Here is a 52,831-nt window from a genome sequence, read left to right on the forward strand (position 1 = left end):
ATGTAGTTTTATCAGTCACTTAAAGAGCATCGTCCTGCGCATGCCTGATCGCAAACATGCAACCGATTTGACGCCTGTAGGTATGAAAACGGGCCTGGGGCGAGAGTGCAGCGGCAGAGAAAACGCCTACTGTACAGGTTCGGCTCCGGCCCATGCCAAGCGCTTGATAAGTTCGTCGCATGAGCGTTGGGGGCCTGCGAGGAAGTAGGCAGAACCGTATTGCTGTGCCGCGCGCTTTCGGGCCGCATCAATGTCTGTGTCGGTGGCGCCAAGACTTTTTGCGATCTTCATGTTGCTGGCTGCATCCGAACGCATCTGCGCGAAGGAACTGTATCCCCCATCGGCGGGGCAGTCGCGCATTACGATTTCCGCAAAGGCGACACGGTTCAAGTACTTGTCCTTTGGTGTGAGGTTTTCCGTGGTGGCGACGCATGCCGATGTCAGCATGACAGAAGTAAGTATGAACAACGGTCTCTTCATCTAGTTCTCCTTCTTTGTCGCTAAACCAACTCTTTTAAATCTCTGCTACCACCGCCCGCACCCGGCCGACAACCGTGATCCGGTTGAGGTCCTTGCCGCTGAGGAACAGGGGAGGGTAGCTGTGATTGTCGGACATGATAGCCACGGCGCCTGGGCGGCCGTCGGCCTCCGTCGACTGTGGCACCAGCCGCTTCACGAATGACTGGCCGTCAAGGTTGAACGCGTACACCCCCGTCGAGGCGATCGACCGCTCGGCGACGTGGATCAGCACGAGCGCGCCATCGGGGATGGCAGGGGCCATGCTGTCACCCTTGACCGAGACGAGGACCGCGAGGTCGGCATTGATGCCCTGGCGGCGCAACCAGGAGACAGGGAAGGCGAGACCCTCCGCCTCTCCGTCATCGACGGCCTCGAGCCCATTCCCGGCGGAGATCGACAGGGCCATGCGGCGCGCGAAGGCGTACTCTATGCCATCGAACCGCACATCACCGTGGTCGGGTCTCGACGGATCCACTTGTTCGATCGATCCGTGGCGCGCAGAGGTTGCTGCTGAGGGCGGTAGCAGCATCTCTCCTCGGCCGTTCAGGAGCCAGTCTGAGCTCACCTTATAAGTGTCGGCAATTCGCTCAAGAAAGGCACGCGAAAGCGGAGCCGCCCCGCTCTCCAGTGAGCCAATCCGCCCAGGGCTTACACCTAGCGCTGCTGCAAAAGATCTCTGGCTCAAGCCCAAAGAACTCCGAAACGAAGCCAACCGATTACTAGGACTGTCTCCCATTTGGGCCCAAATACCTCTTGACCCGCTTCCTTTTACAAAGCATTGTTGCTTTGTAATGCAGAGCGTTTTGCCGCGTTGTGAGGGAAGATGTCACGAAAGCCACCAGAATTCCAGCCGGGAGCGATCCTTCACGAGGTGATCGTGGGTGCGTTTCGCGCTCGCGGTCTGACCTTCGAAGGGTGGTGCAAGGAAAACGGTCTGACGCCGATGAATGGCCGCAACGCTACCTTCGGCCAGTCCCGTGGTGACGTCGGGCGCGCAAATCTGGAGCGTATCATTGAGGCCGCCGGGCGCGAGTTCATCCGCGACGCCTATGCCCGTCGTCTGGCGGAGCATGCGGCCCAGTTCGCGAAGGGCGCGGCATGAAACCCGCTTCCAGGATGACAGAAGCATTGCTCACGCTGGCAAATGCCATTGCCAGCGCGAACGGGATCTCCGACGAGGTTCTGTCGGGTCGCATATTGCGCAAGGGCGGCTTCTTCCGGCGCCTCGCCGCCGGTGGGGATTGCCACACTCAGACAGCCGAGTTCGTCCTCGATCGGCTTGCGGCAATGTGGCCAGCAGACATGGACTGGCCTGCAGGTATCGCCAAGCCGAATGGAGACCTTGCTCCTGTGCTGCCCAAGGTGGATGCGCAGGCGCTCGCAAGCGTTGCCCACTTGCCGATCTGGTCGAACGGACGTCGACCCGCATGGTGGCACGATCTGGAAGTCCGGGAATTTCTCATTCGATCGCGTCGCCAGATGTCGACGCTCCGAGCTGCGAAGGTCGGCCGCGACCGCTTTGGCAGCCGCTGCCCAAAGAAGAGCGCGATCGGGGAGTTCTGGCTGCGCCTAGATAAATACGATGCGGCTGCCCGCCACGGAGCGGCCACCAAGACAGGAGCCGCATGATGGAAACCTTCGAGCAGAAGCATCAGGCCCGTCAGCAGAGAGCCACGCTGAACCTGATCTGGCAGGCCAAGTTGTTCGCACGGAGCTGCCCCGCGCCGAAGCCGAGATTCCTGCGCCGGGCGGTTCGCATCCTGAAGAACCATCCCGGTTCGATCGCGGGCGATACGGCTTTCATCCTGATGCTCTTCTTCGTCCTCTACGTCCTCTTGCTGCTGACGGGGTGCCGGTGATGGGTGTGGTCCGCATGAAGTCCTGGCGGAGCCACCCCGCCATCACCGGGCAGGCCGCGAATTCGGTATCCGCGCCTGATCGACTGCCGCAGCTGCCCCCGGCCGGGCGCTATGCCGTCCATCCCTTTGCGGGTCGCTTCGCGGTCGTGAACCATACTGGCAACGCCGTCGCGACGCTGAAGGTCAGTCGGCGCGATGCGGAAGAACTGGCCCACAAGCTGAACGAGACGGCCGAGCGCGAGGAGCGCTTTGGCCAGGCGATGCGGAGGCCCTGCCTTTGCTGCGAGCGGGAGTTCACGTCGGAGGGCATCCACAACCGCCTCTGCCCGTATTGCCGTCACCTCGACCACGCCCCGATGACGCGGTGACAGGATGCATGCCGGGCCGCTGACATCGCCGAGGCTCCGCAGGTTGGTCAAGCTCCTGTCCGACGGAAAGGAGCGGAGCACCCGCGACCTGGTCCGCAAGACCGGGGTCATGGCGGTCGGGACGTGCATTTCAGAGCTGCGCGCCCATGGCGCCGAGATCGATTGCAGCGCGCGCTTCATCAATGGGCAGCGCCGCTTTTTCTACCGCATGACGAAGGGACCGAAGGAAGAATGAAGACCCCGACGCTTCTCGCGACGACCAATATCCCGGTCTCTGACGTCATCCTTGGAAGTCGCCTTCGGCCGGTTTCCGAGGCCGGTGTCGAAAGCCTGATCGCCTCGATCGCCGAGACGCAGGTGATGAAGGACGCCATCCACGTCCGCAAGAAGAAGTCCGGCGAGCTCGTGCTGATCGCCGGTGCGCATCGACTGGAGGCGGCGGCTCGGCTCGGCTGGGCCGAGATCGAGGCGAAGGTCTGGTCGGACGTGACCGACGACTGGGCGCGCCTCATGGAGGTGGACGACAACCTCGCCGGGGCCGAGATGAACGTGCTCGACACGGCGCTCTTCCTCGCGGAGCGCAAGCGCATCTACGAGAAGCTCCATCCCGAGACTGCGGCCGAGGCCTTCAAGGGCAACCAGCACACCGGGAAACTGGCGGCGGACATCATGTCCTTCGCCACCGCGACCGCCGACAAGTTCGGTGTGACAGACCGGCATGTGCGGCGCCTGGTGGCGATCGGTGATGCGCTCAGCAAGGACGAGGTGCGGTGGCTCCGCGCCGCGCCGAAGCCGGTGACCATCCAGGACATGCAGGCGCTGTCCCGGATCGAGGATCCCCACGAGCGGGCGCAGATCTGCATCGCCCTGAGCAACGGTGCGGCCAAGTCCGTCGCGGCCGCGCGCCAGCAGCGCGCGACCGATGGCATGGAGGCGGCGAAAGACGCGGAAGAAGATGTCCTTGAAGCCGCATTCAAGGCCCTTTCAGCAGCATGGGATCGCGCCCCGTTGGCGGCGAAGAAGCGGTTCCTGTTCGAACGCGCCCACGACATCTGGGAAGCCCAGAACAAGGGTGTCAGCCTTGACCATTGGCGGGAGGCGGCGGAATGAGCCTCGAACCGGAGCGCATCTGGTGGACTGCGTCGGAGATTGCCGATGGCAAGCTCGTCGATATGCCGGAGAGCCGACAGGGCGTAGAGGCCCTCGCAAAGCGACTTCGCTGGCGCACAAATCCGAAGCTTGCCCGCCGCAGAAGCGGGCGGGGTGGCGGCTGGGAGTATAACTGGCACCTGTTCCCGTCGCGCGCGCAGAAGGCGCTTCTGGCGCAGACATCAATGCCGATGCCGCACCGGCCGAAGACCGAGGACATGGACAGGAACACCGCCTGGACATGGTTCGAGGGCCTGCCGGAGAAGACGCAGGAGGTGGCCCGCCGTCGCCTTGAGATCATCCAGAAGGTCGAGGCGCTCGCCCCCGCCAGAACGAAGTTCGGGGCGGCCCATGACATTGCCCGCATGGAGGGTGTCGGGTGCCGGTCGATCTGGAACTGGTTTGCCATGATTGAGGGGGTCCGAAGAGATGACCGGCTTCCCTACCTCGCGCCCCGCCACCGCATTGCGCGTCGCAAGAGCACCAAGATCGAGATTGACGGCGACTTCTTCGACACGCTGAAGTCGGACTACCTGCGCCCTGCAGCGCCCAGCTTCACCAGCTGCTACCGGCGCGCCGCGCGGGTCGCCGCGAAGAACGGCTGGGCGGTCACCGACGAGCGCACGGTGCGGCGCCGCTTCAATGCCGAAGTCTCCAAGGCGACCCAGGTGCTCGCCCGGAAGGGGATCGATGCGCTGAAGCGCCTTTATCCCTCGCAAACCCGCGACAAGAGCGGCCTGCATGCTCTGCAGGCGGTTAACGCCGACTTCCACAAGTTCGACGTTTTCGTCCGCTGGCCCGCCGAGCGTGGCGAGGCGGAAGGCGTCGTCACGCGACCCCAGATGGTCGCCTTTCAGGACATCTATTCCGGCCGGGTGCTTGCCTGGCGCGTCGATCAGACCCCGAACGCCAATGCTGTGCGGCTCGCCGCAGGTGACATGATCGAGACATGGGGTATCCCGGAACACGTTCTTCTCGATAACGGCCGGGAGTTCGCGGCCAAGGCCCTGACCGGCGGTTCGCCGACGCGGTACCGCTTCAAGGTCCGCGAGGATGATCTGCCCGGCCTCTTCGTGGCGCTTGGGTGCGAGATCCATTGGGCGACGCCCTATTCCGGTCAGTCGAAGCCCATCGAACGCGCGTTCCGCGACATGTGCGATACCATCGCCAAGGATCCCCGCTTCGACGGGGCCTATACCGGCAACCGACCCGATGCCAAGCCGGAGGATTACGGCAACCGTGCCATTGATCTGGAGGAGTTCCTCGCCGTCGTCGCCGACGGGATCGAGGAGCATAATACCCGGCCCGGCCGCTGGTCGGACATCGCCTATGGCAAGAGCTTTGCCGAGGTGTTCGATGCCTCCTATGCGGCGGCACCGATCCAGAAGGCCACCGAAGCGCAGCGGCGGCTCTGGCTCATGGGGGCCGAGGGCCTGCGCGGGGCGACCGGAAGTGGCCTTCTGACCTTCCTCGGCAACGAATACTGGGCGCCCTGGATGGCGGAGATCGCCGGGCAGAAGGTCATCGCCCGCTTCGATCCGGCCGCGCTTTGGGATGGGCTGCACGTCTATTCCGCCGACAACAGCTATCTCGGCCGCGCGCCCTGCAAGCTGAAGGCAGGCTTCTTCGACACCGAGGAGGCGCGCGCGCATTCGAAGGCCCGCAAGGCCTGGATGAATGCCGAACGGGCCGCGCTCGACGCCCATCGCAAGATGAAGGCGGCCGATGTGGCAGCGCTCCTCTCGGACGCGGCGCTTCCGATGTCCGAGCCGGTCGAGGCGAAGGTGGTGCGGCCGGTCTTCGGCCGCAAGCCGGAGCAGGTTCAGGAAGTGGGCGTGCCGGAAGACGTCGCGCGCTGGCAGGAGAAGATCGTCGCGGATCTGACGGAGCATCGGGCGGCGAAAGAGCCGGAAGAGGGCGAGCGGGACAGGTTCCGCCGCGCCCTCGCGCTCGAGCGCAGGTTGGAAGCAGGTGGGGAGGTCAGCGCGCAGGAGCAGCGCTGGCTCATCGCCTACATCGACACCTCGGAATACGCGGCCCTGAAGATCCTCCACGAGGACTTCGGTGACGCGATGTTCGGGTGAGAAGAACCGCCCAGGGGCGGCAGACCCCTGAGCGGTGGGTTGAGCAGTAACGGAGAAGAGAATGGCAAAGGACAGTGGACTTTACAACAGCGTAGCCCCCCTGAAGAACGTGTCGGCCCTTGTGGCGCTCATCGACCGGGTGCAGCGTCGCCCGCACGGGTTTCCGGGGCTTGCCTGCTACTACGGCCCCTCCGGGTTCGGGAAGACGACGGCAGGCGTCTACGGCGCCAACCAGTTCGACGCCCACCTGGTGCAGGTCAAGTCGGTCTGGACCGCCCGGAAGTTCTGCGAGGCGATCCTCGCCGACCTGTCGGTCAAGCCGCAGCGCACCATCGCGGACATGGTCGACCAGATCAGCGACGAGCTGGCCCGCAGTGGTCGGCCCCTTCTGATCGACGAGGCCGACTTCCTCGTCCAGCGCAAGATGGTCGAGATCGTCCGCGACATCTACGAAAGCTCCGGCGCCGCGATCGTGCTGATCGGTGAGGAGCTCCTGCCGCAGAAGCTGCAGGCCTGGGAGCGGTTTCACGGGCGCATCCTCGACTGGGTCGCAGCCGAGCCGGGCTCGATCGACGACGTGAACCATTTGGCCAAGATCTACTGCCCCGGTGTCGAGCTTGCCGAAGACCTGCGCCAGCACCTCCTGCAGAGGTCGAACCTCTCGATCCGGCGGATCTGCGTGAACCTGCTGCGGGTTCACGAGGTGGCGCGGACGAAGGGCGTGGATCACTTCGATATGAAGGGCTGGGGCAAGACCGACTTCTTCACCGGCTCCGCCCCCGACCCGCGCCGGAACCTTGGCGGCGCGGCCCAGCGCCGGAGGGTTGTGTGATGCCGAAAGTTTCGCGGACGCGGCCAATGGAACAGGCGTCATGGGCAGCCGCCCTGCGCCTCAACAGCTTCACCTGCTACTCCCTCGCGGCCGAGGTGCATCTTGGCGCCGAGGTGGTCCGGGAGATCGTCGCGGACTGGCGCCGGTCAGGCGCCGTCGTCGAGATCGGGCGCGGTGACAAGAACCGCCTGCGCTTTGCCGTGAAGGAAGGCCAGACCGAGCTGCCGCGCCGGACCCGGCGCGATGGAACCTATCTGCGCACCGGGACCGCCCAGGGCAATATGTGGCGGGCGATGCGCGGCCTTGGCACCTTCACGCCCACAGACCTCGCGGCGCATTCCAACACCACCGACGTCAAGGTCTCCGTCGAAGATGCGCTGGCCTATTGCCAGATGCTGGTGCGGTCGGCGCATATCAGGGTCCACCGCAAGGGTCTGCCGGGCCGCCGTGAGGCGGTCTACCGGCTGATCCGCAACACCGGACCTCTTCCCCCCTGCGAGCGGCGCATCCGCGCGGTGTGGGACGAAAACCTGCAGGAATATGCCCATATCGCGGACGGAGGCCGGACATGACCAGCCCCGTCGATATCGCCCGCGCCGCCTGGAAGGACGCGCTGCCCGAATGGGTCGAGGCCCTGGCCGCCGAATGTTCCGCCACCTCCCAGAACAAGGTGGCGGCCCAGCTTGGCCGCTCCTCGTCCCTGATCAGCCAGGTGCTGCGCGCGAAGTATCCGGGCGATCTGCAGGCCGTTGAAGAGCTCTTTAACGGGGTGTTCCGCAATGCCCGCGTCGAATGCCCGGCTCTCGGCACGATCCCGATGCACGAGTGCCGCCACTGGCGGGAAAAGGCCCGCCAGTTCGTCAACGTGAACTCGCTCAGGGTGCGCATGTACCGCGCCTGCGTGAACTGCCCCCGAAACCGGAAGGAGACCCCGAATGAAGCGCCCGATGAATGAACCGCAGCCGACCCCAGACGATGTTCTGACGGCCAAGGAGACCGCGATCGTTACCACGCTGGTCGAACAGGCGCTCGTCGATCTCGACTATCACGATGCGCTGCAGGTCGCCGCCTGGAACATGCTGGGCTTCACGGCCGCGCGCCAGGGTGTTCCCGTCGAGCACATCATCGACAAGCTGAGGCCGGTCGCGCAATCGGCGCGCGATCACTATGTCCGGCAGGTGGCGCAATGAGCCGCCTCACCATCCCCGAGTTGACCGAGCGCGCGGCGCGTGGCGTCGGCAAGGTCGATCGCGACGGGCTGCGCGGCGCCACGCTGGTCAGCGCCGACGAGGTCGAAGCGATGGCGCTCCTGCTGGCTATCCTTGGCGTCAAGCCGGTCTATCCGGGGTCCTATCCCCCACCCAACAAGATCCCCCACACCGAAGGAGAACGGGCATGACACCCGAACCGAGACCTTATCCCCCGGCGAAGATCCCCACGGGGCGCGTCATGATCGAGGGAGACGAGCACATCCTTGGCCCCGATGGCGCGAAGCTGCCGATCGGCACCGTGAAACCGCAGAACGTCATGGAGGACGAGCTGGTGCGCGCGGAGATGAGCCACGCCGTGGCGCTCTCCGAGCAGCTCTCGCGCTTCCTTGGCCACTTCCATGCCAACCTCGACGCCTTCGAAGCGCTCCTTGCCGAACAGTACGGCGCGACCGTCGGCGGCAAGAAGGGCAACAAGACCCTGATGTCCTACGACGGGCTTTTGAAGATCACCGTCCAGGTTGCCGACAACATCCAGTTCGGCCCCGAGCTGCAGATCGCGAAGACCCTTGTCGATGAATGCCTGAACGAGTGGACCGCTTCGGCCGAAGCGCCATTGAAGGCCGTCATCACGAAGGCCTTCAACACCGACAAGGAGGGTCAGATCAACCGCGCCGCGCTCTATTCGCTGCTGCGGCTTGAGATCGCCGACGAGCGCTGGAAGAGCGCCATGAAGGCGATCCGCGACGCGATGCGGGTGGTCGGATCGAAGAGCTATGTCCGCTTCTATCGCCGCGAGACCGCCGACGCGCCCTGGGAGGCCGTCACCATCGATCTGGCGAAGGCATAGGGGGCAGGGATGGCGGTTATCAACCTCAAGCCCTTTGCGGCCGCGCCGACGAGCTCCAGCGGGTTTTCGATCGCGAAAGGCGACAGCAAGTCCGGTGAGTACATCAGGATCGGCATCACGCGGGAAGCGCAGGAGACCTATTTCGGCGGCCCTCTGAACCCCGAGAAGGACAGCCTTCAGCTCTCGATCGACGACGACAGCAAATCGCGCCACCTGCTGACGCTTTCCGTCGCGGATCGCGGCGATGCAAACGCGATGGAGTTCAGCGGCGGCATCAAGGGGTCGATCGCGCTGAAGGTCGCGCCGTGGATGCAGACCGCACCCGGCAAGCGCCCGGCCGAGAAGCTCGCGGTGAGCCATTCCCCGAAGGCCGGAGCGGTCGCGGTGCGGATCCCGGAATGGGCGCGCCCGCCGGTCCAGAAGCCGGGCTTCGGCAAATCCATCATGGAAACCTGATCCGCCCGCGATGGTCGCGGGCACCAACCCCCGAAGGAGGGAAACATGAAGACAGCTGGTAAATCAGATCTCGCGTCCAGCGTGATGCTGGCGGCGGGCCTCAACAGCCACGCGCAGGCAATGGACGCGGTCGATGCGACGGTCGCAGCGATCCGCGCCCTGACCGAAGCGGGGACGCCGGTCACCATCAAAGGCTTTGGCCGCTTCGAGATGCGCGACCGCTCTGCGCGGAACGGCCGTAATCCGGCCACCGGCGAGGCCATCCAGATCCCGGCGTCCCGGCATCTGGCCTTCAAGGCCGCGAAATCCTGATGCGAAACCACCGCCGGGCAACCGGCGGTCGGTCGGCCGGGCGTAGTGGCCCGGTCCTGATGAGCAGCTGAGGTATCCCGATGACGCAAGGCATGAAGATCGTCGCCCCGAAAGAGCAGCATGAGGCGTTTCGACTGAAGCTGATCGGCCTGTTCCGGCAGCACCAGTATACCGTCGACGCGCAGGAGATGCTCGCCATCTCGTCGTATTTCGTCGGTCAGCTGATCGCGCTTCAGGATCAGCGGAAGGTCACGCCGGAGCAGGCCATGCAGATCGTCCAGGCGAACCTTGCCGAGGGCAACCGGCAGGTGGTGCGCAACCTCATGGAGCAGACCGGGGGTATGGCGTGATGAACATGTTCCAGAAGAACGAGGCGCTCCTGCGAGAGTGTTTGTCATGGCTGCGTGAAACGCTGTTCGGAATTATCGAGTGCGACAGCTACCTGGTGACCAACGCCACCGGCGAGATCGAGCCCCGGCCAAATACGATGGGCGAGGAAAGCCGGGCCGAGGCGCGCGAGTTGATCGCCCTCATTCGCTCGATCGAGGCCCAGGTAGGAACCCCGTCTCCGTCACCCGGCCCTGACTGGCTCGATGACGTCATCGATGGACGGGGCGATTGGTCGCATCTCGTGCCGACGAGGATCAACCATGCGCACTGAAGATCATGGCTCGCGGCGCTTGCCGAGCGGATGGTGGATCCTTCCCGGCCTTGTTGTCAGCGTCTCTGCCTGGCTGATGCTGCTGGCGGCTCTTGCCGAGATGGTCATCAAGGGGTGGCAGGGTTGATGAACGAGATCGAGTATGCCGGGCTCCTGCGCAAGAGCGCCATGGAAACAGCCCGCAGGATGCGCAAGGGCGGTCCTGGGGGCGAGGTCCGCATCTGGGGAAGCCTGAAGGCCGACATTCTGGAAGAGCTGACCGGCCGACCGAAATCGGCCGCTGAGATCGCGTCGCACCTGGGCAAAGATACCAGCAGCGTGTCGTCCACCCTTTTAAGGCTTGAGCAGGAGGGTCTGGCGGTCCGCTCTGGCACGGCCATCGGTGGCAATGGAAAGGCCGTCACCGCCTGGGCAGGGGGCGCCGCGTCATGAACCCCGTCGTGACCATTTCCGTGCCGGTCTACCTATCCCGGCCCAATCCCGTCGATCAGCGCCTCGGTGAGGCCGAGGCGACCGTTGGTGGCGCCGAAGCACAGGTCGTTCTGACGACGCGCGGCCTTTACCTGACGGTCCAGAACGGCCCTTCCTGGGGGATCGACCTGAACGCGCTCACCCGCGCCATGGCGGATGCCGTCGCGCCGCCGAAGGAGGTGCGCCATGGCTGATCGGACCCTCCAGCGGATGATCCATGTCGGGTGTCGCGATCTCGGTATCGACAACGAGACCCGGCACGACCTGCAGCTGGTCGTGACCGGCAAGACCAGCATGTCCGACATGACCGACAGGGATCTGCAGAAGATGGTCGAGGCCCTGAAACAGCGGGGTTTCAAGCCGTTCGATCGAAAGCGGCCCGCAAAGGGGCGGAAGGCCGCCCCGCGCGCCGACGTGCGGTTCTGCCACGTCATGTGGCGCCTGCTGCACCAGAAGGGCGCCGTGCGGGTCGGCGGGGCGAAGGGGCTGAACGCCTTCATCCGTGCCCGCTTCGAGAAGAAGTGGGGTTCGGTCCCGATCGACATCGACACCATGCACGAATGGTCGGAGATCTCCGACATCGTCGATGCGCTGAAGGCCATGTGCCGCCGGAACGGGATCGAGGTGGACACATGAAGAAGCCGATCGTCGTCGTCTCCGATCATGCCCTTGTCCGCTACATCGAGCGGGTGCTGAAGATCGATGTGGAAACGCTCCGGCGCGAGATCGGCCGTCGTGTCGATCGCGGCGTCGAGATGGGCGTCACGGGCGTCGAGGTCGACGGGTTCATCTACAAGCTTCAGGAGGGGCACGTCACCACCGTGCTGGAGGCCTCTCGCCCGGACCTTCGGTGCGGCCGTCAGCGGAAGGAGCGGCCGGAGTGATGGACGCGCTGCCAGGCATCGCCGGACAGATCGAGGAGGCGATCGGTCGCGAGTTGACCGAGCGGCTGTTGAAGCGCCGGGGCGGGACCGAGATCTCGATCCCGAAGTTCGCGCGCGGCTCGATGCTGTCGGAGATCGTCGGGCTGCAGGCTACCGAGAAGATGATCCGTGAAATCGGACCCGGCCGGTTGAAGCTGCCCTGCGGCACGATGCGCGGCGCCAAGGCGCGCAAGGCCGAGGCGATCCGCATGCTGCGCGAGGGCGCCTCCGTCCCCCAGGTGGCGCTGGCCTGTGACCTCCATAGCCGCACGGTGCAGAGCTACCGCGCCGAGATGAGTGGCGGCGATGACCGGCAGATGGACCTGCCGTTTGAATAGGAGCCAAAATGCGATTGTCAGATGAAATCAGAGATGCCGTCATGCGCCATGATAAAGCATATCCCAATGGCAATTGGCGTTCGGTGAATGTTGAGCTTTCCGCTTTGTTCGTCCGTGCGGCTGAGATCCTGATTGGGGCGGGAATCGATCCCCTCCTATTGGGCAACGAGCGTCGCGCTGCCGTGCTCGAAAAGCTTGGTCACTGAGGTCTCTCCCGTATGGAGTTGGAAATCGATGCGATACGACAGAAGGGCAGTCTGTCCCTACATTCGCGGTCTTGAACTCGCGGATACCAAAGGCTTTGCTGCTGGAACTGATCCGGCGTTTCGTGAGAGCGATTGCCCCTACAAACGCTACGAACACCGGAAAAGCTGGATCGAAGGATTTCGGCGCGCGCGCCAGTGTGATGTAAGGAGCGATCAATGACGTCGACAGCTTGGGTGATGTACGACGACTTCGGTCATGACGGGTGCGGCGAGCCAATGGCAATCTGGTTGTCGAAACCATCGCCGGACGCTGTTCGCCATGCCAGAAAGAAGAACGGAGCGATCCACGATGTCGATGATCAGATGGCGCGTGAGGTCGTCGAAACCGGACAAGCCCAGCGCGGTTTTGGCTGGACCATCTGCCTCGTTCAGCTCGAGATATCCGAGCCTTAAAGTCCCCTTTGACAGCTGATCCATCCATCTGACAAAGTGCCTCGGCCGACCGGATCGGCTTCCCCCTGAAGACCTTCGGGGGCGATTTATCCCCCCACCAAAGGTGATGTTCCTCGTGCGATCAACTCGAGGTGTATCCCTATGGACATGGAGGTCAGCCATGAAGGTCTGAGCTTTCTCGAACGGCATGAAGGCATTGTCCTGCGCGCCTACCGCGATGCCGTGGGCGTCCTGACCATCGGCGCGGGCCTGACCAAGGCCTCTGGCGTGGTAGATCCGAAGCCCGGCATGACGATCACGGCCGAGGAGGCGTCGCGCCTGCTGACGCTCGCCCTGCGGCGCAACTACGAACCGGCGGTGCGCTATGCCCTGAGCCGCTACGGGCAGGTCGATTGCGCCCAACATGAGTTCGACGGCGCGCTGAGCTTCCATTTCAACACCGGCGCCATCAAGCGCGCGAGCTGGGTCGATGCCTGGCACATGGACAATCGGAAGGGGGTTCGCGCGGGCCTTCTGAAGTGGGTCAAGGGCGGCGGCAAGGTCCTGCCCGGCCTGCAGCGCCGCCGCGCGGAAGAGGCCGATCTGATCCTCGACGGGACATACGGGTCGCAAACGGCGAAGCCGAAGCGCCGCCCCGGCATGGCCGTCATCACCTTGCGCCTGAGCGACGCCGAGCTGGCGGACGTCCGCAAGGCTTTGAAGACGCTCGGCTACGATCCCGGTCCCAATCCCGACTTCGTGGCCGAGGCCGCCGTCCGCGCGTTCCAGGAGCGCCATGCCCTGACCGTCGATGGCATCCTCGGCCGTGCCACGCTGACCACCCTGCAACGCCGCCTCGATGCCCGCACGAAGACCGGCACCGTTGCCGCCGCCGGTGGCGCTGGTGGTGCCGCGACGCAGGTGCCGGGCATCGGCATGGAGACCTCGGCGACGGCCGTTGGCGTCGTCCTGATCTGCGTCGCCATCGCTGGCCTCTATCTCGCCTGGACCTATCGCGACGTGGTCGCCGCGAAGATCCAGCGCTTCGCCCCGAAATCCGCAGCCTGGCTCAGGAGCAAGTGACCCATGACCAAGGGAGAATACCGCGTCGGCGTGACGTTCAACCCGTCCGGCGACGACCAGGTCGCCGAGATCAAGTCCGCCGCCGCCCGCCTGATCGACCTGATCGAGGGGATCGCGACACATTCGACGTCCCGCGTGGCGATCGATGACGAGGCCAGCCGCGAGCGCGGTCGGCTGAAGGCGCTGGCCCAGACCGCCACCGAAGAGGCGGCGATGTGGGCCGTGAAGGCCGCCACGAAACCGAACCGGAAGGAGGCCTGACATGGTGCCTGCCCTCATCGCGCTGGCCGCCCAGGTCGGCGTCCCCATCATCCGCGACATCCTCGCCCGCAAGATCGGTGAGGGGAATGCACAGCTGGCCACCGACGTGATCGGCGTCGTCGCCCGCCACGCCGGTGTTGCGCCCGACCAGCTCGAGCAGCTGGCGGTCGATGAGCCGGGCAAGGTGATGACCGCCATGGTCGCCGCCGAGCCGGAGGTGGCGGAGCTTGTGCCGCTTTACATGGCCGAGCTTGCGGCCCGGCAGGAGACCTACCGCATGGAGGCTGAGGACCCGCTCTGGGCGCGCGCCTGGCGCCCGCTCGGCATGTACGGTCTCGGGTTCATCTGGCTGTGGAACCTCGTGATCCTGCACGTCGCCAACGCGATCTGGAAGACCGCCCTGCCGCCTACCGACCTCGGGATCCTCCTGCAGCTCAGCGCGCTTTATATGTCGCTCTACATGGGCGGACACACCGCGAAAGACCTGATGGCCAAATGGACGGGGCGCCGCTGATGGGTGCCGAAGTCCTCAATATCTCGCCCTTCGTCGTCTGGGTCATCGCGCTTTCGCAGCTGCTGACCTTCGGCCTGACGGTCTGGAACCTGATGGCATCTGGCAGCCGCACGAACGCCAAGTCGATCGAACAGAACCGGATCCGCATCGACAGCCACGAGGCGCGTCTGTCCTCGGTCGAGCAGACCCTGACGGGCATGCCTGGGCGCGAGGACGTCCACAAGATGCAGCTCTCGATCACAGAGCTTGGCGGATATCTGCGCGAGATGCGCGCCGAGATGAAGGGCACGAGCGAGATCATCAAGCGCATCGAGTTCTCCGTCGACCGCCACGAGAGCCACCTCCTCGATGGAGCCAAACGATGACCGACTACGCCGAAACCGTCCGCCAGCACCGCCGCCTCGCGATCCTGCGCCATCTGGAAGAGGTGCCGGACTACACCTCGAACAGCTCGATCCTGCAGGGTGTCCTTCAGGGGCTTGGCCTGCCGTCATCGAGCGACCAGGTCGTGACCGATCTTGCCTGGCTGAAGGAGCAGGGGTTCATCGACGTGACCGGGTCGCAGGACTTCTCGGTCGTCAGCGCGACGCGGCGCGGTGTGGAGATCGCGCGCGGCATGGCCACGCATCCCGACATCCAGCGCCCCCGGCCGAGGCGCTGACATGCCCAGCCCCCGCAAGGTCGATCTACTGCCCGAGGAGCTGCGCGAGTGGCTCGAAGAGGCGCTGCGCAAGAGCGGCTTCGGCGACTACGTTGCCATCGCCGAGGAGCTGAACTGGAAGCTTGAAGAAGCCGGGCTGGAGCTCCGCATCCAGAAATCCGCGCTGCAGGAGTTCGGCGTCCAGTATGCCGAGTTCGTCAAGGTGCAGAAGGCGGCCGACGCCTGGGCGAAGGAGTGGATGACCGAGCAGGGGATCGGCGACGAGGCCAAGCGTCACAACATCCTCTTCCAGATGATCACCGCTCTCGCCTTCAAGGTCATGCAAGCCCAGATGGCCAAGACCGGAGACGAGATCGATCCGAAGGAGCTGCATTTCCTCGGCCGCATGATGAAGGACATCATGCAGTCGTCGGGGATCCGCGAGCAATTGATGGATGCCGAGCAGAAGCGGCTCGACGCGAAACTCGTTCTGGCCACCGAAAACGGCGAAATCACAGAGGACTTCCGTGTCAAGGCCCGCCAGATCTTGGGGTTTGCGTGATGGCGTTCCGGTGGGTGGACACTAATGGCAAGAAGGGACGCGATTTCGCGACCACGCGTGCAGCTAGGGAGGACGCGATCAGGGAGGCGCGTCGTCGGGGAGGCGTGTCGGTTTCGCGAGCGGCCCGGCCTCTGGACAGCGATCTAGAAGCCACTCTGTGGAAGGCCCTTTCCGACATCGGCTGGCACATCGAATTCGGCCTAGGAATTGGTGGACATCTCGATGCCGCGCGGTGAACCCATGAAACACCTCGCCGACGAACACGCCGAGATCGGGCGCCTCGTCCTCGCCGCCAACCTGAACTTCAAGATCAGGCCGCTGCGCACGATCCTTGCCGCGTTCCTCTTCGGGCGCCGGGAGCGGATCGAGCATCTCGGCCGCCGGTTCTCGATCGCGCATTGGCGCGGGCTGCCGTACCTGATGTCGATCCGGGAGCTCTGACCCATGTCGGCGCTCGCCCCGGACAGCCCGATCATCAACTTCCTGCCCTATCAGCGGGCGTGGATCGCGGACCAGTCGCGCTTCAAGATCGGCATGTTCACGCGCCGTGGCGGCAAGACCTTTGGCAGCTGCGGCGAGATCGTGGCCGATTGCACCCAGGCGGAGATCGACGGGCGCAAGACGCGCTGGACGATCCTCTCGCGCTCGGAGAACACCGCCAAGGAGGCGATGGAAGATGCGCTGAAGCCGATGACGCGCGCCTATTACGAGGTGCTGCGCGGCCTGTCGCGTGGAGGCCAGCCGGTGTTCGAGGAGGGCCAGTTCCACGTCCCGGCGCATTCCCGAGAGGTGACGCAAGGTGACCGCGTCTACATGGTCGATGTGCCGGAGGCGAGCTACAAGACCCACGAGGTGCGGTTTCCGGGCGGCAGCCGGGTCACGGCGCTGTCGGCGTCGCCCGACGCGGCGCGTGGCTTCGGCGGCAACCTGCTCCTCGACGAATTCGCCTTCCATGCCGACAGCCGTCGGATCTGGGGATCGGCCTTTCCGGTCGCCGCGCGGGGCGGTCACAAGATCCGCGTGATCTCGACCCCGAACGGCAAGGGCAACATGTTCTTCCAGCTGATGACGGCCGAGGGCTCCAACTGGTCCCGCCATCACGTCGATATTTACGAGGCCGTTAAACAGGGCCTTGATGTCGATATTGAAGAGCTGCGGAAGGGTATCGCCGACGAGGATGCCTGGGCGCAGGAATTCGAGCTGCAGTGGCTCGATGCCGCATCGGCCTGGCTCGACTACGACCTGATCTCCGCCTGCGAACATGCCGCCGCCGGGATGAAGGAGCACTATCAGGGCGGGCCGTGTTTCGTTGGCGTCGACATCGCGGCCCGCAACGACCTCTTCGTCATCGTCGTGCTTGAGGCGGTGGGCGATGTTCTCTGGGTGCGCGAGATCATCGCGAAGCGCCGGATCTCGTTCCAGGAGCAGGACCGGCTTCTGGACGAGGTGTTCCGCCGGTACCGCGTGGTCCGCTGCCGCATGGACCAGACCGGCATGGGCGAAAAGCCGGTCGAGGATGCCAAGCGCCGCCACGGTCAGGTCCGGGTCGAGGGGGTTCTCTTTACCTCTCCCGCGCGGCTGGAGCTTGCGACCGATCTGAAGGAATCGATGCAGGACCGGAAGACCCGGATCCCGGCGGGCGATCCGGTGTTGCGCGCCGACCTTCATGCGATCCGCAGTCAGGTCGGCGTGACCGGCATTCGCCGCCTCATCGCCGACAGCGACACGGACGGCCACGCGGACCGCTTTTGGGCTATGGCGCTTGCCGTCTCGGCCGGGACGAGCCCCGCGCAGGACTATGAATATCGGGGTCTCAATTCGTCCGGTCAGGGCGACGGCCCCGATGACGGGTCAGAAGATCGCGGCTGGTGGCGCAGTCCGGCCGGTGCCGCGATCCGGGGGAGCATCTGATGAAGCCCGATCGCCGCCCCGTCCGTCAGCGTCTCGCGGAGTTCTACACTGAGCCTGAAATCGAGGTTTGGTTGACCAGACCGCACCCGCAGCTTGCAGGCAGGTCTGCCGCCGAAATGGTGAGCGCGGGTGAAGTGGAGGTGGTCCATGAAATCATAGATCGGCTCGATGCCGGAGGATACCTGTAATGGCTACACCCACTCTCCTCGACCGCTGGGGCAACCCCGTTTCCCGAAAGCAGCTGGCAGATGAGGTCGCCGTTCCGACCCTGACGGGCATTCGCTCGCCCCTGTCGGGATACCCTGCCGATGGCCTCAACCCGCTGCGCCTGGCGGCGATCCTGCGCGATGCCGATGCCGGTGACACGGTGCGCTATCTGGAGCTGGCCGAGACGATCGAGGAGCGGGATCCGCATTACCTCGGCGTCCTCGGTACCCGGCGCCGCTCCGTCAGCCAGATCGACGTGTCGGTCGAGGCGGCCTCCGATGATCCGAAGGACGTAAAAATCGCGGACATGATCCGCGACTGGCTGCGCCGCGACGAGCTGACCGAGGAGCTCTTCGATATCCTCGACTGCATCGGGAAGGGCTATTCCTTCACCGAGATCATCTGGGACACGTCCGAGGGCCAGTGGATGCCGGAGCGGCTGGAATACCGCGATCCGCGCTGGTTCCGCTTCGACCGGACGAACCTCGCCACACCCCTTCTTCTGAGCGAACACGGGCAGGAGGAACCCCTTCCTGCCTTCAAGTTCATCTTCGCCTCGATCAAGGCGAAGTCCGGGCTGGTCCTGCGCTCCGGCCTCGCCCGCGCGGCCGCCTGGGCATGGATGTTCAAGGCGTTCACCCAGCGCGACTGGGCGATCTTCACGCAGACCTATGGCCAGCCCCTGCGTCTCGGCAAGTTCGGGCCGAACGCCAGCGATGAGGACAAGAACATCCTCTTCAGGGCGGTTGCGAACATCGCTGGCGATTGCGCGGCGATCATCCCGGAAGGCATGGAGATCGAGTTCGTCGAGACCAAGTCGGTCGGCCAGACCTCGGATCTCTACGAGCGCCGAGCCGACTGGCTCGACAAGCAGATCTCGAAGGCCGTCCTCGGGCAGACCGCCACCACCGATGCCGTCACCGGCGGCCTCGGGTCTGGCAAGGAGCACCGGCAGGTCCAGGAGGACATCGAGCGGGCCGATGCGCGCGCTCTCTCGGCGATCCTGAACCGCGACCTGATCCGGCCCTGGGTCGATCTCGAGTTCGGTCCGCAGAAGCGCTATCCGCGCCTGGTCATTGCCCGTCCCGAGAAGGAAGACCTGAAGGGCCTTGTCGATGCCGTCGTAAGGCTCGTGCCCCTCGGCATGCGGGTCGAGCAGAGCGAGATGCGTGACCGGCTCGGCCTCTCCGATCCCGGCAAGGATGCGGAGCTTCTCGGGCAGCCGAAGGCGGCGGAGCCGCCGGTTGCCGATCCGAACGCGCCACCGGCCGCGAAACCGGACGCCACGGCCGATCCAAAACAGGCCGATCCGGGCGCGGTCGAGGCGCCCCAGAGTGCCGGGGTGACGACGGGCGCGGATCCCGTCGATCTCATCACCGAACGTCTTGCGGGCGAAGGCGGCCCGGCCGTCGGCAAGATGCTCGGCCAGATCGAGGCGATGCTGGGTGCCGCCGGGTCTCTGGATGAGTTCCGCGTCATGCTGCGGGAGGCCTATCCGAACCTCGACGACGGGCCGCTGACGGAGGCGCTGGCCGACGGTCTTCTGGCGGCCGAGCTCGCCGGGCGGGCAAGCGCGGAGGAGGACAGTGCCTGAGGATCTGAGCGGCATCTTCCGCAAGCCGTTCCCGGAGCAGGTCGCCGCGCTGCGGCTTCGCTTCGGGGATCTTCGGCCGACGGCGCGTTGGGATGACCTGACAGGCGCCCAGCATGACCGGGCCTTCATGGTGGCGGGAGCGGTCAAGGCCGATCTCCTGGCCGACCTCGCCGCCGCCGTCGATCGCGTTGTCGCCGAGGGCGGCTCGCTCGAGGACTTCCGCCGCGACTTTCGGGACATCGTGGAACGGCACGGCTGGCATGGCTGGACAGGAGAGGGCACGAAGAAGGGCGAGGCATGGCGAACCCGCGTCATCTATCGCACGAACGTCGCCACGACCTATTCGGCCGGGCGGCTGGCCCAAATGCGCGAGGCGAAGTTCCCGCTCTGGGTCTATCGCCACAGCGGGGCCGAACACCCTCGCCTCGATCACCTCTCGTGGGATGGGCTGGTCCTGCCTGCCGACGATCCGTTCTGGGCTGCGCACTATCCGCCGAATGGCTGGGGCTGCGGCTGCCGCGTGGCTGGCGCGCGCTCCATGCGCGGCGCGATCCGTTTGGGAGGGAAACCCGGCTTTACGACGCCACCGTCAGGTTGGGACAGTGTCGATCCCCGAACCGGGACGCCGCCAGGCATCGGAAAAGGGTGGGATCACGCGCCGGGGGATACGGTGAGCGATACGATCGCGACCATGACCGAGAAAACCATCAAGTGGGAACATGTCCTGGCGAAGGAGTTCATGGCCTCTCTGCCAGCGGGTGTTGTCGACGATTTTGCCAGTGGGTACCGCCAGCTTCCTTCACTACGAAGTTCGGTCGGGAGCTTCGTGAAGGCCACGCTCACCGGCGGGAGCGCGGCACCGGCCGACGCCTACAAGACACTCGGTCGTCTTACCTCGGCGCATGTCGAGGCGGTACGGTCGGCCGGATTTGATGTGGCTGGCTTCGACTTCAACCTTGAACAGGATGCGATCCGCCATGTCGCCTCCGGGCATTTCGATGCGATATCGGAGACGGCGCGCGGTCAATCTGCGGTCACGGTGGAGGATTTCGCCAATCTGGCGAGCCACCTCGATTTTGTAACGGCAATCGAGGCGGGTGATGTTCAGAAAGGTCAGGCGCGGCCCAGCGTCGTCATGAAGATCAGGGTCGGCAATCAGACCTGGACGGTTGTGTTCGAGATCCGAAGACGCCGCAAGATGCTGGTCTTGAAGACGATGTTCAAAAAGTAGAGTGGGCGAGGAAGGAGGAGGTGACTTGGGCCATACGTCCGAAACGATCGCGGTAGAGCCGCAACGGTCCCTGCCACCTCTCCTGGAAAGATAATCATGCTGCGCATCGAACTCAAGGACGAGGAAGTCCAGGCCGCGCTTGCCCGCATGGCGGCCGCGATGACCGACATGCGCCCGGCGATGCAGGATATCGGCGAGGTGCTGGTCGAGGGGACGAAGCAGCGTTTTGCCGACGGCGTCGATCCAGACGGCAACCCATGGGCGCCGAAGTCGCCCACCACGATCGAGGCCTACAAGGCGCGCGGCGACAGCGTGAGCTTCCGGCCGCTGATCGGCCCGACGCGGGCACTATCGACGACAATCCACTACAGCGCCGGTCCCGACCAGGTGGAGATCGGGTCGAACCGTATCCAGGCGGCCGTGATGCAGGGTGGTGCCGCCAAGGGGCAGTTCGGGCGCACGAGCCGGGGCGGACCGATCCCCTGGGGGAACATTCCGGCGCGGCCGTTCATCGGCCTCTCTGCGCAGGACAGCGCGAACGTGATCGACATCGTCGAAGAGTGGCTCGAAGGGGCCGCGTCCGGTGGCCCGAAGTGAGGCGTCGGGCGAATTTCCCGACGCGGACGCGCCTGCGATCGGCCGGTCAGGACGGAATGCCGCGTCAGCGCCCCGTTAAATACCCATTAAATACCCTTGCCGACTTCCGGGGCTGCGGAGTAGCCTGCGCGGGAAGAGGCCGCTCACGGGCGCGCTGAGCGCCTCTTTCGAAGTCCCCCCTGATCGACCCCTCTGACCCCAGAAACCTCTCGGGGGCGATTTGGTCGTGCGAAGCGGCGATTGTCGCCCCATGACGCACAAGACCACACAGCCCTTCACGGCCTGCATGGCCGAACTTGCGCTTCCCGACGGCGCCGAGGTTCCCGACTGGGTCCACCTCGTGCCGACCGCGAAGGGCGACGTGATGACCGTGGACGGGCGCGGCCCCTACCGGATCGAGGATGCCGAGGCGCTGATCGCGGCGAGCTTCGCCGAAGATGACCGGCTGCAGATCGACGAGAACCACGCCCAGGACCTCGCGGCACCTTCCGGTGGCGCCTCTCCCGCGCGGGGCTGGATCTCGGCGATGGAAGTTCGGGCCGACGGGATCTGGGGAAAGGTCGAGTGGAACTCGGCCGGGCGCTCGCTCGTCGCCGACCGCGCCTACCGGGCGATGTCGCCCGTCATCCTGCACGACAAGGCCAAGAAGATCGTCCGCATCCTGCGGGCGAGCCTGGTGAACCGACCGAACTTCCGTGGCCTTGCCACACTCAATCAGGAGACCGACGAAATGTTCGACTTGAAGAAGCTGGCGAAGGCGCTGAACCTCGCCGAGGACGCGACCGAGGATCAGATCTTCGCCGCTGTCGAGAAGCTGACCGGCGCGGAAACCGCCATTCAGTCCTCGATCGCCGAGATCGGCACCGCGCTCGGCGTCGAAGGCAGTGACGCGAAGGCGATCGTCGCGGCCGCCAAGATCGCAAAGGCTGGCAATGCCGACGTGACCGCGCTGCAGAGCGAGCTGGCCACCGTGAAGGGCGAGCTCGACACGCTCAAGAAGGCGGGTTCGCGCGCCCGCTCCGAGGCGTTCATCGACGGCGCCCTGAAGGAGGGCCGTGCCGGTGTCCGCCAGAGCAATCGCGAGGATCTGATCGCGCTCCATATGGAGCAGCCCGCGACGGTCGAGAAGATGATCGGCGAGATGCCGAAGCTCGACAGCACCCGCACGACCGTCGTCCCGCCTGCGCCGAAGGACGGCGAGGTCGCGTTGAACGCCGAGCAGGCCATGTCGGCCAAGCTGATCGGCGTCGATCCCGAAGCCTATGCCAAGACGCTCGCCGCTGAGCGCAAACAGGAGACCCTCTGATGCCCGCGCTTGCCGCTGACCGTAATACCCCCGAGGCCATTGGCAACGACCGCCAGGGCCTGCTGGGGGCCAACCAGACCGTCTTCGCCGGTGCGCTCCTGATGCGCAACGCGGCGGGCCAGATCCTTGCCGGTGCCACCGCCACCGGCTCGTTCGGTATCGGGCGCGCGGAAGAGCAGGTCGCCTCGACCACCGCCGGTGTGACCCCGGTGAACTACAAGCCGGGCGTCTTCCGCTTCGCCAACTCCGCCGCCGCCGATCTCATCACCGCCGCCGAGATCGGCAACGTCTGCTACATCGTCGACGACCAGACGGTCGCCAAGACGAGTGGCTCCAACACCCGCTCGCCCGCCGGGGTGGTCGACAGCGTGGACGCCCAAGGCGTCTGGGTGCGCTGCGACGAAGCCCTGACCCGCGCCGTTCTGTCGTAAGGAACCCCACACATGCTCATCAACGCAGCGAACCTCGACGGCCTCCGCGTCGGCTTCAAGACCACCTTCCAGGATGGCCTCGGCGAGGCCGATCAGGACTGGCAGATGATCGCCACCGTCGTTCCGGCCACCACGAAGGAACAGAAGTACGGCTGGCTCGGCAAGGTGCCGAACGTCCGCGAATGGATCGGCGCCCGCGCCGTGCAGAACCTCCAGCAGCACGACTATTCGATCAAGGAGAAGCCCTTCGAGCTGACCCTTGGCGTCGATCGTGACGACATCGAGACCGACAACCTCGGGATCTACGGCCCGATGTTCCGGGAAATGGGCATGTCGTCGGGGGCGCACTGGGCCATGATGGTCTACGAGCAGCTGAAGGCAGGCTTCACCGCGAACTGCTACGACAACCAGTTCTTCTTCGACACCGATCACCCGGTGTTGGACGAAAATGGCGTCCCGCAGAGCGTGGCCAACACCGATGGCGGTGGCGGAACGGCATGGTTCCTGCTGGAGACGAGCCGTGCGCTGAAGCCGATCATCCTGCAGAAGCGCAAGGACTTCGAGTTTGTCGCCAAGGACCGGCTGACCGACGACAACGTCTTCAACAACAAGGAATTCATCTACGGCACCGACGCGCGGGGCAACACCGGCTTCGGCTTCTGGCAGATGGCTTGGGGCTCGAAGCAGACGCTCGATGCCGCCCACTATGCAACGGCGCGGTCGGCGCTGATGGGCATGAAGGGCGACTATGGTCGTCCTCTGGGCCTGAAGAAGTTCCTGCTGGTCGTGCCTCCGGCGCTCGAAAGCGCGGCGCGCAAGCTGCTGAACTCCGAATATGCCGCCGGTGGCGAGACGAACGAGTGGAAGGGCACGGCCGAGCTGATGGTCACGCCCTGGCTCGCCTGACACCTGACGGTTTCTGCAGAGGGGGCGGGTCCGCTCGCCCCCTTCCATGAACCGCCAGTCAGGAGCGAACGATGACCGATCCCGTCGAGAAGAAACCCGCCGCCGCGACCGATAAGGCCGCCGAGAAGAAGCCTGCCGCGAAGAAGAAGCGGGAGATCGAGGTCCTGCGCGTCGTCGGGCCGGAAATTGGCCGCCGCCGCGCTGGCCATGCCTTCGGCAAGGCCGAGGTCGAACTCCGCGTCGAGGACCTGACCGACGCCCAGGTCGCCGCGATCCAGTCTGACCCGCTGCTGGTCTCCACGATCGAGACCCGGAGCGAGGACGTTGAAGCCGAGGACGCCTGAGCGTCCCCGGCGGGGAATGCACCCCGAGCGAGGGCATTGATCCGCAGGCGTTTCCGGGGGCGCGCATGCGGGGAGCCAGACGGCCCCCGGACCCATAGGTCCAAGGTGAACGCCCGTGCCCTACACCACCCTCGCAGATCTGACGGCCCGGTTCGGTGATCGCATGCTCGTCGCCCTGACGGATCGGGGTGAGATGTCCACCGGCGCCATCGACACCTCCGTGGTCGACAAGGCGATCGCCGACGCCGATGCCGTCATCGATGGCTATGTCGCTGGCCGCTACCAGACCCCCGTCACCCCCGTGCCCGCGATCCTGGGCGATATCGCCGGTTCGATCGTCATCTGGAAGCTGCATGTCGGTGCGCCGGATCCGAAGGTCGAGGCCGATTACAAGGAAGCGCTGCGCGCGCTGCGCGATATCGCGGCCGGTGTCATCACGCTGGCGTCGGCCGGGACACCCTCGGTCGAAAAGGGCGGCAGCGGCGTCCAGGTGACGGATCGCGAACGGCCCTTCACCGCCGACAACCTCAAAGGCTTCATCTGATGGACGCGGTCACCTTCATCCGCGATCGGATCGGAGCCGAGGTCCCGACGCTGACAGGTCGTATCGAGGGCGCCATGGCTTTCGCCGAGCTGATGCGCCAGAACTCGCTGCCGCAGGTCACGCCGGCTGCTTTCGTGCTGCCTCTCGGGCTGCAGGGCGGCGCCGTCGATGCGGTCACCGGCATCTTCCGTCAGGAGGTGCGCGAGATCGTCGGCGTGATGCTGGTCCTGCGCTCCTTCAGCCGCACGGGCGACAAGGCGATCCCCGAGCTTGAAGAGCTTATCGACGCGGTCGTGAACGCCGTCGCGGGGATCGAGCTGCCCGGTGCGACCGGCGTCTTCTCCCTCGCGCGCGGCTCGATCGTCAGCATGACCGCCGGGACGATTGTCTACCAGCTCGAGTTCCAGCTCTCCGATCAACTGAGGATCCTGACATGACCGACAAGCCGCTGTCCCTGCCGTCCTCCGGCGGCAGCTACATCCGCGACGATAAGGGCGCGCTGAAGCCTGCCCCGAAGAAGCCCGTCAAGGGCGCCACCAAGCCGACCGTGAAGGAGGGCTGACATGCCGACCCCGCTGAAGTGGAACCGCAAGACGCTCCTGTTCGCGATCGAGAGCACCTATGGCACGGACGAAAACCCCGATGCCGCGACCGATGCCATCCTTGCGCAGAACGTGCAGCTCTCCCCGATGGAGGGGCAGGACGAGAGCCGGGAGCTGGAGCTGACGACGCTCGGCGCCCAGCCGACGATCCCGACCGGGATCCACGCCAAGTTGTCGTTCGACGTCGAACTGGCGGGCTCCGGCGCGGCCGGGACACCGCCCGCCTATGGGCCGCTCTTGCGCGGCTGCGCCGTGGCCGAGACGATCGTCGCCGCGACCTCGGTCACCTACAACCCGGTCTCCGACGCGCATGAGAGCGGGACCTTCTACCTCTGGATTGAAGGTACCCTTTACGCCCTCGTCGGATCGCGCGGGACCGCGACCATCCGCATCGAGGCGCAGAAGGTGCCGAAGATCTCGTTCACCTTCACCGGCCTCTTCGTGGCGCCCTCGGCCGTCGTGCAGGCATCGCCGACGCTGACCTCCTGGCAGAAGCCGGTCGTCGCCACCTCGGTCAACACGCCGGTCTTCACCATCGGCGGCACCTCGTTGGTGCTGCGCAGCTGCGAGTTCGACCTGGGCAACGAGGTTGTCGGCCGCTTCCTGATCGGGGCGGAGAACATCCTGATCACCAACAAGGCCGAGAAGATCGCCTGCACCATCGAGGCGGTGCCGCTGGCGACGCTTGACCCCTACGGGCTGGCGCTCGCCCAGACCACCCAGCCGCTCGTCCTGCAACACGGCACCGTCGCCGGTCACAAGGTCGGTCTGAACGTGCCGCTGGCGCAGATGCAGCGTCCGGCCGGCCTAAACCAGCAGCAAGGCATCGTCGAATGGCCGCTGTCGCTCGTGCCGCAGGTGAACGCGGGCAACGACCAGTGGACCCTGACGCTTACCTGAGGAGACAGCCATGTTTGAAATCATCGAGGATCCTCAGTTCGTGGAGGATGTGCGCGTCGACGTTCCCGACGGCGAGGGCTGGCGTAAGGACGTCCTGCGCACCCGGTTCCGGGCGATCCCGGTCTCCGAGATGGAGGAGCTGGAGAACAGCGGCGGCGCCAAGGCCGTCCTCGATCGCATCGTCGTGTCCTTCGAGCAGCTCGTCGATCGGGACAAGAAGCCCGTCGATGGCGCCGGGGAGTGGCGCACGAAACTGCTGGAGTTCGCCTTCGTCCGCTCGGCCATCATCCGCCACTACTACGTCGCCTCGGCGGGGCTCCGCTCGGGAAACTCCGCGAGTTCGGCCGCGCCTGGGCTCGCGCCGAACTGAACGGAGCCTCTAACGATGAAGCCGCGCGCGATGCAGAGATGTTCGGACTGGAGCCGCCCCCGGCTCCGCCGCGCTTTGCCCTCTGGGCAGAGCATCTCGCCGTCGCGCGCGCCTTCCTCTCGATCGACACGCAATGGCGGGTCGCTTCGGGAGGGTTCGGCATGGCGGTGATCGGCCTCGACTATACCGGCGTCAGGTCAGGTCTTCGTGCTGCCGGTATCCGGCTGGACCCGGCAGGATGGGATGACCTCCGCACGATCGAGAGCGCCGCGATCCGCGCGATGAACGAGGCCCAGTCATGACGGCCGGGTCATTCAACGTCTCGATGCTGCTGACGGCCGATGCGAGCCGGGCGAAGGCTGAGCTGGCCTCCACCACCGCCGCCGTGTCCAAGACGAAAGCTGAGGTCGCGGGCCTCGGTCAGCAGAGTGCTGCGACCGATGCTCAGATCGCGGGGCTGCAGGCCGAGCTTGGCCGCATGCGCGCGCAACTCGACGCGGTCGTGCTGGCGGAGGCGAAGGCATCGAGCGCCGCCGAGGCATTGACTGCGAAGGTCGCGCAGCTGGAGGCCGCGCTTGGCAGGGGTGGCGGGCGAAGCGGTGGACGCGGCGCGGCTGGCGCGACATCGAACCTGGTGGCGCAGTTCAACGACGTTGGCCAGATGCTCATCGCGGGTCAGTCACCGCTTCTTCTGGCTGCACAGCAGGGCACCCAGATCAGCCAGGTGCTCGGTCCGCTCGGGGCGCGGGGCGCGGTCCAGGCGCTTAGCGGCGCATTCCTCGGGATGCTGAACCCCGTGAACTTCGCGGTCTTTGGCGCGGTGGCGGCACTCGGCCTTCTGGGCGGTGCGCTGCGTGGTGTCTTCGGCGATGCGAAGTCCGTCGAGGATGCGATCGGCGAGCTCGCCGATGCAACGAAGAGCTGGCAGCAAGAGGCGAAGATCGGCAATGCCGAACTCGCCCGCATGTTCGGCGACGTGACCCCGGAGATCGTCGAGCTTCAGAGGCAGATCACCGAGCTGTCGCTGGTCGAACTGCTTCTGAAGGCCGCTGATGCGACCGACACGCTCGGGAGCAGGTTCGACAACCTCTTCGGCAAGATTTCCCAAAGCCAGATCGCGGACCTGCTCAACGTCCCCCTGTCGCGCCAGGTGACCGGGAAGGACGGTTTCCGCTCGCAGCAGATCGATCCGACGGTGCAGCAGTTCAAGGGTTCCCTCGAAACGCTCAATCAGTCGACCGATCTAAGCGATCAGATCGCCGCATTGCGGTCGATGCGGGAGCTGATCCTGCAATCGGCTGGCGGCATTCGTGGCATGAGCGATGAGCAGAGGGAGTACTTCAAGCTCGTCCGCGCGCTAGAAGCCCAGCTCCTTGCTGCGAAGGCTGCTCAGGAGGGGATTGGCTCTGCGCAACAGATCGCCCAGGCCTGGGGCGAGAAGACCCTTTCCGACCTGCGCAGCGAGGCGGAGATCCGCAATGTCATCCGGGCGTTCGGCGAGGACAGCGTCGAGGTGGTCCGCGCGCGCTTCCAGGCCGAGCGTCAGGCCTTCGAGGCCCTGCTGGCCAGCAAGGATGTCACAGGCCAGTTGCGCGATGACCTCATCGCCGCGTGGGACGCGGCCAACGGAACCGATACCGGGCTGAAAGGCATGCTCGCCTCCTTCCTCGATGTCGTCGGGGCGAGCGATGATACCCGCCGCGCGGTCGAGGATGCCTGGGACGCGATCACCGGCGCCACCGGCGCGACCAACGTCTGGGCCAGTGCCATGGCCGGGGTCGCGGCGCATGTGCGTGGTATCGGTGCAGCGCTCGCATCGCTTGGAAAGACGAACATCGCAAATGCTGCGAAGCAGGTCGAGATTGATGCGCTGAAGGCAGGCAAATCGGCGGCGGACGCCCGGCGCGCCGTTCTGGAAAGCGAGATCCGGGCGGAGGGCAAGGTCCTCGAAGAAAATGCCAAGAACCGCGCTCAGGCGCTCATTGTTCGCTCCGACACCGAGGCCAAGCTGCGCGGCCTGGCACTCGACAAGGAAATCGCCGACTTGCGCACGGCGGCGACTAAGCGTGAGCAGGCCGCCAATCGTGGCGCCTCCGCCAGCCGCAAGCAGACCGAGCGCGCCCAGAAGTACATCGCCAGCCTTCAGGACGAGCTCGACATCCTGCGCGAAACCGACCCTGTGCAGAAGGAGATGATCCGCAACCGGGTGGCGCTTGCCGGGGCGACCGAAGAGGAGCGGAAGAAGGTCGAGGATCTGATCCGCACGAAGCAGCGTGAGGAGAAGGCCCAGAAGCAGGCGCAGGAGGCATGGGACTTCGCGAAGAGCACCGCCTACGACGCGCTCGAAACATTGATCCTTCAGGGCGGCAAAGCCAGCGAGGTCATGTCGAACCTCGCGGCGGCAATCGCCAAGGCTCTCCTGCAATCGGCGCTGCTCGGTACCGGGCCGCTGGCGGGCATCTTCGGCGGTCAGGGCACGGGTCTGTTCGACGTGATCGGCGGCGCGCTCGGGATCCCCGGTGTCCCGGCGAAAGCGGATGGCGGCTTGATGGTCGGCCCCGGCGGGCCGCGCGAAGACAAGATCCTCGCCCGTCTCTCGAATGGCGAATTCGTGGTCAACGCAGCGGCGACGGCCCGGCACCGCCCGCTCCTGGAACAGATCAACCGTGCGCCGGCCTTTGCCAATGGCGGCTTCGTCGGTGGTGGCGGCGCGACCGCCGCCTTCGGCCAGGGCGGTCGTGGCCCGATCGAGATCATGCTGACGCTGAGCGACGATATCAACGCCCGCATCGTCAAGGTCTCCGAAGGTGTCAGCGTTCGCACCGTAAAGGCCGGGCTGCAGCATTACGATGCCAAGGTGCTGCCGGTCAGCCTGCAGAAGGTCCAGGGCGATCCCCGGAGGGTGGGCTGATGCTGATATTTCCCCTCTCTCTGGCCGATTTCTGGGATGAGTTGCTGGTCTCCTCGATGACCTTCGACCCGATCGAGCAAGTGGAAAGCTCGGGCGTCGCGTCCGGCAAGCTCCTGACCCGCGAGGTCGGCCCGACGCTCTGGCGCGGGTCGGTCACGCTGGCGAAGCTGACACCGGCCGAGGCGGCCGATCTCGCGCCGCTCCTCAACCTCGCGCGCAGCAATGGCGCCTCGTTCCTGGTCTGCGATCTGAACCGGCCCTACCCGGCGCTTGACCCGACCGGCAACGCGCTTGGCGCGGCGAGCGTCACCGTGTCGGGCATCAACGTGTCGCGGCGCGGGATCACGCTGACCGGGCTGCCGCCGAACTATCCGCTCAGCCGCGGCGACCTGATCGGGGTACGCTACGGCAGCGGCCCGGTCCGCTACGACCTCCACCGCATCGTCGTGCCATCGAGCGCCGACGTGACCGGCGTGACCGGCTGGAACGAGGTGACGCCGCCCGTCGCCTCCGGCCTGTCGGTCGGCGACCCGGCCGAGCTTGCCCGCCCGACGGTCGAGGCGAAGGTCGTGCCGGGATCGGTCCAGTCCGGGTCCCGCCGCAGCGGCATGGTCGAGGGCGGCGGCTTTTCTTTCGTGCAGACGCTGGGGTGACCTGATGAGAACGCTTTCCGCACCTCTCGCCGCTTTCCTCGCCGCCCGGCCCGGCGCGATCCGGGTCAACACGCTGGTCTGGATCACGGCGCGCAACCGCAGCACCGGGGCGAGCGAGGCGCTTGGGCTCTGGAATGGCCGCGACAACCAGGGCTTTGATATCGGCGGCACGATCCGCGACTACGTCGCCGCTGGCAGCCTGCTGGGCCTTGACCGGATCACCTATGGCACCGGCCTGCAGGTCAGGATGCACACGATCACCCTGTCGGCGATCTCGCCCGAGGTGGAGCAGGCTGTGCGCGGCTATGACGCGCGCCTGGCGCCGGTCGAGGTGCATGGCGTCGTCTTCGATCCGGTCACCAACACCATGGTCGGGTCGCCCTGGCTCGCGCTGCGCGGCTGGGTGGACGAGGTCGAGATCCGCACCCCGGCCGTGGGCGACGAAGGCGGGATCGACCTGCGCATCGCCTCGGCCGCGCGGGCGCTGACGCGCACCCTGTCGCTCAAGCGCGGCGATGGCAGCCACCAGCTGCGCGGCGGCGATCGGTTCCGCCGGTACGCCGAGATTTCCGGTACCGCGACCGTGGCTTGGGGCGAGAACGGTCCCCAGCGGGTTCCGTCGCCGCCCTCCACCCCGGTCCAGCTGCCCTATGGCGGCGTCGTTAGGAGGGGGGGGCTGTGACCCCTGTCGTCCGTCTTCCGCATTGGCGCAGCGCGCTTTCAAAGTGCATTGAAGAAGCCCTTCAACGCCCGTTTGAATGGGGGCAGCACGACTGCGCGCTCTTCGCGGCCGACGCGGTGCTGGCGATGACCGGGGTTGATCCGGCCGAGGGCTGGCGCGGGCGGTACAGCACCCCGCGCGGCGCAATCAGGGTCCTTCGTCAGGATGGCCATGACGATCACATCGCCTATGCGGAAGGGTACCTTCCCGAGGTGCATCCGGCCCGTGCGGCGATGGGTGACATCATGGTGGTGGAGACGCCGGAGGGCGCGGCCCTTGGCGTCGTGACTGGCGCGGTGGTCGCGGTACCCGGTGATGACGGTCTTCGGTTCGTGTCGCGCATCCTGGCATTCCGGGCCTTCCACGTTCCGTTTGCAGGGGAGGTCGTCTGATGCCTCCCGTCGTCACCGCGATCGCCGGTATTGCTTCCTCGATCGGCTTCGGCGCTGCCGCCTCCGCCTGGATCGGCGCGTTCGTCGTCAGGGTCACGCTGTCGCTGGCCTTCTCGGCGCTGGCCCGCGCCCTCGCGCCAAAGCCGAAGCTGCCCGGCCTGACCAACGAGGCGACGCAGACCGGCGGGACCGATCCGCAGTCCTTCCTCCTCGGCCGCTACGCGACCGGCGGTCAGCTCGTCGCCCCGCCGATGACCCATGGCAACGTGGGCAAGACCCCGAACGCCTATCTGACCTATGTCATCGCCGTGTCGGACGTTCCGGGCGTGACGCTGTCGCGGCTCTTCATCGATGGGGAGGTAGCGGTGATCGGCGGTGTGGCCGATCCAGACTATGGCACCCCGGTCGAACTGAAGGGCACCGCAGGGCGGGCTTGGGTGAAGTGGTATGACGGCACCCAGACCGTCGCCGATCCGATGCTCATTGCCAAATACGGCGCCCATCCCGAGCGGCCCTGGTCGGCCGACATGGTGGGGACCGGCGTTGCCTATGCGATCCTGACGTTCCGCTTCGACCGTAACCTCTTCAAGGGCTTTCCGGCGGTCCGCATCGAGGTGGACGGGATCGCGCTTTACGACCCGCGCAAGGACCCGAGCCTGGGCGGCAGTGGCACCCATGACTGGTCTGACCCATCTACCTGGGAGCAGACCGACAACCCGGCCGTCATGATCTACAACATCCTGCGTGGGATCCCGATCCCCGGCGGCGATGTCTGGGGCGGCGGCTGGGATGAGGGCGATCTGCGGACCGATGAATGGTTCGCGGCGATGAATGTCTGCGACGAGCCGGTCGCGCTGGCCGCAGGCGGCACGGAGCCGCGCTTCCGGGCCGGGATGGAGATCACCGTCGATCAGGAGCCAGCCGACGCGATCGAGGAGCTCCTGAAGACCTGCACCGGCCGCATGGCGGATGTCGGCGGGGTGATGAAGATCGTTGTCGGCCCGCCGGGCGCGCCGGTGAAGGTCATCACCGACGACGACATCATCATCACCGACGAGCAGAGTGCCTCGCTCTTCCCCTCGCTTGCGCAGACCCACAATGGGGTCCACGCGACCTTCCCCGATCCTGCCTCCCTCTGGGAGAACCGCGACGCGCCCCCGCGCTACGACGCGACGGCCGAGACCGCCGACGGCCGCCGTCTGATCGCCACCGTCTCGCTGCCTGCCTGCCCCTATGGCGACCAGGTGCAGCGGCTGATGCAGGCATGGATCAACGAGGAGCGGCGCTTCCGCCGTCACCAGCATGTCCTGCCGCCGGATTTCACGATCCTCGAGCCGCTCGATGTCTTCGCCTGGACGAGCAATCGCAACGGCTATTCGGGCAAGACCTTCGAGGTCGACGAGATCGTCCATGATCCCGTCAGCCTGCTTCAGGCGGGCAGCTACCGCGAGGTCGATGCGGCCGACTACGATTGGGACACCAGTCTCGAGGTGCCGTGGGTGGCGCCGACGCCCGGCACGTCGCTGACGCCGCCGCAGGGTGTCCCGAGCTTCGCCGCCTCCGGGATCGCGCTCGATGACACCAACGGCGATCCGCGCCGCCCGGCGATCATCCTGACATGGGACGGGACAGACCTCGATGACGTCTCTGCGCTGGAATACGAGCTCCGCCTTCAGGGCGGCGTCCAGGTGGTCAGCGGCGCCACGCTGTCGGTCGCGAGCGGCAGCCTGGTCATCTCGGCCGGGATCATCCCGGACACCGCCTACGAGGCGCGCGCGCGCCTGATCGCGCCGCGCCCGGTCAGCTGGACCGCCTGGACCTTGGCGACGACACCCGGAACCTACATTGCGCCCACGGACTTCGGGACCCAGATCGACAGCTGGTTCGCCGATGCCGGGATTTCCGTCCCGAGGCTCGTGAACACGCTGCCGCCGAACGATGGCAGCCGCGTCGATGACGAATGGGTCTACCTGGTCCCCGAGAAGAAGCTCTACCGCTGGAGCGCTGCGGCGACGGATTGGGTCAGCATCATCGACCCGGAGGATATTCCTGACGGTGCGCTGGACGGATCGAAGGTCGCCTATGCGACGCTGGTGGCGGGCCTCTTCGCCGCCGGGGCGGTGCGCGCGGGCGACATGACGATCGACGGCAACCTGCGCCTCGATGCCGCCGGGGCCGGGTTCTCGATCGGCAAGGATGACGCGGCCGACAACGTCAACACCGGCCTCTATGTCGGCCGCCGTGTCGCGCCGGGCGGTGGCGTGGGCTTCGGCTTCCTGCTCGGCACCACCTCACTCAGCGGCGTCCCGCGCTCGATCTCGGCCTCCGATGACCAAGGCGTGGCGGCCGTCAACATGACCTTCGGGTTGCTGGCCGATCTGGCCCCCGCCGCAGCCAGTTATACGACCTCCCAGACGGTCGCGCTGGCCGGGACGACGAAGTCGATCACGCTCACGCTGCTGGGCGGCGGCGGCGGATCGACCACGGTGGGCGGGCAGACCAAGGTCGAGCTCTATGAGGCAGGCGCGCCGACCGGCATCGAATGGACGGCGGACGGTGGGGCGGCGAACGGGGCGGCCACGAAGGACGGTCAGAACTCGATCCTGGGCAGCGGCGGCATCGGGAGCCTGACCGTCTGGCGCGGAGGCGAAAACGGCGACTGGAGCACGACGCCCGGCACGGACGCCACCGGCTATGGTGCCGGGGGTGGCGGGCGCTGGCATCAGAGCTTCGGCACGACGCTGGGGGGCGGTGCGGCCCAGCCCACCTATGTCGTCGCCTATGACGTCTCGGGCTACACCAGCCCGTCGCTGGTCATCACCATCGGCGCCAAGGGTACCGGCATCACGGAACCTTCGCCCGGCATCGTGAAGGTCCAGCAGTTCACCAAGCAGGTGGTTCCGGCGGGCGTCATCCCCTTCGCCCCGACCGCGACGGGGACCTTCGTGAAGGGCGCGGGCGCGACCGGCGCGGCGATCTTCCCCGATTTCAGCAGCCAGAAGGGACTTTGGGTCATCTCCAACAGCGCCGGGTCCGGCGGGCTGGGCATGGCGGTCAAGATCGACAGCGCCGGGACGGTGCATGACGTCACGGGCATCGGGTCGCTCAGCTTCATCTCCGACATCCGGCCGGAGGTGACCACGTCCGACGGCACGGCCCGGACCATCCAGTATGCGTTCTATCGCATGAGCGTGGAGGATTGAGATGATCGTCTTCTATGACCCCACGCCGGTGAGCACGAACCCCGATCGCTACCGCATCCTCTGGACGGCGAAGGGCGACCGCGATGACCTGACCGAGGGCAAGGCCAACTGGATCGAGGTGGCGGATCAGGCGCTCGAAACCCTCGACGGATGGGTGGTCGAGGGCGGCGCACTGGTCCTCGCCGATCTGACGGCCTACCGGCGCGAGGCCATTGCGCGGATCAACGAGGCGGCAGGCCAGACCCGGCTCCAGTTCATCACGGACATTCCGGGCCAGCAGATGCTCTACCAGGCAAAGGAGCAGGAGGCCGCCGCATACCTGGCCGAAAGCCCGGCCCCGGTCGATCTCTCGAACTATCCGCTGATGGCGGCCGAGGTCGGGGCCGGCCTGACGGCGCTCACGCCGCTCGATCTCGCGCAAACCTGGTTGGCGATGGCGAACCAGTGGCGCCTCGTCGCGGCGGCGATCGAGAACGTCCGCCTGCTGCATGTCTATGCGGTCGAACAGGCCGCCGACCTCGCCACCATCGACCAGTATGTCGCGCAGGCCCTTTCGCTTCTCGCCTCGATCGTAACGCCGCAGCCATAGGAGACCTGACCATGTCCAACCCCATCGACTGGCTCCTGAAGCTCTGGACCTCGCCTTCCGCGTTCAAGGGCGACGCGCGGGGCTATGTGCTCAACCAGCTCGGCCACGGATACATCATCGGCGGGATCCCGGCCGCGCTCTGGGGGCCGGTCGCGATCCTGCCGCTGATCGTCCTTTACCTGGTCATCGTCGAACTGCCGCAGGCGGTCCTCTGGGGCGGATCGGTCGGCGACGGGGTCGAGGATACCGCGCATGTGGCGACGGTGGGGGTGGCCGTCGCCTACGGCGTCTGGCCCGCGCTCGGCGCTCACATGCTCTTCATCATCGCCGGTGCCATCGCGCGCAGCCGGAAAGGAGGCTCCGATGCAGTTTGAGATCAAGCAGGGCGAAGACCTGGTGATCGACTTCACCCGGCGCGACGCGGCAGGCGTCCCCGTCGATATCAGTGGCGACACGATCACATCGAAGGTGGCAATGCGCGATTTCTCGGGCGACCTGACCACCGCGAAGGTGAACGCGGCCGCCGGGCAAGGCCGCCTGACCGCGAGCGCGGCCGAGACCGCGACATGGCCTGCCGCGACGCTCGAGGCCGACGTGAAGTTCGATGGCGGGGCGGGGCAGGTTCGGAAATCGAAGACCTTCCGCATCAAGGTCACGAAGGGTCCGACGCCATGAGCTTCACCCTCGATCTTGTCGACCAGTTCCGCGTCTCGGGCATCGACCCGGAGACCGGCAGAACTGCCACCGCTGTCGTGATCGCGCTTGGCGACGACAGCCTCACCCTCACCGCTGGAAGCCCGGTCGCGGGCGGCACCACGACGCAGGTCTTCGACGCCAGCGTCTTTGAAGCAGGAGTGTTCGAATGACCATCACGAAGCGCCTCGTCAAGGGATCGCCCGTCACCGCCGCCGAGTATGACGGCACCCTCGATGACCTGATCGCCCAGATCGCCGCGAAGGCCGCGCTGGCGAGCCCCGCGCTGACCGGGACGCCGACGGCGCCCACGGCCGCCGCCGGGGTCAACACGACGCAGATCGCCACCACCGCCTTCGTCGCCGCCGCGATCGCCAACCTGATCGCCTCGGCCCCCGGCGCGCTCGACACGCTGAACGAGCTGGCCGCCGCCCTCGGCGACGATCCGAACTTCGCCGCCACCGTGACCAACGCGCTGGCGCTGAAGGCACCGCTGGCAAGCCCCGCGCTGACCGGCAACCCGACCGCGCCGACCCAGACCGCTGGGAACAACAGCACCCGGCTCGCCACGACCGCCTTCGTGATGGCGGCGGTCGCGGGCGCGGGCGGGGGCGTGGCGCCTGAGGTCGGCTCCGGCGCGCCGAGCTCCGCCCCGTCGGCGGCGGGCCTCTTCTACATCGACAACAACAGCTACGACCTCTACTTCTCGACCGGCGCAGCGACCGTGACGGACTGGCGCAAGGCCATCGATGACACCGATGGCGGGGCGATCTCGGCCAAGGGGACGCCGCTGCTGGCCGACACGGTCTTCCAGTTCGACAGCGCCAACAGCGACGCGCCGGTGATCTCCACCTGGACGCAGATCATCGCCGCGCTGGCGCTGGTCACACTGGACGGCTCCGGTCGCCTCGTGAACCCGAAAACCATCTATGCCTCCTATAACGGCGGCACCCCGGCGGCGGCCTCGACCTACACCCCGGCGGCGGCGAACGGGAACCTGTCGCATATCACCAACAATGCGGCCTTCACGCTCGGTGTCCCGGCGAACCCCGGAGCCTTCATCGTTGAGGTCGTGAATGGCGCGACGGCCGGGGCGATCACCACGAGCGCCTATACCAAGGTCACCGGGGACGCCTTCACCACGACCAATGGCGACAAGTTCGTCTGTCGGATCACCGTGACGAACTCGACCTCGGAGCTGAATGTCGAGGCGATGCAGTGATGCTCTTCCCGCGCCCCCATATCGCCGCCGCCGGTGGAACCCCGAGCTTCACGACGCACGGGACCTACTTCTACGGCACCAACACCGGCACGAATAACGGACAGGTCACCTTCAAGGGCCGCCTGCTGTATCCGGCCTATCCGTCCGGCGGGGAGACGATCTTCTCGATCAGCGGGCTCCAGGTGCGTCAGGAAATCATGCCGGACGGCTCGGTCAGAAGCACCCTGAAGGACAATGCCGGTGCGACGCTGCTCAACAACGCGCAGTCCGTCGCCGGTGTCATTCCCGCCGCGACGATGGTGGATTGGCTGCTATCGATTGATCTGGCCGCTGGCTACATGCGGACCTTCATCGACGGGTCCCTGGTCGATGACCGATCCTTCACCAGCGTACCGCAGACCTTCCAGACCAACCGCCAGTTCTCCTTCCTTTGCGCCAACTCCACGGCGCTTGGAACCCCTGCGAGCCTCGTCATCGAACATCTTAAGGTCTGGAAGGACACCGCCGCGCCGACGGGCGTCGAACCCGTCACCACGCCGCTCAAGACCATCGCGGGCAACGCGGCCGCCGCGAATGCCGATGCCTGGAAACTCGGGGGAGACGCGACATGACCGTGACCTATCAGCACCCGACAGCGGGCCAGATCATCGTCGGTGCCAGCCCCGCCGCGACGCGGACGGTGCCGCTTCCGGCCGGTGTGCCGCCGAGCGCGGCCGGGTCGATCGCCGACCAGGTCGTGACGCAGGGCGCGGGGGCGCTGACGCTGTCTTTGGGGGCGTATTTCGCAGGCTCCGGCCTCTCCTATGCCCTGCAATCCGCCGTGACCGGCGTGTCGATCACCGGCTCGACACTGACGATCGACGATACCAACGTGCTGGCGGCGGCCAGCGTCACGGTCGTGGCCTCGAACGCCTTCGGCCCCGACGCGACGCAGAGCTTCAGCCGCGAGGTGCGCGCCCCGGCCACCGGCGGCACGATCTCGATCGATCCGTTCGTCCGTGATGAGGTCGTGTTCGACCTCGGCACCGCCGTCGGCGATCCCGAGGCGCAGATCCCGCTCAGCGGCACCGCCGGGCCGGGAGAAGTCGTACAGGCCCGCGCCGTCAGCCTGGACGATTTCGGGATCTCGACGACCGCGTGGCAGGACGTGGCGACGGCCGATGGCGTGGGGGATTGGTCCGGGACGCTCGCGTTCACCTCGATCAGCAACAGCCGGTTCAACGCCGAGGTTCGTCTGAAGCTTGCGCCTGGCACAACCGCGACCGGGACCAAGACCTTCTGCATCGGCCATACCGCGATCGACATCGCGCAGTCCGAACGCTACCGCTTCCGCGATCCCTACTTCAGCCAGAACACGGTCCCCGAGGCGATCATCGACGTGCGCGAGGCGGTGCAGCAGCTCGCCGCGCCCTACCGCGTCGGCCGGGTGAAACCGACCAGCCAGCAGCCTTTCACCATCGGCGTGGATGCCCTGCCGACCGGGATCACGCTGTCAGGAAAGACGGTCTCGGTGAACCCGTCCACCTATGACGGCGCGCCGTTCGACAACTGGTACTGCCCGGACGTCCAGTTCGAGGTCAGCGATCCGCGCTTCGTCATGCGGCGCAGCAAGATCGAGGTCGTCAGCGATTTCAGCATCGCCTTCAGCTTGCAGTTCATGAACGGCGGCGGCTTCAAGCTCATCCGCGACTGCGAGCTTGTCGCGCTGCCTGGTGGCCTGGGCTTCACCGCGTTTCTGAAGGAGGAGGTGAGCGGCTCCGGTACCGGCATGGTGCTGCCGGATATGGGGCTCTTCTGCCGCAACAAGCTTTCGGGCTCGAGCGGGGATGTCTTCAAGGTCGGCAAGGGGGCCTATCTCGAAAACCTGATCGAGTGGACCTGGAACGTCCCCGGCACCCCGACAGCGTGGCTGGCGGGCACGACCTTTGCGGCAGGCGACTTCACCCTCTTCAATGGCAACTACTTCCGCTCGAAGTCCAGCGGCAACACCGGCAACCAGCCCCCGAGCACCCAGACCGACAATACGTACTGGCAGAGCTGGAACCCGCATTCGGACTTCTTCAACCCCCAGCACGGCGTCGATGGCGGCCTCATCATCGGGCGCAACCTCATCAAGGCCGACAGCGCCCGAGCGGCCGGAAACACGCTGACCGGCATCAACAACGTCCTTTTCCGCATGGACCGCGACCCGGCCTATGTCTCGAGCCAGAACAAGATCGACAAGGTTCTGGTCGAGGAGAACGTCCTGATCCGCGACGCCTCGGTCCAGTCCTACGCAGCCAGCCTGCAGAGCGGGGTCAACGTGACGCCGCCGACCTTCCGGGGCAATGCGATCACGCCGTCGAATGCCGGGAGCGAGGGGATCATCTACCCGAATAACATCCCGGCCGGGACCGAGTGGACCGACAACCGCCGCACGACCGACAATACGGTCATCGACAACTCGCTCTGGGCCAACACGGTCGTCGGCACCTATACCTCCTCGGCCGAGAAGTGCGTCCAGTTCGCCTCCCACGATGACGGGACGATCAACCCCGCCGCCTATATCAACTCCGGCAACCGGCCGACGGCGGGCGTCGCGGCGATGGCCAACAGCCTGATCTCGGAATATCCGGGGCGCCGCTTCGCTCTGGGGGCCGCGACGAAGTCCGGCACGAGCCTGTCGCAACTCCTGAACGACGCCTCGACGGTGCGCCAGTTCGCCCATTACACCGCCTTTGCCGACTATCTCTGCCCGCACGGGTCCGAACCCGGCGCGATCACGATGTACTGGCAGGCGAGCGACCAGGCGCTCGGCGCCAACTTCGGCGACAACATCGAGCCGATGCTGACCGGAAAATACCTCGATGGCAGCCCGGTGACCGTGCCGGTGAACCTCGGCCAGCGCTCGGTCGATCACACCATGGCCGAGGCGCACGGGCCGTTCACGCGGACCCGGTACCTCCTCTGCGGCCCCGGATCGCGTGGACCGGAGGAGGACATGGACAACGCCACCCACACGACCAACCCCAATCCGGTCAATGGCTCCTATCACCAGTTCACGATGGAGAACTACGAGAAGATCCGCGCCGAGTACCGGATCATGGTTGCCTCGGTCGGCGCCCAAGGCGCGATCCATCCCTTCGTCGGCATCCAGCCGCTGGCGCATTACTGCGCCAAGGGCGACGGGGTCCACCCGTCGGACCATGTGGACGGCCTGCCGACCATGGGGCGCTACATCGCCATCGAGACGCTGCAGGGTCTCGGCCTGCTGCCGGATTTCGCGCTCCGCTTCGACCAGTCCTTCTTCGCCTCCGACGGCTCCTACGCGGAGTTCTGGAGCGCGCAGGGCGATGTCACGACGGCGCGGCGCGAGCGCGGTCTGGCGGCGATCCCGGCGACCTATCCGCACCGCACCGAGGTCTTCGCTTGGGAGATCGGCAACACCTGGGGTGCGGCGGAACCGGCCGAAAGCGCGAACATCGTCAACGGCCGGGTGCGGATCGCCCCGAATACCGGCCTCTTCGCCGACGGGCAGGTCTTTGCCTTCGGCCGGGGTGGCGCGACCGGCATCATCAAGGCGGTGGACGACAGCGCCGATCGCTACGACCTCAACTACCCGCTCGTCGATCTCGGCTTCTACAAGCTCGACGGCCTTCCCATCGAACCCATGCCCGACCCGCTGATCCTGACGGCCAGCGGCATTGTCTGAAGGAGATCCTGACATGACCCTCGATCCGATCAATCCTCGCTACGAATACGCCCCCGACGTTGAGCCCGCCGATGGCCTGCGCTCCACCGTCTATGACAAGGTCCACGGGATCTTGTTCCTGACTTCGGTCGCCGCCATCGAAGAGGTCAAGACCGGCGATTTCCTCGTCACCATGCGCGCGAAGAGCATCGCCGACCTCGATGCCAACGCGCCCACGCCGGAGCCGGAGCCGGTCGATCCGCCGGTGGAGCCTGAACCCGAGCCTGAGCCGGAACCCGAACCACAGCCTGAGCCGGTCGATCCTGATCCGACGCCTGACCCCGATCCTGTTCCCTCGCCGACGCCGATCCCCGGCAGGGCGACCTCCGTTCAGGACGTGATCGACGGCATCAAGAGCAGCCGGGGTCGTGACATCATCATGGCGCCCGGCGACTACCCGGCGCTGAACCTCTCCGGCCTGGGCGCCGGGCCGGAGACGATGATCGTGGCGGACCCGGATACCGTCACTTTCAAGCGGGTGCGGATCACCGGAACGCCGTCGATCGTCTTTAGGGACGTGAACGCCTGCCCGGACGCCGACAGCCGCCCGTTGATGTCTGGCAACATGCACCCGATGATCGTGGTGGCCGATGCGGCCAGCCCCGGCATCATCTGGTCCGGCGGCCGGATCATGTCGCGCCGTGACGGTCTCGACTACCTGCTCTTCGACCGTGACCAGATCGCGTCGGCGGAATGGATGGGGATGCGGCTGAGCGGCGCTGACAGCGCGGCCTTGGGCGTTCATGTCGCTGCGGTGTGGAAGGCCATCAACCTCGACGGCCATCGCGCCATCGCGCGTCACAACAAGACCGAGGGCATGACCTGCGACGCTCTCAACTGGACCGCCCATGATGCCGTCATCGAGGATAACGACGCCTGGAACTTTCTGTATATCAGCGAGGACCATAAAGACACTGGTCAAACCTGGCCGATGTTCGATGCGGCCGGAAAATACGTTGGCTCCAAGGGAACAGGTCGCGTTGTCCTTCGGACCATCTACCGTAGGAACCGCAGCGTGGACTGGCAGGCCGACCCCATGCACCCGTTCCGGGCCGCCGCCCAGGGCTTCAATGGTCACAATGGTCCCCACGAGGACATGGTGATCGAGGATAACGAGGCGTGGGTCGCCGCTGGCTGGGGCGCGAACTGGAACGCGACCCGGAACTCGTCCTTCCGGCGAAACAAGATCTACTACACCGATGGCCCGACCAACATCCGGCCCGATGTCAGCATGTTCCCGAACTCTGGCAACCCCGTTAATCCGGCCGTCCACCCGGTCCTGAACATCTCCGGCCAGGGCAACACGGTCGAGGACAACGTGGCCCCGTCAATCCGGCTGAACAATGTCAGCCTGATCGGCCAGAACGGGAACCGGAAGCCCGACTATGCGACGGCGGTGCGGCCGGTCCTCTCGGCCGGGTAGCCTGACCCCTGAAGCTCGGCCTTCCGGCGTCAGCCGGGAGGCCAGAGGGCGCGCCAACGCCCTCTGACACGGGGCAGCGTTAACACCCCCGCCGACCAGCTGAAGCTTATGGTCGCTCCCCCCTGAGCTCAGGGACGCGCTTTAAGGCACGATTCGCATGTCCGGGAAAAGCCCCCATTCAATACACCCTTCAATGCCCTCTTTAACGGCCGTGGAACCCGTCGCTCCGGTGGCCCCATGGCTCGGCGGAAAACGCAACCTCGCCAAGCGCATCGTGGCCCGGATCGATGCGATCGATCACGCCACCTATGCCGAGCCCTTCGTGGGCATGGGAGGCATCTTCCTGCGGCGGACACGACGTCCGCGAGCTGAGGTGATCAACGACTACGGCCGCGACGTCGCCAACCTCTTCCGCATCCTGCAGCGCCACTACCCCCAATTCATCGAGACGCTGCGGTTCCAGCTCACCACCCGCGCGGAATTCGAGCGGCTGGTGGCCACCAACCCCGAGACGCTGACCGATCTGGAGCGGGCGGGCCGGTTTCTCTACCTCCAGCGCACCGCCTTCGGTGGCAAGGTCTCCGGCCGCAACTTCGGCGTCGATAAGACGAGGCCCGGCCGGTTCAACCTCAGCACGCTGGAGCCAATGCTGGAAGACCTGCACAGCCGCCTTGCGGGCGTCGTGATCGAGTGCCTGGACTTCGAGCGGTTCCTCGATCGGTACGACGGCGAGGGGACGCTCTTCTACCTCGATCCGCCCTACTGGGGCTGCGAGGGGGACTACGGCAAGGCGCTCTTCAGTCGGGCCGACTTCACGCGGCTGGCGACTCGGCTGGCACAACTGAAGGGCCGGTTCATCCTGTCGATCAACGACCTGCCAGAGGTGCGGGAGGTGTTCGCCGCCTTTGAGATCGAGGCATTGACGACGACCTATTCGATCGGGGAGAAGCCGACAGCAGCGGCAGAGCTACTGGTGACCAACCTCTGAAAATCGGATGTTGCAAGTATCTTTGTCACACACTGCAAGTTTTGCTGTCACGCCACACAGGCGGCGCTTATCCACAAAATATTGCTTTACAGAGACCCTGGTGGCCTGCACCATATCTTGTAAGGGCGGCGTCGGGCAGACGCCGATCCTTGTAAGCGTTCCCTGCCTCTTGTGGGTCATGACCCGCCGGGGGCAAGATAAGCAGAGGCCGGGCATGTCAGTATCTGAGAGCTATCTTCACACCGACGACCTGCACCCGATCGACATTGTCGAAACGCTTGCCGCGCATCACGACTGGGATTTTGACCGGGTGACGGACGACCAGATCGCGATGGCGGTCGAAGGGCAGTGGCGGACCTATTCGATCACGCTTGCCTGGTCGCCCTATGACGAGACGTTGCGCCTGATCTGCACGTTCGAGATGGACCCGCCGGAGGAGCGCGTGCCTGCCCTTTACGACACGCTGAACCGCACCAATGACATGGTCTGGAGCGGCGCGTTCACCTATTGGCGCGAACAGCGGATGATGGTCTGGCGCTATGGCCTGTCGCTTGCCGGGGGGCAGATCGCCGGGGCCGAACAGATCGACCGCATGATCACCGAGGCCGTGACCTCCGCCGAACGCTTCTACCCCGCCTTCCAGCTTGTCTGCTGGGGTAATGACAGCCCCGAACGGGCGCTTGAGATGGCGATGGGGCAGGCCTTCGGTCGCGCCTGAACCGGGCGGTTTTGGGGTTTTCCTTCCCGCGATGATCACGCATCTTCCCTGCCGAAAGGGAGGTGCGCCATGGATATGACGACGGTGCGCGACAGGGGCCTTGTGCTTCTTGGCTGCGGCAAGATGGGGTCTGCCATGCTGGCGGGCTGGCTGAAGGGCGGCTTGCCGGCGGGCAGCGTCTTCGTGGTCGATCCGAACCCCTCCGACTGGCTGAAGGGGCAGGGCGTTCATCTGAACGCGGGCCTGCCCGACGATCCCGCCATCGTCCTCGTCGCGGTCAAGCCGCAGATGATGGCCGAGGCACTGCCGCGTCTGAAGATGCTTGGCAACGGTCGGACGCTGTTCCTGTCGGTCGCCGCCGGGACCCGCATCGCCTATTATGAGGCCACGCTGGGCGCGAAGACGCCGATCGTGCGGGCGATGCCGAACACGCCTGCCGCCATCGGCCGGGGTATCACCGCCATCTGCGGCAACGGGCAGGCGAGCGAGGCGCATCTGGCGCTGTCCGAGGCGCTGTTGTCGGCGGTGGGGCAGGTCGTCAGGCTGGACGGCGAACATCAGATGGACGCGGTGACGGCGGTGTCCGGTTCCGGCCCCGCCTATGTCTTCCACCTGATCGAGACGTTGGCAGCGGCGGGGGCGGCCGAGGGGCTGCCTGCCGATCTGGCGATGACGCTTGCCAAGGCGACTGTCGCGGGGGCCGGTGCGCTGGCCGAAGAGGCCGATGAGGATCCCGGCCAGTTGCGCGTCAACGTGACCTCGCCCGGCGGCACGACGGCCGCCGCGCTGGCGGTGCTGATGGATGAAGGGCAGGGCTTCCCGGCGCTGTTGAAAAGGGCCGTCCATGCGGCGGCCGAACGCGGAAAGGAACTTGGCCAATGACGATCAGCTTCGACGATTTCCTGAAGGTGGACATCCGCGTTGGCCGTATCACAAAGGCGGAACCTTTCCCCGAGGCACGCAAACCCGCCTTCAAGCTCTGGGTCGATTTCGGCGGTGAGATCGGGGAGAAGAAATCCTCTGCCCAGATCACCAGGCACTACACGCTTGAGGACCTGGTGGGGCGGCAGGTCCTTGCCGTCGTCAACTTCCCCCCGCGCCAGATCGGGCCGGTGAAGTCCGAGGTGCTGGTCCTGGGCGTCCCGGATGAAGAGGGTGAGGTGGTCCTGATCGGGCCGGGCCACGGGGTGCCGCTGGGCGGGCGGCTGTTCTGAAGCGTTTCGGGTTTGCGTTGGAAACCAAGCATCAGAATTCGAACGAAATAAGTTCAAATTCTGATTCAGTGCAAACCCGAAATGCTAGAGGCCTCGTCTGCCGGATCACGATCCCCGATCTCCTCGCGCCAATGGCGGCGGCAGAGCGAGACATAGGTCTCGTTCCCGCCGATCTGCACCTGCGCACCGTCCCGGAGCGCCTTGCCGTCCGGGCCGCGGCGCACGACCATCGTCGCCTTCTTTCCGCAATGACAGATGGTGCGCACCTCGCGCATCTCGTCGGCCAGCGCCAGAAGGGCGGCAGAGCCGGGGAACAGCTCGCCCCGGAAGTCCACCCGCAGCCCGTAGCACATGACGGGCAGACCAAGGTCATCGACCGCGCGGGCCAGTTGCCAGACCTGATCGCGCGACAGGAATTGCGCCTCATCGAGAAAGACGCAATCGACCGGGCCGGCCGCTTGCCGCGCCTTGAGGCAGGCGAAAAGGTCGGTTCCGACGTCGAAAAGGTCCGCGTCCTGGGCGATGCCGATACGGCTTGCGATCCGGCCGCGACCGCTGCGATCATCAAGTTTCGCGGTCAGCAGATAGGTCGACATGCCCCGTTCGCGGTAGTTGTGCGAGGCTTGCAGAAGCAGCGTCGACTTGCCCGCGTTCATCGTCGAATAGTGGAAGTAAAGCTTGGCCATGGCCACGGCATACAGCAAGCCCGCCGTGCCGCAAGGGCAAATCCGGGGCGGCATGGTGAGGGATGCCGTGCGGCTGCCGGAAGGCCCGGCTCTGCCGTTCCCAGGCGGCAGACGCACGACAACCCCACCCTTCTCCGGTTCAGGACGCCGGCAACTCATAACGCGCCCCAGGTGCGGCGGGGCGATTAAAAAATGACAAATGCCGCGCAGCAAACTAAGGGGAAGGTCAGGCGCGTTTTCCCACGTCGGAGCGGTAAGGGTAGGTTCGGAATATGCAAAAACAACTGTCCAGCTATCTGAAAAAGCACAGCGAGGCGTTGGTGAAGGATGTCGGGATCGAGGCCGCGGCGGCGCTTTGCGGAAAGTCGAAGGCGACGCTGGGGCGGTATTATTCCGACGACCCGGACCATGCCGAACGCTTCATGCCGATCGACGTCGTGGCGGCGCTGGAAACCGCCGCGCGCTTCCCGCATGTGACCGCCGCGCTGGCCGATATTCGCGGGATCACGCTGTCCCATGACGGGACCCGCAGCAATGCCGGGGCGGGGGGCGTGAACTCGGACGTGGTGGCGCTGTCGCAGCGGTTCGCGATGCTGATGGCCGAATACAACCAGTCGATCGAGGACGGCAAGATCTCCATCAACGAGGCCAAGCGGCTTCTGACCGAGACGCTGGCGATCCAGAAGGTGCTGATCGACATGAAGCTGCATCTGGAGGATGAGGCGGTCTGAGGCCTGCGCGTTCGGGCGGCGGGGCGGTGTAGGGAGGGCGTCGGGGTTTTGTAGCTACAGAGGGGGGCTGATCTGGGCGATGGTGTCCCTTGAAGAGACGGGCCGCCCGAGACCCGAACCCGCCCGGTCCCCTTGGACCGGGCAGCGCCCGACCTCCCGGCCCTCCGCGTTCGCTCCGGGCATTCGGGGCGGAAACCGTCCACCGGACGGTTTCTGTTCGCCCCTCATCCCCCATGGGCGGGCGCTTCTCGCCCACCCCTCGGGCCGGGCGCTGCCCTGTGTTGGGCATATGCCTGTTGGGAACGAGGGGTAGGGCGGGCTGCTCTCCCGGCCCGATCCTTGCGGATCGTGCGTTCGACGCTGACGACCTTCCACTGGAAGGTCGTCCGGGCGCGTCTCACCCCTGCAACGTCCTGACCCCGATCCCCTCGCCGCGTGCCTTCATCGCCTGGACCGCCGCAATCGCCCCCGCAGCCGTGGTGAAATACGGGATCTTGTCGTAAAGCGCGACGGCGCGGATGCTGCGGCTGTCCTCGATGGCCTGGCTGCCCTCGGTGGAGTTGAACAGAAGCGCGATCTCCCCGTTCTTCAGGCGGTCGACGATGTGCAGCTTGCCCTCTTGCCGCCCCTCATAGACCTTGTTCGTCGTCTCCGCCTCCACCCCGTGTTCGGCGAGGAAGGCGGCGGTGCCGCGCGTCGCGACGATCTGGAAGCCGAGCGTGACGAGGTCCTTGGCGGCGGCCGCCATCGCATCGGTCTTGTCCATGTCCTTGATCGAGATGAAGACGCGGCCCGCTTCCGGCAGGGTGGTGCCGGCGCCAAGCTCTGCCTTCAGGAAGGCCAGCGCGAAGCTGCGGTCCCAGCCCATGACCTCACCCGTGGACCGCATCTCCGGCCCGAGGATCGTATCGACGCCGGGGAAGCGGGCGAAGGGCAGCACGGCCTCCTTGACCGAGAACCACGGCGTGATCGGGTTGGCGAGCGTCATCGGATCGGCGAAGGGCAGGTCGGTATCGGGGCCGACGCCTGCGGGGTAGGGCGCGCGCATCGGGAAGGTCGCCATCGGCTCCCCCGCCATGAGGCGCGAGGCGATGGAGGCGATGGCACTGTCGGTGGCCTTGGCGACGAACGGCACGGTGCGGGACGCGCGGGGGTTCACCTCAAGCACATAGATCACGCCGTCCTTGATCGCGAACTGGACGTTCATCAGGCCCTTGACCTTCAGCGCGAGGGCCATGGCGACCGTTTGCCGCTTCAACTCCTCCACCGTCTCCGCCGTCAGCGAATGGGGCGGCAGGCAGCAGGCACTGTCGCCCGAATGCACGCCCGCCTCTTCGATATGCTCCATGATACCCGCGACATGGACGGTTTCGCCGTCCGACAGCGCATCGACATCGACCTCGATCGCGCCCGACAGGTAGCTGTCCAGAAGCACCGGGTTCTTGCCGGAGACATCGACGGCGGTGGTGATGTAGCGCCTGAGCTGGTCCATGTCGCGCACGATCTCCATCGCGCGGCCACCAAGGACGTAGGAGGGGCGGATCACCAGCGGGAAGCCGACCTTTTCGGCAATCGCGATGGCCTGATCGTCGGACGAGGCGATGCCGTTGACCGGCTGCTTGAGGTCGAGGTCTTGCAGGAGCTTCTGGAACCTCTCCCGGTCTTCCGCAAGGTCGATGGCGTCGGGCGTGGTGCCAAGGATCGGGATGCCCTCGGTCTCAAGCGCGTTAGCGAGTTTCAGCGGCGTCTGGCCACCGAACTGGACGATGACGCCGTGAAGGGTGCCGTTCGACTGTTCCACCCGCAGGATCTCGAGGACGTGTTCCAGCGTCAGCGGTTCGAAGTAAAGCCGGTCGGAGGTGTCGTAATCGGTGCTGACCGTTTCCGGGTTGCAGTTGATCATGATGGTTTCATAGCCCGCATCGGTCAGCGCGAAGCAGGCGTGGCAGCAGCAATAGTCGAACTCGATCCCCTGGCCGATCCGGTTCGGACCGCCGCCGAGGATGACGACCTTTTTCGCATTCGTCGGCCGCGCCTCGCATTCCACGTCGCCCATCGCGGGGACCTCATAGGTGGAATACATGTAGGGCGTCTGGGCCTCGAACTCCGCGCCGCAGGTGTCGATGCGCTTGAAGACGGCGGTGACTCCAAGGCGGCTGCGGGCGCGGCGGACCTGATCTTCGTCCCGGCCGGTCAGGTTGGCGAGCCGCGCGTCAGAAAAGCCCATCATCTTGAGGCGGCGCAACCCGTCCTCGGTCACCGGCAGGCCGGTCTTGCGGATGTCGTTCTCCACCTCCACGATTTCGCGGATACGGGCAAGGAACCACGGGTCGAAGGCGGTGGTGTGCTGTATCTCCTCATCCGTCAGGCCGTGGCGCATGGCCTGCGCGATGAGGCGTAGCCGGTCGGGCGTCTGGCGCGAGATGGCCTTGACGACGGCGGCCTTTTCCGGCGCGCCCTCGATGGCGATCTCATCAAAGCCGGTCAGGCCGGTTTCCATGCTGGCCAGCGCCTTCTGCACCGATTCGTGGAAGGTGCGGCCGATGGCCATCGCCTCACCCACCGATTTCATCGCGGTGGTCAGTTCCGGCTTCGATCCGGGGAACTTCTCGAAGGCGAAGCGGGGGATCTTGGTGACGACATAGTCGATGGTCGGCTCAAAGCTCGCCGGGGTCACCTTGGTGATGTCGTTGTCCAGCTCGTCAAGCGTGTAGCCCACGGCCAGCTTCGCGGCGATCTTGGCGATGGGGAAGCCGGTGGCCTTCGAGGCCAGCGCGGAAGACCGCGACACCCGCGGGTTCATCTCGATCACGACCATGCGGCCGTCTTTGGGGTTGATCGCCCATTGAACGTTCGACCCGCCGGTTTCCACCCCGATCTCGCGCAGGACGGCGATCGAGCCGTTGCGCATGATCTGATATTCCTTGTCGGTCAGCGTCAGCGCGGGCGCGACGGTGATCGAATCGCCGGTATGGACGCCCATCGGATCGACGTTTTCGATGGAGCAGACGATGATCGCGTTGTCCGCCTTGTCGCGGACGACCTCCATCTCATACTCCTTCCAGCCGAGAAGGGATTCATCGACAAGGATCTGCGCCACGGGCGAGGCGTCGAGGCCGGAGCGGCAGATCGCCTCATAATCGTCGCGGTTATAGGCGACGCCGCCGCCGGTGCCGCCCAGCGTGAAGGCGGGGCGGATGATCGCGGGAAGGCCGATATGGTCAAGGTCGGCCATCGCCTGCGCGACGCCCGCGTTGATGTCGTATTTGCCGTTCTCTTTCTTCGGCGCCGAAACGATGGTCGCCTTGGGGTTTTCCAGCCCGATCCGGTCCATCGCCTCGCGGAAAAGCTTGCGGTCCTCGGCCATCTCGATGGCGCGGCGGTTGGCGCCGATCAGCTCGACGTTGAATTTTTCAAGAACCCCCATATCGGCCAGCGCCAGCGAGGTGTTGAGGCCGGTCTGCCCGCCCATCGTCGGCAAAAGCGCGTCGGGGCGTTCCTTTTCGATGATCTTGGCGACGATTTCGGGGGTGATCGGCTCGATATAGGTGGCATCCGCCATGCCGGGGTCGGTCATGATCGTGGCGGGGTTGGAGTTGACCAGGATGACCCGGTAGCCTTCCTCGCGCAAAGCCTTGCAGGCCTGGGCGCCGGAATAGTCGAATTCGCAGGCCTGACCGATGACGATGGGCCCGGCTCCGATGATCATGATCGACTTGATATCGGTTCTTTTCGGCATGGCTCCGGCCCCCAATTCGCAAATTGTCGGGGGTTATAGACGGAACGGGCCGGGGCGCAAGGGCAGAAGGACGTCAGGCGGCGCGTCGCGCCCTGACATAAAGGGTGAGGAGAACGGCGAGCCAGCCGGGGCAGGCAAGCCAGACGTAATTCGCGACGGGCCAGGGCAGGAAGCCGATGGTCAGGAAGACGAACCGAGTTGACGGCAAGGCTATGGCAAGGCCAAGAAGCAGCCCCGCGCGCGGCGACAGGCGCGCGATCAGGCCCGGCAGGAGGAGAAGCGGCAGAAGGTAGTAATGCTGCCAGCCGAGCGGGCCGAAGAGCGTAAGGATGAGCCAGAGCGCGAAAAGCCCCGTCGCGCGCCGTTCCGGGCCGGGTTTGTCCTTCAGGGCCATCAGGAAGGCGGTGGTCAGGGCCAGCGCGGTCAGCGTGAGGCCGGTCGACAGCCAGCCGGGGATCGGGGCGAGAATGGCAAAGTGGCTTTGCGTATCGAAGGCGGGGCCGAGGCCGAGGGCCGCTCCGAGAGACATCAGCGCGGGCAGAAGCGAGACGTTCACAGCGCTCATCAGCGCGCCTTCGCGGATCAGGCCAAGGCTGTTGAGGAAGGTTTCGTGCAGCGCGGTGCCGGTCACGGCGAGGCTGAGAAGGCCAAGGGCGGCGCCGAAGGCGGCGAAGGATAGCGTCGCACGGTACTGCCGGTCGAGAAGGAGAATCAGCACCAGCGCCGCCGGTGTCAGTTTGATCGCGGCGGCAAGCGCCAGCGCGGCCCCGGCGGCGATGGGCCGGTCCGCATCCAGACAGGTGAAGCAGAGAAGGACAAGGAAGCCCACGGTAATCGTCGGCTGATTGTGCCAGAGCGCGATGTAGGACTGCGTGCTGGCCAGAAGGATCACGATGCCAATCAGCGCCCAGGTCAGCATCGGCATCGTGGCAGGCCGCATCAGCCGCGCCGCCATCAGGACCGAGGCGGCCAGCATCGGCATCTGGATCAGCAACACGGCATCGGCAAAGGCTTGCGGACCCATCAGGTCGGTCACCGGGCCCAGAAGTGCTGCCCAAAGCGGCGGGTAGACATAGGGGAACGTGACCTTGCCCGCGATGCCGAGATCGGCCATCACCGGGTCCCAGCTTGCCGCATGGCCACCGAAAAACCCCGGCGGGGCGGCATAGATCAGGTCGCTCTGCCCGGTCTGCCAGAGATGCCCGGCGATGTAGAGGGCCGAAAGGTCATCGGGCCAATGCCCCCATTGCCGCCAGATCGCATAAAGCGTCCAGAGCGCGAGCAGCACCACCGCCCGGCGCAGGTCCTGCGCAGGGGACACGGCGGTCATGGCGACCGCGGGGGAGGGCTCGGCAATGTCCATGAATGGGAGATTTGAACCCCCATTCTGGCGGCAATGTGGCGGATGCGCGAACAATCTGCGGAGGGCGCCCCCCTCAGGCGCATTTCCCCTGCCGTTCGGCCGCCAGAAGCGGGCTGTCGTAAAGATACTCCCGCGTCAGCGGTACCGCGTCGCGCTTGCGCGCCAGTTGGAATTGAAAGACGCATTGGTCGCCATAGCGGAACGTCATCTCCGACCCGGCAAGGTAATAACGCCACATGCGGCAGAAACGGTCGTCCTGAAGCGCCCGTATCCGGTCCAGATTGGCCTCGAACCGCCTGCGCCAGTGGAGGAGCGTTTCGGCGTAATGCAGGCGCCAGACCTCAACATCCGTGGTCCAGAGATCGGCGCCCTCGATCGCGTGCAGGCATTCCGACATGGCGGGGATATAGCCGCCGGGGAAGATATACTTGCGTATCCAGGGGCCGGTGGCGGCGGGCGGGCCGGGGTTGCCGATGGTATGGATCAGGGCCACGCCATCGTCGGTCAACAGGCGGCGGACGGCGTCGAAATAGGTGCGATAATGCGGCAGGCCGACATGTTCGAACATGCCGACCGAAACGATGCGGTCAAAGCGCCCCTCGATCTTGCGATAGTCGATCAGGCGGAATTCGACCCGGTCGGCCAGCCCCTCGGCCGCTGCGCGTTCGGTGGCAATGGCAAGCTGTTCTTCCGACAGGGTGACGCCCAGCACCCGCGCGCCATGATCGCGCGCCAGTGTCAGCGCCATGCCACCCCAGCCGCAGCCGATGTCGAGGACATGCATCCCCGGCTGAAGGCAGAGCTTTCGCGCGATGATCGCCTTCTTCTGTGCCTGCGCCTGTTCCAGCGTGTCGTCGGGATGACGGAAATAGGCGCAGGAATATTGCCGGTCGGCATCAAGGAACAGCGCGTAAAGCTCTGGCGTCAGGTCATAGTGGTGGTGGACGTTTGCGCGTGAGCGTCCGGCGGGGTTGATCTGCGTCAGGACCCGGAACCAGCGCGCGACATGGCGCGCGGGCGTCAGCCACCAGGCCGGGGTCATGCGGGCATCGTTGCACAGCGCCAGCGCGATGAGGCCCGCGATATCCTCCCCCTCAACGGTCAGGTGGCCGTCCACATAGGCCTCCCCCACCGCAAGGTTGGGGTGCATCGCCAGCCGCCTCTCGGTCTTCTCTCCGCTCAGC

General features: G+C 65.8%; 71 protein-coding genes, 1 other RNA gene and 1 pseudogene (1 of these 73 running past the window's edge). 66 read left to right on the plus strand and 7 right to left on the minus strand.

Features of this window, described 5'->3' with window-relative positions:
- Nucleotides 1–126 precede the first annotated feature (126 nt).
- From LX70_RS20475 to LX70_RS21135, 3 genes and pseudogenes are all read right to left on the minus strand, one after another.
- Nucleotides 127–480 carry a hypothetical protein gene (locus LX70_RS20475; protein WP_146111601.1) on the minus strand — a complete coding sequence of 118 codons (354 nt, stop codon included), beginning with the start codon at nt 478–480 and terminating at the stop codon, nt 127–129.
- 34 nt (nt 481–514) lie between these two features.
- Complete coding sequence (locus LX70_RS13045) at nt 515–1,048, minus strand: S24 family peptidase (RefSeq protein WP_245885077.1); 534 nt, start codon at nt 1,046–1,048, stop codon at nt 515–517.
- 30 nt (nt 1,049–1,078) lie between these two features.
- Nucleotides 1,079–1,255 (minus strand): annotated as a pseudogene (locus LX70_RS21135) (helix-turn-helix domain-containing protein); the annotation flags it as partial.
- 87 nt (nt 1,256–1,342) lie between these two features.
- Here LX70_RS21135 and LX70_RS13050 point away from each other — a divergent pair.
- From LX70_RS13050 to LX70_RS13365, 65 genes are all read left to right on the plus strand, one after another.
- Complete coding sequence (locus LX70_RS13050) at nt 1,343–1,621, plus strand: hypothetical protein (protein WP_105515210.1); 279 nt, start codon at nt 1,343–1,345, stop codon at nt 1,619–1,621.
- Nucleotides 1,618–2,148 (plus strand): hypothetical protein, encoded by a 531-nt coding sequence (locus LX70_RS13055; protein WP_105515211.1) that lies wholly within the window; start codon nt 1,618–1,620, stop codon nt 2,146–2,148. Before LX70_RS13050 ends, LX70_RS13055 begins: the two co-directional genes overlap by 4 nt.
- Entirely contained in the window at nt 2,148–2,378 is a 231-nt protein-coding gene (locus LX70_RS13060) for a hypothetical protein (RefSeq protein ID WP_146111602.1), read from the plus strand. The genes LX70_RS13055 and LX70_RS13060 overlap by 1 nt, the downstream gene beginning before the upstream one ends.
- Nucleotides 2,378–2,746: a hypothetical protein gene (locus LX70_RS13065; RefSeq protein ID WP_105515213.1), complete on the plus strand. Its 369-nt coding sequence runs from the start codon at nt 2,378–2,380 to the stop codon at nt 2,744–2,746. Before LX70_RS13060 ends, LX70_RS13065 begins: the two co-directional genes overlap by 1 nt.
- A 43-nt stretch (nt 2,747–2,789) precedes the next feature.
- Nucleotides 2,790–2,981, plus strand: a complete 192-nt coding sequence (locus LX70_RS13070; protein ID WP_105515214.1) for a hypothetical protein — start codon at nt 2,790–2,792, stop codon at nt 2,979–2,981.
- Nucleotides 2,978–3,856 carry a ParB/RepB/Spo0J family partition protein gene (locus LX70_RS13075; protein WP_105515215.1) on the plus strand — a complete coding sequence of 293 codons (879 nt, stop codon included), beginning with the start codon at nt 2,978–2,980 and terminating at the stop codon, nt 3,854–3,856. The genes LX70_RS13070 and LX70_RS13075 overlap by 4 nt, the downstream gene beginning before the upstream one ends.
- Complete coding sequence (locus tag LX70_RS13080) at nt 3,853–5,979, plus strand: transposase domain-containing protein (RefSeq protein WP_105515216.1); 2,127 nt, start codon at nt 3,853–3,855, stop codon at nt 5,977–5,979. Before LX70_RS13075 ends, LX70_RS13080 begins: the two co-directional genes overlap by 4 nt.
- Before the next feature lie 61 nt (nt 5,980–6,040).
- Nucleotides 6,041–6,811 (plus strand): AAA family ATPase, encoded by a 771-nt coding sequence (locus LX70_RS13085; RefSeq protein ID WP_105515217.1) that lies wholly within the window; start codon nt 6,041–6,043, stop codon nt 6,809–6,811.
- A 26-nt stretch (nt 6,812–6,837) separates the two neighbouring features.
- Nucleotides 6,838–7,383 carry a hypothetical protein gene (locus LX70_RS13090; protein ID WP_105515218.1) on the plus strand — a complete coding sequence of 182 codons (546 nt, stop codon included), beginning with the start codon at nt 6,838–6,840 and terminating at the stop codon, nt 7,381–7,383.
- Entirely contained in the window at nt 7,380–7,766 is a 387-nt protein-coding gene (locus LX70_RS13095) for a hypothetical protein (protein WP_105515219.1), read from the plus strand. Before LX70_RS13090 ends, LX70_RS13095 begins: the two co-directional genes overlap by 4 nt.
- On the plus strand, nt 7,747–8,001 hold the full coding sequence (locus LX70_RS13100) for a hypothetical protein (RefSeq protein ID WP_105515220.1): 255 nt from the start codon (nt 7,747–7,749) through the stop codon (nt 7,999–8,001). The genes LX70_RS13095 and LX70_RS13100 overlap by 20 nt, the downstream gene beginning before the upstream one ends.
- Nucleotides 7,998–8,210 (plus strand): hypothetical protein, encoded by a 213-nt coding sequence (locus tag LX70_RS13105; RefSeq protein ID WP_105515221.1) that lies wholly within the window; start codon nt 7,998–8,000, stop codon nt 8,208–8,210. Before LX70_RS13100 ends, LX70_RS13105 begins: the two co-directional genes overlap by 4 nt.
- The gene (locus tag LX70_RS13110; protein WP_105515222.1) at nt 8,207–8,869 is read left to right on the plus strand and encodes a DUF3164 family protein; all 663 of its coding nucleotides are present in this window, start codon (nt 8,207–8,209) and stop codon (nt 8,867–8,869) included. The genes LX70_RS13105 and LX70_RS13110 overlap by 4 nt, the downstream gene beginning before the upstream one ends.
- 9 nt (nt 8,870–8,878) lie before the next feature.
- Entirely contained in the window at nt 8,879–9,325 is a 447-nt protein-coding gene (locus tag LX70_RS13115) for a hypothetical protein (protein ID WP_105515223.1), read from the plus strand.
- Between the two features lie 45 nt (nt 9,326–9,370).
- Nucleotides 9,371–9,637, plus strand: a complete 267-nt coding sequence (locus tag LX70_RS13120) for an HU family DNA-binding protein (RefSeq protein ID WP_105515224.1) — start codon at nt 9,371–9,373, stop codon at nt 9,635–9,637.
- Nucleotides 9,637–9,710, plus strand: an RNA gene (locus LX70_RS13125) — hammerhead ribozyme type II. Before LX70_RS13120 ends, LX70_RS13125 begins: the two co-directional genes overlap by 1 nt.
- 19 nt (nt 9,711–9,729) lie before the next feature.
- Nucleotides 9,730–9,987 (plus strand): hypothetical protein, encoded by a 258-nt coding sequence (locus LX70_RS13130; protein ID WP_146111603.1) that lies wholly within the window; start codon nt 9,730–9,732, stop codon nt 9,985–9,987.
- Between the two features lie 5 nt (nt 9,988–9,992).
- Entirely contained in the window at nt 9,993–10,298 is a 306-nt protein-coding gene (locus tag LX70_RS13135) for a hypothetical protein (RefSeq protein WP_146111604.1), read from the plus strand.
- On the plus strand, nt 10,288–10,425 hold the full coding sequence (locus LX70_RS20775; RefSeq protein WP_170076192.1) for a hypothetical protein: 138 nt from the start codon (nt 10,288–10,290) through the stop codon (nt 10,423–10,425). Before LX70_RS13135 ends, LX70_RS20775 begins: the two co-directional genes overlap by 11 nt.
- Nucleotides 10,425–10,730, plus strand: coding sequence for a winged helix-turn-helix domain-containing protein (locus LX70_RS13140; protein ID WP_105515227.1), 306 nt, complete (start codon nt 10,425–10,427; stop codon nt 10,728–10,730). Before LX70_RS20775 ends, LX70_RS13140 begins: the two co-directional genes overlap by 1 nt.
- Nucleotides 10,727–10,963 carry a hypothetical protein gene (locus LX70_RS13145; protein ID WP_105515228.1) on the plus strand — a complete coding sequence of 79 codons (237 nt, stop codon included), beginning with the start codon at nt 10,727–10,729 and terminating at the stop codon, nt 10,961–10,963. Before LX70_RS13140 ends, LX70_RS13145 begins: the two co-directional genes overlap by 4 nt.
- On the plus strand, nt 10,956–11,405 hold the full coding sequence (locus LX70_RS13150) for a regulatory protein GemA (RefSeq protein WP_105515229.1): 450 nt from the start codon (nt 10,956–10,958) through the stop codon (nt 11,403–11,405). Before LX70_RS13145 ends, LX70_RS13150 begins: the two co-directional genes overlap by 8 nt.
- Nucleotides 11,402–11,653, plus strand: a complete 252-nt coding sequence (locus LX70_RS13155; RefSeq protein ID WP_105515230.1) for a hypothetical protein — start codon at nt 11,402–11,404, stop codon at nt 11,651–11,653. The genes LX70_RS13150 and LX70_RS13155 overlap by 4 nt, the downstream gene beginning before the upstream one ends.
- Nucleotides 11,653–12,030: a helix-turn-helix domain-containing protein gene (locus LX70_RS13160; RefSeq protein ID WP_105515231.1), complete on the plus strand. Its 378-nt coding sequence runs from the start codon at nt 11,653–11,655 to the stop codon at nt 12,028–12,030. The genes LX70_RS13155 and LX70_RS13160 overlap by 1 nt, the downstream gene beginning before the upstream one ends.
- Before the next feature lie 8 nt (nt 12,031–12,038).
- Nucleotides 12,039–12,236: a hypothetical protein gene (locus LX70_RS20480; RefSeq protein WP_146111606.1), complete on the plus strand. Its 198-nt coding sequence runs from the start codon at nt 12,039–12,041 to the stop codon at nt 12,234–12,236.
- A gap of 216 nt (nt 12,237–12,452) precedes the next feature.
- Nucleotides 12,453–12,689, plus strand: a complete 237-nt coding sequence (locus LX70_RS13165) for a hypothetical protein (RefSeq protein ID WP_105515232.1) — start codon at nt 12,453–12,455, stop codon at nt 12,687–12,689.
- 141 nt (nt 12,690–12,830) lie between these two features.
- Complete coding sequence (locus tag LX70_RS13170) at nt 12,831–13,751, plus strand: lysozyme (protein ID WP_105515233.1); 921 nt, start codon at nt 12,831–12,833, stop codon at nt 13,749–13,751.
- A gap of 3 nt (nt 13,752–13,754) precedes the next feature.
- Nucleotides 13,755–14,012: an Acb2/Tad1 domain-containing protein gene (locus LX70_RS13175; protein ID WP_105515234.1), complete on the plus strand. Its 258-nt coding sequence runs from the start codon at nt 13,755–13,757 to the stop codon at nt 14,010–14,012.
- A gap of 1 nt (nt 14,013) precedes the next feature.
- On the plus strand, nt 14,014–14,526 hold the full coding sequence (locus LX70_RS13180) for a hypothetical protein (protein ID WP_211301715.1): 513 nt from the start codon (nt 14,014–14,016) through the stop codon (nt 14,524–14,526).
- Nucleotides 14,526–14,891 (plus strand): DUF2730 family protein, encoded by a 366-nt coding sequence (locus LX70_RS13185; RefSeq protein WP_170076193.1) that lies wholly within the window; start codon nt 14,526–14,528, stop codon nt 14,889–14,891. Before LX70_RS13180 ends, LX70_RS13185 begins: the two co-directional genes overlap by 1 nt.
- Complete coding sequence (locus tag LX70_RS13190; RefSeq protein ID WP_105515236.1) at nt 14,888–15,187, plus strand: VpaChn25_0724 family phage protein; 300 nt, start codon at nt 14,888–14,890, stop codon at nt 15,185–15,187. The genes LX70_RS13185 and LX70_RS13190 overlap by 4 nt, the downstream gene beginning before the upstream one ends.
- Before the next feature lies 1 nt (nt 15,188).
- A complete protein-coding gene (locus tag LX70_RS13195) occupies nt 15,189–15,728 on the plus strand; it encodes a phage protein Gp27 family protein (protein ID WP_105515237.1) in 540 nt (179 codons plus the stop codon).
- A gap of 240 nt (nt 15,729–15,968) precedes the next feature.
- Complete coding sequence (locus LX70_RS13205; protein WP_146111608.1) at nt 15,969–16,169, plus strand: hypothetical protein; 201 nt, start codon at nt 15,969–15,971, stop codon at nt 16,167–16,169.
- A gap of 3 nt (nt 16,170–16,172) precedes the next feature.
- On the plus strand, nt 16,173–17,639 hold the full coding sequence (locus LX70_RS13210) for a phage terminase large subunit family protein (RefSeq protein ID WP_105515240.1): 1,467 nt from the start codon (nt 16,173–16,175) through the stop codon (nt 17,637–17,639).
- Nucleotides 17,639–17,827: an antitoxin Xre/MbcA/ParS toxin-binding domain-containing protein gene (locus LX70_RS13215; protein WP_105515241.1), complete on the plus strand. Its 189-nt coding sequence runs from the start codon at nt 17,639–17,641 to the stop codon at nt 17,825–17,827. Before LX70_RS13210 ends, LX70_RS13215 begins: the two co-directional genes overlap by 1 nt.
- Complete coding sequence (locus LX70_RS13220; RefSeq protein WP_105515242.1) at nt 17,827–19,440, plus strand: DUF935 domain-containing protein; 1,614 nt, start codon at nt 17,827–17,829, stop codon at nt 19,438–19,440. The genes LX70_RS13215 and LX70_RS13220 overlap by 1 nt, the downstream gene beginning before the upstream one ends.
- Entirely contained in the window at nt 19,433–20,671 is a 1,239-nt protein-coding gene (locus tag LX70_RS13225) for a phage minor head protein (protein WP_105515243.1), read from the plus strand. Before LX70_RS13220 ends, LX70_RS13225 begins: the two co-directional genes overlap by 8 nt.
- Before the next feature lie 96 nt (nt 20,672–20,767).
- Complete coding sequence (locus LX70_RS13230) at nt 20,768–21,268, plus strand: phage virion morphogenesis protein (protein ID WP_105515244.1); 501 nt, start codon at nt 20,768–20,770, stop codon at nt 21,266–21,268.
- Between the two features lie 250 nt (nt 21,269–21,518).
- Nucleotides 21,519–22,574 (plus strand): phage protease, encoded by a 1,056-nt coding sequence (locus LX70_RS13235; RefSeq protein WP_211301716.1) that lies wholly within the window; start codon nt 21,519–21,521, stop codon nt 22,572–22,574.
- Entirely contained in the window at nt 22,574–23,005 is a 432-nt protein-coding gene (locus LX70_RS13240) for a hypothetical protein (protein WP_105515245.1), read from the plus strand. Before LX70_RS13235 ends, LX70_RS13240 begins: the two co-directional genes overlap by 1 nt.
- Before the next feature lie 12 nt (nt 23,006–23,017).
- Nucleotides 23,018–23,911, plus strand: coding sequence for a Mu-like prophage major head subunit gpT family protein (locus LX70_RS13245; protein ID WP_105515246.1), 894 nt, complete (start codon nt 23,018–23,020; stop codon nt 23,909–23,911).
- Between the two features lie 71 nt (nt 23,912–23,982).
- Nucleotides 23,983–24,255, plus strand: coding sequence for a hypothetical protein (locus LX70_RS13250; RefSeq protein WP_105515247.1), 273 nt, complete (start codon nt 23,983–23,985; stop codon nt 24,253–24,255).
- Nucleotides 24,256–24,370: 115 nt separating this feature from the next.
- Nucleotides 24,371–24,799 (plus strand): gp436 family protein, encoded by a 429-nt coding sequence (locus tag LX70_RS13255; RefSeq protein ID WP_105515248.1) that lies wholly within the window; start codon nt 24,371–24,373, stop codon nt 24,797–24,799.
- On the plus strand, nt 24,799–25,236 hold the full coding sequence (locus tag LX70_RS13260; RefSeq protein WP_105515249.1) for a phage tail terminator protein: 438 nt from the start codon (nt 24,799–24,801) through the stop codon (nt 25,234–25,236). Before LX70_RS13255 ends, LX70_RS13260 begins: the two co-directional genes overlap by 1 nt.
- Nucleotides 25,233–25,361 carry a hypothetical protein gene (locus LX70_RS21045; protein WP_281260447.1) on the plus strand — a complete coding sequence of 43 codons (129 nt, stop codon included), beginning with the start codon at nt 25,233–25,235 and terminating at the stop codon, nt 25,359–25,361. The genes LX70_RS13260 and LX70_RS21045 overlap by 4 nt, the downstream gene beginning before the upstream one ends.
- 1 nt (nt 25,362) lies before the next feature.
- Nucleotides 25,363–26,301: a phage tail tube protein gene (locus LX70_RS13265; protein WP_105515250.1), complete on the plus strand. Its 939-nt coding sequence runs from the start codon at nt 25,363–25,365 to the stop codon at nt 26,299–26,301.
- A gap of 10 nt (nt 26,302–26,311) precedes the next feature.
- A complete protein-coding gene (locus tag LX70_RS13270; RefSeq protein ID WP_105515251.1) occupies nt 26,312–26,671 on the plus strand; it encodes a hypothetical protein in 360 nt (119 codons plus the stop codon).
- Between the two features lie 38 nt (nt 26,672–26,709).
- A complete protein-coding gene (locus LX70_RS13275) occupies nt 26,710–26,973 on the plus strand; it encodes a DUF1799 domain-containing protein (protein WP_105515252.1) in 264 nt (87 codons plus the stop codon).
- Nucleotides 26,970–29,582 carry a phage tail length tape measure family protein gene (locus tag LX70_RS13280; protein WP_105515253.1) on the plus strand — a complete coding sequence of 871 codons (2,613 nt, stop codon included), beginning with the start codon at nt 26,970–26,972 and terminating at the stop codon, nt 29,580–29,582. The genes LX70_RS13275 and LX70_RS13280 overlap by 4 nt, the downstream gene beginning before the upstream one ends.
- A complete protein-coding gene (locus LX70_RS13285; protein ID WP_245885079.1) occupies nt 29,582–30,235 on the plus strand; it encodes a hypothetical protein in 654 nt (217 codons plus the stop codon). The genes LX70_RS13280 and LX70_RS13285 overlap by 1 nt, the downstream gene beginning before the upstream one ends.
- Nucleotides 30,236–30,239: 4 nt before the next feature.
- Nucleotides 30,240–30,917 carry a hypothetical protein gene (locus tag LX70_RS13290; protein WP_105515254.1) on the plus strand — a complete coding sequence of 226 codons (678 nt, stop codon included), beginning with the start codon at nt 30,240–30,242 and terminating at the stop codon, nt 30,915–30,917.
- A complete protein-coding gene (locus LX70_RS13295; protein ID WP_105515255.1) occupies nt 30,914–31,348 on the plus strand; it encodes a DUF6950 family protein in 435 nt (144 codons plus the stop codon). The genes LX70_RS13290 and LX70_RS13295 overlap by 4 nt, the downstream gene beginning before the upstream one ends.
- Nucleotides 31,348–34,551: a phage tail protein gene (locus LX70_RS13300; RefSeq protein WP_105515256.1), complete on the plus strand. Its 3,204-nt coding sequence runs from the start codon at nt 31,348–31,350 to the stop codon at nt 34,549–34,551. Before LX70_RS13295 ends, LX70_RS13300 begins: the two co-directional genes overlap by 1 nt.
- Nucleotide 34,552: 1 nt before the next feature.
- Nucleotides 34,553–35,140, plus strand: a complete 588-nt coding sequence (locus LX70_RS13310) for a hypothetical protein (RefSeq protein WP_146111609.1) — start codon at nt 34,553–34,555, stop codon at nt 35,138–35,140.
- Nucleotides 35,141–35,151: 11 nt separating this feature from the next.
- Nucleotides 35,152–35,514, plus strand: coding sequence for a hypothetical protein (locus tag LX70_RS13315; RefSeq protein ID WP_105515259.1), 363 nt, complete (start codon nt 35,152–35,154; stop codon nt 35,512–35,514).
- Nucleotides 35,504–35,815, plus strand: a complete 312-nt coding sequence (locus tag LX70_RS13320; protein WP_105515260.1) for a hypothetical protein — start codon at nt 35,504–35,506, stop codon at nt 35,813–35,815. Before LX70_RS13315 ends, LX70_RS13320 begins: the two co-directional genes overlap by 11 nt.
- Entirely contained in the window at nt 35,812–36,006 is a 195-nt protein-coding gene (locus LX70_RS13325) for a hypothetical protein (protein ID WP_105515261.1), read from the plus strand. Before LX70_RS13320 ends, LX70_RS13325 begins: the two co-directional genes overlap by 4 nt.
- Complete coding sequence (locus tag LX70_RS20930; RefSeq protein ID WP_105515262.1) at nt 36,003–37,055, plus strand: hypothetical protein; 1,053 nt, start codon at nt 36,003–36,005, stop codon at nt 37,053–37,055. The genes LX70_RS13325 and LX70_RS20930 overlap by 4 nt, the downstream gene beginning before the upstream one ends.
- Nucleotides 37,055–37,666 (plus strand): hypothetical protein, encoded by a 612-nt coding sequence (locus tag LX70_RS13335; RefSeq protein ID WP_105515263.1) that lies wholly within the window; start codon nt 37,055–37,057, stop codon nt 37,664–37,666. Before LX70_RS20930 ends, LX70_RS13335 begins: the two co-directional genes overlap by 1 nt.
- Nucleotides 37,663–40,746 (plus strand): hypothetical protein, encoded by a 3,084-nt coding sequence (locus LX70_RS13340; protein ID WP_105515264.1) that lies wholly within the window; start codon nt 37,663–37,665, stop codon nt 40,744–40,746. The genes LX70_RS13335 and LX70_RS13340 overlap by 4 nt, the downstream gene beginning before the upstream one ends.
- A 13-nt stretch (nt 40,747–40,759) precedes the next feature.
- The gene (locus tag LX70_RS13345; protein ID WP_105515265.1) at nt 40,760–42,208 is read left to right on the plus strand and encodes a hypothetical protein; all 1,449 of its coding nucleotides are present in this window, start codon (nt 40,760–40,762) and stop codon (nt 42,206–42,208) included.
- A gap of 193 nt (nt 42,209–42,401) precedes the next feature.
- A complete protein-coding gene (locus LX70_RS13350) occupies nt 42,402–43,196 on the plus strand; it encodes a DNA adenine methylase (protein WP_105515266.1) in 795 nt (264 codons plus the stop codon).
- Between the two features lie 214 nt (nt 43,197–43,410).
- A complete protein-coding gene (locus LX70_RS13355) occupies nt 43,411–43,914 on the plus strand; it encodes a type III secretion system chaperone family protein (protein ID WP_105515267.1) in 504 nt (167 codons plus the stop codon).
- Nucleotides 43,915–43,983: 69 nt separating this feature from the next.
- Nucleotides 43,984–44,796 carry a pyrroline-5-carboxylate reductase gene (gene proC / locus LX70_RS13360; protein ID WP_105515268.1) on the plus strand — a complete coding sequence of 271 codons (813 nt, stop codon included), beginning with the start codon at nt 43,984–43,986 and terminating at the stop codon, nt 44,794–44,796.
- Entirely contained in the window at nt 44,793–45,128 is a 336-nt protein-coding gene (locus LX70_RS13365; protein WP_105515269.1) for a tRNA-binding protein, read from the plus strand. Before proC ends, LX70_RS13365 begins: the two co-directional genes overlap by 4 nt.
- A gap of 65 nt (nt 45,129–45,193) precedes the next feature.
- Here the strand turns inward: LX70_RS13365 and LX70_RS13370 are convergent, their stop codons facing one another.
- Entirely contained in the window at nt 45,194–45,814 is a 621-nt protein-coding gene (locus tag LX70_RS13370; protein WP_105515331.1) for a thymidine kinase, read from the minus strand.
- 272 nt (nt 45,815–46,086) lie between these two features.
- Here LX70_RS13370 and LX70_RS13375 point away from each other — a divergent pair, with 272 nt between their 5' ends.
- Complete coding sequence (locus LX70_RS13375) at nt 46,087–46,545, plus strand: hypothetical protein (protein WP_105515270.1); 459 nt, start codon at nt 46,087–46,089, stop codon at nt 46,543–46,545.
- A gap of 397 nt (nt 46,546–46,942) precedes the next feature.
- Here LX70_RS13375 and carB read toward each other — a convergent pair whose 3' ends face one another.
- The 3 genes from carB to LX70_RS13390 all read right to left on the minus strand — a co-directional run.
- The gene (gene carB / locus LX70_RS13380) at nt 46,943–50,284 is read right to left on the minus strand and encodes a carbamoyl-phosphate synthase large subunit (RefSeq protein ID WP_105515271.1); all 3,342 of its coding nucleotides are present in this window, start codon (nt 50,282–50,284) and stop codon (nt 46,943–46,945) included.
- Between the two features lie 73 nt (nt 50,285–50,357).
- A complete protein-coding gene (locus LX70_RS13385) occupies nt 50,358–51,614 on the minus strand; it encodes a glycosyltransferase family 87 protein (protein ID WP_211301718.1) in 1,257 nt (418 codons plus the stop codon).
- A gap of 106 nt (nt 51,615–51,720) precedes the next feature.
- On the minus strand, nt 51,721–52,831 hold the 3' portion of the coding sequence (locus tag LX70_RS13390; protein WP_105515273.1) for an SAM-dependent methyltransferase. The gene runs 125 nt beyond the window's last position; the window shows 1,111 of its 1,236 coding nt (coding positions 126–1,236); its start codon lies off the right edge, out of view; its stop codon occupies nt 51,721–51,723.

Source organism: Albidovulum denitrificans (assembly GCF_002973535.1).
In the GTDB taxonomy this organism is placed as follows: Bacteria; Pseudomonadota; Alphaproteobacteria; order Rhodobacterales; family Rhodobacteraceae; genus Albidovulum; species Albidovulum denitrificans.

Bases quoted from the DNA above. Each gene is read 5' to 3' on its own strand.
- LX70_RS20475 (WP_146111601.1), bottom strand. From the start codon at position 480: ATGAAGAGACCGTTGTTCATACTTACTTCTGTCATGCTGACATCGGCA.
- LX70_RS13045 (WP_245885077.1), bottom strand. From the start codon at position 1,048: ATGCTGCTACCGCCCTCAGCAGCAACCTCTGCGCGCCACGGATCGATC.
- LX70_RS13050 (WP_105515210.1), top strand. From the start codon at position 1,343: ATGTCACGAAAGCCACCAGAATTCCAGCCGGGAGCGATCCTTCACGAG.
- LX70_RS13055 (WP_105515211.1), top strand. From the start codon at position 1,618: ATGAAACCCGCTTCCAGGATGACAGAAGCATTGCTCACGCTGGCAAAT.
- LX70_RS13060 (WP_146111602.1), top strand. From the start codon at position 2,148: ATGGAAACCTTCGAGCAGAAGCATCAGGCCCGTCAGCAGAGAGCCACG.
- LX70_RS13065 (WP_105515213.1), top strand. From the start codon at position 2,378: ATGGGTGTGGTCCGCATGAAGTCCTGGCGGAGCCACCCCGCCATCACC.
- LX70_RS13075 (WP_105515215.1), top strand. From the start codon at position 2,978: ATGAAGACCCCGACGCTTCTCGCGACGACCAATATCCCGGTCTCTGAC.
- LX70_RS13080 (WP_105515216.1), top strand. From the start codon at position 3,853: ATGAGCCTCGAACCGGAGCGCATCTGGTGGACTGCGTCGGAGATTGCC.
- LX70_RS13085 (WP_105515217.1), top strand. From the start codon at position 6,041: ATGGCAAAGGACAGTGGACTTTACAACAGCGTAGCCCCCCTGAAGAAC.
- LX70_RS13090 (WP_105515218.1), top strand. From the start codon at position 6,838: ATGGAACAGGCGTCATGGGCAGCCGCCCTGCGCCTCAACAGCTTCACC.
- LX70_RS13095 (WP_105515219.1), top strand. From the start codon at position 7,380: ATGACCAGCCCCGTCGATATCGCCCGCGCCGCCTGGAAGGACGCGCTG.
- LX70_RS13100 (WP_105515220.1), top strand. From the start codon at position 7,747: ATGAAGCGCCCGATGAATGAACCGCAGCCGACCCCAGACGATGTTCTG.
- LX70_RS13105 (WP_105515221.1), top strand. From the start codon at position 7,998: ATGAGCCGCCTCACCATCCCCGAGTTGACCGAGCGCGCGGCGCGTGGC.
- LX70_RS13110 (WP_105515222.1), top strand. From the start codon at position 8,207: ATGACACCCGAACCGAGACCTTATCCCCCGGCGAAGATCCCCACGGGG.
- LX70_RS13115 (WP_105515223.1), top strand. From the start codon at position 8,879: ATGGCGGTTATCAACCTCAAGCCCTTTGCGGCCGCGCCGACGAGCTCC.
- LX70_RS13120 (WP_105515224.1), top strand. From the start codon at position 9,371: ATGAAGACAGCTGGTAAATCAGATCTCGCGTCCAGCGTGATGCTGGCG.
- LX70_RS13130 (WP_146111603.1), top strand. From the start codon at position 9,730: ATGAAGATCGTCGCCCCGAAAGAGCAGCATGAGGCGTTTCGACTGAAG.
- LX70_RS13135 (WP_146111604.1), top strand. From the start codon at position 9,993: ATGTTCCAGAAGAACGAGGCGCTCCTGCGAGAGTGTTTGTCATGGCTG.
- LX70_RS20775 (WP_170076192.1), top strand. From the start codon at position 10,288: ATGCGCACTGAAGATCATGGCTCGCGGCGCTTGCCGAGCGGATGGTGG.
- LX70_RS13140 (WP_105515227.1), top strand. From the start codon at position 10,425: ATGAACGAGATCGAGTATGCCGGGCTCCTGCGCAAGAGCGCCATGGAA.
- LX70_RS13145 (WP_105515228.1), top strand. From the start codon at position 10,727: ATGAACCCCGTCGTGACCATTTCCGTGCCGGTCTACCTATCCCGGCCC.
- LX70_RS13150 (WP_105515229.1), top strand. From the start codon at position 10,956: ATGGCTGATCGGACCCTCCAGCGGATGATCCATGTCGGGTGTCGCGAT.
- LX70_RS13155 (WP_105515230.1), top strand. From the start codon at position 11,402: ATGAAGAAGCCGATCGTCGTCGTCTCCGATCATGCCCTTGTCCGCTAC.
- LX70_RS13160 (WP_105515231.1), top strand. From the start codon at position 11,653: ATGGACGCGCTGCCAGGCATCGCCGGACAGATCGAGGAGGCGATCGGT.
- LX70_RS20480 (WP_146111606.1), top strand. From the start codon at position 12,039: ATGCGATTGTCAGATGAAATCAGAGATGCCGTCATGCGCCATGATAAA.
- LX70_RS13165 (WP_105515232.1), top strand. From the start codon at position 12,453: ATGACGTCGACAGCTTGGGTGATGTACGACGACTTCGGTCATGACGGG.
- LX70_RS13170 (WP_105515233.1), top strand. From the start codon at position 12,831: ATGGACATGGAGGTCAGCCATGAAGGTCTGAGCTTTCTCGAACGGCAT.
- LX70_RS13175 (WP_105515234.1), top strand. From the start codon at position 13,755: ATGACCAAGGGAGAATACCGCGTCGGCGTGACGTTCAACCCGTCCGGC.
- LX70_RS13180 (WP_211301715.1), top strand. From the start codon at position 14,014: ATGGTGCCTGCCCTCATCGCGCTGGCCGCCCAGGTCGGCGTCCCCATC.
- LX70_RS13185 (WP_170076193.1), top strand. From the start codon at position 14,526: ATGGGTGCCGAAGTCCTCAATATCTCGCCCTTCGTCGTCTGGGTCATC.
- LX70_RS13190 (WP_105515236.1), top strand. From the start codon at position 14,888: ATGACCGACTACGCCGAAACCGTCCGCCAGCACCGCCGCCTCGCGATC.
- LX70_RS13195 (WP_105515237.1), top strand. From the start codon at position 15,189: ATGCCCAGCCCCCGCAAGGTCGATCTACTGCCCGAGGAGCTGCGCGAG.
- LX70_RS13205 (WP_146111608.1), top strand. From the start codon at position 15,969: ATGAAACACCTCGCCGACGAACACGCCGAGATCGGGCGCCTCGTCCTC.
- LX70_RS13210 (WP_105515240.1), top strand. From the start codon at position 16,173: ATGTCGGCGCTCGCCCCGGACAGCCCGATCATCAACTTCCTGCCCTAT.
- LX70_RS13215 (WP_105515241.1), top strand. From the start codon at position 17,639: ATGAAGCCCGATCGCCGCCCCGTCCGTCAGCGTCTCGCGGAGTTCTAC.
- LX70_RS13220 (WP_105515242.1), top strand. From the start codon at position 17,827: ATGGCTACACCCACTCTCCTCGACCGCTGGGGCAACCCCGTTTCCCGA.
- LX70_RS13230 (WP_105515244.1), top strand. From the start codon at position 20,768: ATGCTGCGCATCGAACTCAAGGACGAGGAAGTCCAGGCCGCGCTTGCC.
- LX70_RS13235 (WP_211301716.1), top strand. From the start codon at position 21,519: ATGACGCACAAGACCACACAGCCCTTCACGGCCTGCATGGCCGAACTT.
- LX70_RS13240 (WP_105515245.1), top strand. From the start codon at position 22,574: ATGCCCGCGCTTGCCGCTGACCGTAATACCCCCGAGGCCATTGGCAAC.
- LX70_RS13245 (WP_105515246.1), top strand. From the start codon at position 23,018: ATGCTCATCAACGCAGCGAACCTCGACGGCCTCCGCGTCGGCTTCAAG.
- LX70_RS13250 (WP_105515247.1), top strand. From the start codon at position 23,983: ATGACCGATCCCGTCGAGAAGAAACCCGCCGCCGCGACCGATAAGGCC.
- LX70_RS13260 (WP_105515249.1), top strand. From the start codon at position 24,799: ATGGACGCGGTCACCTTCATCCGCGATCGGATCGGAGCCGAGGTCCCG.
- LX70_RS21045 (WP_281260447.1), top strand. From the start codon at position 25,233: ATGACCGACAAGCCGCTGTCCCTGCCGTCCTCCGGCGGCAGCTACATC.
- LX70_RS13265 (WP_105515250.1), top strand. From the start codon at position 25,363: ATGCCGACCCCGCTGAAGTGGAACCGCAAGACGCTCCTGTTCGCGATC.
- LX70_RS13270 (WP_105515251.1), top strand. From the start codon at position 26,312: ATGTTTGAAATCATCGAGGATCCTCAGTTCGTGGAGGATGTGCGCGTC.
- LX70_RS13275 (WP_105515252.1), top strand. From the start codon at position 26,710: ATGTTCGGACTGGAGCCGCCCCCGGCTCCGCCGCGCTTTGCCCTCTGG.
- LX70_RS13280 (WP_105515253.1), top strand. From the start codon at position 26,970: ATGACGGCCGGGTCATTCAACGTCTCGATGCTGCTGACGGCCGATGCG.
- LX70_RS13285 (WP_245885079.1), top strand. From the start codon at position 29,582: ATGCTGATATTTCCCCTCTCTCTGGCCGATTTCTGGGATGAGTTGCTG.
- LX70_RS13290 (WP_105515254.1), top strand. From the start codon at position 30,240: ATGAGAACGCTTTCCGCACCTCTCGCCGCTTTCCTCGCCGCCCGGCCC.
- LX70_RS13300 (WP_105515256.1), top strand. From the start codon at position 31,348: ATGCCTCCCGTCGTCACCGCGATCGCCGGTATTGCTTCCTCGATCGGC.
- LX70_RS13310 (WP_146111609.1), top strand. From the start codon at position 34,553: ATGATCGTCTTCTATGACCCCACGCCGGTGAGCACGAACCCCGATCGC.
- LX70_RS13315 (WP_105515259.1), top strand. From the start codon at position 35,152: ATGTCCAACCCCATCGACTGGCTCCTGAAGCTCTGGACCTCGCCTTCC.
- LX70_RS13320 (WP_105515260.1), top strand. From the start codon at position 35,504: ATGCAGTTTGAGATCAAGCAGGGCGAAGACCTGGTGATCGACTTCACC.
- LX70_RS13325 (WP_105515261.1), top strand. From the start codon at position 35,812: ATGAGCTTCACCCTCGATCTTGTCGACCAGTTCCGCGTCTCGGGCATC.
- LX70_RS20930 (WP_105515262.1), top strand. From the start codon at position 36,003: ATGACCATCACGAAGCGCCTCGTCAAGGGATCGCCCGTCACCGCCGCC.
- LX70_RS13335 (WP_105515263.1), top strand. From the start codon at position 37,055: ATGCTCTTCCCGCGCCCCCATATCGCCGCCGCCGGTGGAACCCCGAGC.
- LX70_RS13340 (WP_105515264.1), top strand. From the start codon at position 37,663: ATGACCGTGACCTATCAGCACCCGACAGCGGGCCAGATCATCGTCGGT.
- LX70_RS13345 (WP_105515265.1), top strand. From the start codon at position 40,760: ATGACCCTCGATCCGATCAATCCTCGCTACGAATACGCCCCCGACGTT.
- LX70_RS13350 (WP_105515266.1), top strand. From the start codon at position 42,402: ATGCCCTCTTTAACGGCCGTGGAACCCGTCGCTCCGGTGGCCCCATGG.
- LX70_RS13355 (WP_105515267.1), top strand. From the start codon at position 43,411: ATGTCAGTATCTGAGAGCTATCTTCACACCGACGACCTGCACCCGATC.
- proC (WP_105515268.1), top strand. From the start codon at position 43,984: ATGGATATGACGACGGTGCGCGACAGGGGCCTTGTGCTTCTTGGCTGC.
- LX70_RS13365 (WP_105515269.1), top strand. From the start codon at position 44,793: ATGACGATCAGCTTCGACGATTTCCTGAAGGTGGACATCCGCGTTGGC.
- LX70_RS13370 (WP_105515331.1), bottom strand. From the start codon at position 45,814: ATGGCCAAGCTTTACTTCCACTATTCGACGATGAACGCGGGCAAGTCG.
- LX70_RS13375 (WP_105515270.1), top strand. From the start codon at position 46,087: ATGCAAAAACAACTGTCCAGCTATCTGAAAAAGCACAGCGAGGCGTTG.
- carB (WP_105515271.1), bottom strand. From the start codon at position 50,284: ATGCCGAAAAGAACCGATATCAAGTCGATCATGATCATCGGAGCCGGG.
- LX70_RS13385 (WP_211301718.1), bottom strand. From the start codon at position 51,614: ATGACCGCCGTGTCCCCTGCGCAGGACCTGCGCCGGGCGGTGGTGCTG.